At 45.6% G+C, this 56,347-nt stretch carries 66 protein-coding genes, 1 pseudogene and 1 riboswitch (1 of these 68 running past the window's edge); of the genes and pseudogenes, 20 read left to right on the forward strand and 47 right to left on the reverse strand.

What is annotated here, in order from left to right; all coding sequences use genetic code 11:
* Positions 1–1,747, forward strand: the 3' portion of a protein-coding gene (locus R8N28_RS13820) for a TRAP transporter permease (protein ID WP_262602493.1). It extends 833 nt beyond the left edge of the window; the window shows 1,747 of its 2,580 coding nt (coding positions 834–2,580); the start codon falls outside the window, past its left edge; the stop codon is at positions 1,745–1,747.
* A 45-nt stretch (positions 1,748–1,792) separates the two neighbouring features.
* Positions 1,793–2,230, forward strand: a complete 438-nt coding sequence (locus R8N28_RS13825) for a universal stress protein (protein ID WP_262602492.1) — start codon at positions 1,793–1,795, stop codon at positions 2,228–2,230.
* Between the two features lie 63 nt (positions 2,231–2,293).
* On the opposite strand, the gene R8N28_RS13830 is transcribed toward R8N28_RS13825, so the two are convergent.
* On the reverse strand, positions 2,294–3,370 hold the full coding sequence (locus R8N28_RS13830; protein WP_025768366.1) for an alkene reductase: 1,077 nt from the start codon (positions 3,368–3,370) through the stop codon (positions 2,294–2,296).
* A 92-nt stretch (positions 3,371–3,462) separates the two neighbouring features.
* On the opposite strand from R8N28_RS13830, the gene R8N28_RS13835 reads away from it, so the two are divergent.
* Entirely contained in the window at positions 3,463–4,410 is a 948-nt protein-coding gene (locus tag R8N28_RS13835; RefSeq protein WP_262635430.1) for a LysR family transcriptional regulator, read from the forward strand.
* An 18-nt stretch (positions 4,411–4,428) separates the two neighbouring features.
* On the opposite strand, the gene thiQ is transcribed toward R8N28_RS13835, so the two are convergent.
* The 5 genes from thiQ to mpl form a co-directional block, all read right to left on the reverse strand.
* Positions 4,429–5,133, reverse strand: coding sequence for a thiamine ABC transporter ATP-binding protein (thiQ, locus tag R8N28_RS13840; protein WP_171345714.1), 705 nt, complete (start codon positions 5,131–5,133; stop codon positions 4,429–4,431).
* On the reverse strand, positions 5,133–6,719 hold the full coding sequence (gene thiP, locus R8N28_RS13845; protein ID WP_262635431.1) for a thiamine/thiamine pyrophosphate ABC transporter permease ThiP: 1,587 nt from the start codon (positions 6,717–6,719) through the stop codon (positions 5,133–5,135). Before thiP ends, thiQ begins: the two co-directional genes overlap by 1 nt.
* 41 nt (positions 6,720–6,760) lie before the next feature.
* Positions 6,761–7,753 (reverse strand): thiamine ABC transporter substrate binding subunit, encoded by a 993-nt coding sequence (gene thiB / locus R8N28_RS13850; protein WP_262602490.1) that lies wholly within the window; start codon positions 7,751–7,753, stop codon positions 6,761–6,763.
* Positions 7,754–7,825: 72 nt separating this feature from the next.
* A riboswitch (TPP riboswitch) is annotated at positions 7,826–7,962 on the reverse strand.
* Between the two features lie 37 nt (positions 7,963–7,999).
* On the reverse strand, positions 8,000–8,638 hold the full coding sequence (locus R8N28_RS13855; protein WP_262635432.1) for a flavin prenyltransferase UbiX: 639 nt from the start codon (positions 8,636–8,638) through the stop codon (positions 8,000–8,002).
* Between the two features lie 5 nt (positions 8,639–8,643).
* On the reverse strand, positions 8,644–10,002 hold the full coding sequence (gene mpl, locus R8N28_RS13860; RefSeq protein WP_262602489.1) for a UDP-N-acetylmuramate:L-alanyl-gamma-D-glutamyl-meso-diaminopimelate ligase: 1,359 nt from the start codon (positions 10,000–10,002) through the stop codon (positions 8,644–8,646).
* A 312-nt stretch (positions 10,003–10,314) separates the two neighbouring features.
* On the opposite strand from mpl, the gene fbp reads away from it, so the two are divergent.
* On the forward strand, positions 10,315–11,331 hold the full coding sequence (fbp, locus tag R8N28_RS13865; RefSeq protein ID WP_005383114.1) for a class 1 fructose-bisphosphatase: 1,017 nt from the start codon (positions 10,315–10,317) through the stop codon (positions 11,329–11,331).
* Between the two features lie 127 nt (positions 11,332–11,458).
* Positions 11,459–11,989: an inorganic diphosphatase gene (gene ppa, locus R8N28_RS13870; RefSeq protein ID WP_005379635.1), complete on the forward strand. Its 531-nt coding sequence runs from the start codon at positions 11,459–11,461 to the stop codon at positions 11,987–11,989.
* Positions 11,990–12,062: 73 nt separating this feature from the next.
* On the opposite strand, the gene R8N28_RS13875 is transcribed toward ppa, so the two are convergent.
* Genes R8N28_RS13875 through R8N28_RS13890 form a run of 4 tightly spaced genes read right to left on the reverse strand, consistent with a single transcriptional unit; the run spans position 12,063 to position 18,340 of the window.
* Positions 12,063–12,425, reverse strand: a complete 363-nt coding sequence (locus R8N28_RS13875) for a DUF2799 domain-containing protein (protein ID WP_238966716.1) — start codon at positions 12,423–12,425, stop codon at positions 12,063–12,065.
* A 49-nt stretch (positions 12,426–12,474) separates the two neighbouring features.
* On the reverse strand, positions 12,475–12,822 hold the full coding sequence (locus R8N28_RS13880) for a gamma-glutamylcyclotransferase (RefSeq protein WP_025768359.1): 348 nt from the start codon (positions 12,820–12,822) through the stop codon (positions 12,475–12,477).
* A 44-nt stretch (positions 12,823–12,866) separates the two neighbouring features.
* The gene (locus tag R8N28_RS13885; RefSeq protein ID WP_318183387.1) at positions 12,867–16,631 is read right to left on the reverse strand and encodes a translocation/assembly module TamB domain-containing protein; all 3,765 of its coding nucleotides are present in this window, start codon (positions 16,629–16,631) and stop codon (positions 12,867–12,869) included.
* On the reverse strand, positions 16,628–18,340 hold the full coding sequence (locus R8N28_RS13890; RefSeq protein WP_005383121.1) for an autotransporter assembly complex protein TamA: 1,713 nt from the start codon (positions 18,338–18,340) through the stop codon (positions 16,628–16,630). Before R8N28_RS13890 ends, R8N28_RS13885 begins: the two co-directional genes overlap by 4 nt.
* Positions 18,341–18,507: 167 nt before the next feature.
* Between R8N28_RS13890 and msrA the strand changes: the two genes are divergently transcribed.
* Positions 18,508–19,146 (forward strand): peptide-methionine (S)-S-oxide reductase MsrA, encoded by a 639-nt coding sequence (gene msrA / locus R8N28_RS13895; protein ID WP_017820282.1) that lies wholly within the window; start codon positions 18,508–18,510, stop codon positions 19,144–19,146.
* 70 nt (positions 19,147–19,216) lie between these two features.
* Here msrA and R8N28_RS13900 read toward each other — a convergent pair whose 3' ends face one another.
* Complete coding sequence (locus R8N28_RS13900; protein ID WP_005379612.1) at positions 19,217–19,417, reverse strand: DUF1107 domain-containing protein; 201 nt, start codon at positions 19,415–19,417, stop codon at positions 19,217–19,219.
* A gap of 215 nt (positions 19,418–19,632) precedes the next feature.
* Between R8N28_RS13900 and R8N28_RS13905 the strand changes: the two genes are divergently transcribed.
* From R8N28_RS13905 to R8N28_RS13935, 7 genes are all read left to right on the forward strand, one after another.
* The gene (locus R8N28_RS13905; RefSeq protein ID WP_213869768.1) at positions 19,633–20,184 is read left to right on the forward strand and encodes a YtfJ family protein; all 552 of its coding nucleotides are present in this window, start codon (positions 19,633–19,635) and stop codon (positions 20,182–20,184) included.
* A 226-nt stretch (positions 20,185–20,410) separates the two neighbouring features.
* Entirely contained in the window at positions 20,411–20,710 is a 300-nt protein-coding gene (locus tag R8N28_RS13910; protein ID WP_005379608.1) for a DUF2607 family protein, read from the forward strand.
* Between the two features lie 133 nt (positions 20,711–20,843).
* Positions 20,844–21,497 carry a zinc uptake protein ZrgA gene (gene zrgA, locus R8N28_RS13915; RefSeq protein WP_025768357.1) on the forward strand — a complete coding sequence of 218 codons (654 nt, stop codon included), beginning with the start codon at positions 20,844–20,846 and terminating at the stop codon, positions 21,495–21,497.
* A gap of 52 nt (positions 21,498–21,549) precedes the next feature.
* Positions 21,550–22,278 carry an ABC transporter ATP-binding protein gene (locus R8N28_RS13920; protein WP_005379603.1) on the forward strand — a complete coding sequence of 243 codons (729 nt, stop codon included), beginning with the start codon at positions 21,550–21,552 and terminating at the stop codon, positions 22,276–22,278.
* Positions 22,275–23,534 carry an ABC transporter permease gene (locus R8N28_RS13925; protein ID WP_213891728.1) on the forward strand — a complete coding sequence of 420 codons (1,260 nt, stop codon included), beginning with the start codon at positions 22,275–22,277 and terminating at the stop codon, positions 23,532–23,534. The genes R8N28_RS13920 and R8N28_RS13925 overlap by 4 nt, the downstream gene beginning before the upstream one ends.
* 4 nt (positions 23,535–23,538) lie before the next feature.
* Complete coding sequence (locus R8N28_RS13930; RefSeq protein WP_005379600.1) at positions 23,539–24,033, forward strand: DUF3299 domain-containing protein; 495 nt, start codon at positions 23,539–23,541, stop codon at positions 24,031–24,033.
* Positions 24,034–24,355: 322 nt separating this feature from the next.
* Complete coding sequence (locus R8N28_RS13935; RefSeq protein WP_005379599.1) at positions 24,356–25,261, forward strand: TIGR03899 family protein; 906 nt, start codon at positions 24,356–24,358, stop codon at positions 25,259–25,261.
* 89 nt (positions 25,262–25,350) lie between these two features.
* Here R8N28_RS13935 and cysC read toward each other — a convergent pair whose 3' ends face one another.
* From cysC to cobA, 5 genes are all read right to left on the reverse strand, one after another.
* The gene (gene cysC / locus R8N28_RS13940; protein WP_033906013.1) at positions 25,351–25,968 is read right to left on the reverse strand and encodes an adenylyl-sulfate kinase; all 618 of its coding nucleotides are present in this window, start codon (positions 25,966–25,968) and stop codon (positions 25,351–25,353) included.
* A 24-nt stretch (positions 25,969–25,992) separates the two neighbouring features.
* On the reverse strand, positions 25,993–27,717 hold the full coding sequence (locus R8N28_RS13945) for an SLC13 family permease (RefSeq protein WP_054574242.1): 1,725 nt from the start codon (positions 27,715–27,717) through the stop codon (positions 25,993–25,995).
* A gap of 250 nt (positions 27,718–27,967) precedes the next feature.
* Positions 27,968–29,398, reverse strand: coding sequence for a sulfate adenylyltransferase subunit CysN (gene cysN / locus R8N28_RS13950; RefSeq protein ID WP_017633444.1), 1,431 nt, complete (start codon positions 29,396–29,398; stop codon positions 27,968–27,970).
* An 18-nt stretch (positions 29,399–29,416) separates the two neighbouring features.
* Positions 29,417–30,325: a sulfate adenylyltransferase subunit CysD gene (cysD, locus tag R8N28_RS13955; protein ID WP_005379592.1), complete on the reverse strand. Its 909-nt coding sequence runs from the start codon at positions 30,323–30,325 to the stop codon at positions 29,417–29,419.
* A gap of 59 nt (positions 30,326–30,384) precedes the next feature.
* On the reverse strand, positions 30,385–31,260 hold the full coding sequence (gene cobA / locus R8N28_RS13960) for a uroporphyrinogen-III C-methyltransferase (protein WP_031780800.1): 876 nt from the start codon (positions 31,258–31,260) through the stop codon (positions 30,385–30,387).
* A gap of 275 nt (positions 31,261–31,535) precedes the next feature.
* Here cobA and cpdB point away from each other — a divergent pair, with 275 nt between their 5' ends.
* Both cpdB and R8N28_RS13970 read left to right on the forward strand, forming a co-directional pair.
* Entirely contained in the window at positions 31,536–33,497 is a 1,962-nt protein-coding gene (gene cpdB / locus R8N28_RS13965) for a 2',3'-cyclic-nucleotide 2'-phosphodiesterase (protein ID WP_258474156.1), read from the forward strand.
* Positions 33,498–33,594: 97 nt separating this feature from the next.
* Positions 33,595–34,173 carry a Crp/Fnr family transcriptional regulator gene (locus R8N28_RS13970; RefSeq protein ID WP_132936726.1) on the forward strand — a complete coding sequence of 193 codons (579 nt, stop codon included), beginning with the start codon at positions 33,595–33,597 and terminating at the stop codon, positions 34,171–34,173.
* A gap of 54 nt (positions 34,174–34,227) precedes the next feature.
* On the opposite strand, the gene dbpA is transcribed toward R8N28_RS13970, so the two are convergent.
* Positions 34,228–35,607 carry an ATP-dependent RNA helicase DbpA gene (gene dbpA, locus R8N28_RS13975; RefSeq protein WP_213909573.1) on the reverse strand — a complete coding sequence of 460 codons (1,380 nt, stop codon included), beginning with the start codon at positions 35,605–35,607 and terminating at the stop codon, positions 34,228–34,230.
* Positions 35,608–35,749: 142 nt separating this feature from the next.
* Between dbpA and R8N28_RS13980 the strand changes: the two genes are divergently transcribed.
* Complete coding sequence (locus R8N28_RS13980; RefSeq protein ID WP_104976039.1) at positions 35,750–36,211, forward strand: GNAT family N-acetyltransferase; 462 nt, start codon at positions 35,750–35,752, stop codon at positions 36,209–36,211.
* Between the two features lie 91 nt (positions 36,212–36,302).
* Here R8N28_RS13980 and R8N28_RS13985 read toward each other — a convergent pair whose 3' ends face one another.
* On the reverse strand, positions 36,303–36,899 hold the full coding sequence (locus R8N28_RS13985; RefSeq protein WP_318183388.1) for a LysM-like peptidoglycan-binding domain-containing protein: 597 nt from the start codon (positions 36,897–36,899) through the stop codon (positions 36,303–36,305).
* Between the two features lie 232 nt (positions 36,900–37,131).
* Here R8N28_RS13985 and R8N28_RS13990 point away from each other — a divergent pair, with 232 nt between their 5' ends.
* Positions 37,132–37,752 (forward strand): FKBP-type peptidyl-prolyl cis-trans isomerase, encoded by a 621-nt coding sequence (locus tag R8N28_RS13990; RefSeq protein ID WP_005383137.1) that lies wholly within the window; start codon positions 37,132–37,134, stop codon positions 37,750–37,752.
* Between the two features lie 153 nt (positions 37,753–37,905).
* Positions 37,906–38,385 (forward strand): DUF2780 domain-containing protein, encoded by a 480-nt coding sequence (locus R8N28_RS13995; protein WP_017820297.1) that lies wholly within the window; start codon positions 37,906–37,908, stop codon positions 38,383–38,385.
* A gap of 135 nt (positions 38,386–38,520) precedes the next feature.
* Here R8N28_RS13995 and rplQ read toward each other — a convergent pair whose 3' ends face one another.
* From rplQ to rpmE, 29 genes are all read right to left on the reverse strand, one after another.
* A complete protein-coding gene (gene rplQ, locus R8N28_RS14000; RefSeq protein WP_005383141.1) occupies positions 38,521–38,901 on the reverse strand; it encodes a 50S ribosomal protein L17 in 381 nt (126 codons plus the stop codon).
* A gap of 26 nt (positions 38,902–38,927) precedes the next feature.
* Positions 38,928–39,920: a DNA-directed RNA polymerase subunit alpha gene (locus tag R8N28_RS14005; protein WP_213913697.1), complete on the reverse strand. Its 993-nt coding sequence runs from the start codon at positions 39,918–39,920 to the stop codon at positions 38,928–38,930.
* A gap of 24 nt (positions 39,921–39,944) precedes the next feature.
* On the reverse strand, positions 39,945–40,565 hold the full coding sequence (gene rpsD / locus R8N28_RS14010; RefSeq protein ID WP_005383146.1) for a 30S ribosomal protein S4: 621 nt from the start codon (positions 40,563–40,565) through the stop codon (positions 39,945–39,947).
* A 27-nt stretch (positions 40,566–40,592) separates the two neighbouring features.
* Positions 40,593–40,982: a 30S ribosomal protein S11 gene (gene rpsK / locus R8N28_RS14015; protein ID WP_001118870.1), complete on the reverse strand. Its 390-nt coding sequence runs from the start codon at positions 40,980–40,982 to the stop codon at positions 40,593–40,595.
* An 18-nt stretch (positions 40,983–41,000) separates the two neighbouring features.
* Complete coding sequence (gene rpsM, locus R8N28_RS14020; protein WP_005383154.1) at positions 41,001–41,357, reverse strand: 30S ribosomal protein S13; 357 nt, start codon at positions 41,355–41,357, stop codon at positions 41,001–41,003.
* Positions 41,358–41,506: 149 nt separating this feature from the next.
* Entirely contained in the window at positions 41,507–41,620 is a 114-nt protein-coding gene (gene rpmJ / locus R8N28_RS14025; protein ID WP_000868186.1) for a 50S ribosomal protein L36, read from the reverse strand.
* A 38-nt stretch (positions 41,621–41,658) separates the two neighbouring features.
* Positions 41,659–42,993 (reverse strand): preprotein translocase subunit SecY, encoded by a 1,335-nt coding sequence (gene secY, locus R8N28_RS14030; protein WP_005379562.1) that lies wholly within the window; start codon positions 42,991–42,993, stop codon positions 41,659–41,661.
* Between the two features lie 20 nt (positions 42,994–43,013).
* Positions 43,014–43,448, reverse strand: coding sequence for a 50S ribosomal protein L15 (gene rplO, locus R8N28_RS14035; protein WP_005383155.1), 435 nt, complete (start codon positions 43,446–43,448; stop codon positions 43,014–43,016).
* A gap of 5 nt (positions 43,449–43,453) precedes the next feature.
* Positions 43,454–43,630, reverse strand: coding sequence for a 50S ribosomal protein L30 (gene rpmD, locus R8N28_RS14040; RefSeq protein ID WP_005379565.1), 177 nt, complete (start codon positions 43,628–43,630; stop codon positions 43,454–43,456).
* A 7-nt stretch (positions 43,631–43,637) separates the two neighbouring features.
* Complete coding sequence (gene rpsE, locus R8N28_RS14045) at positions 43,638–44,141, reverse strand: 30S ribosomal protein S5 (RefSeq protein WP_004745894.1); 504 nt, start codon at positions 44,139–44,141, stop codon at positions 43,638–43,640.
* Positions 44,142–44,155: 14 nt separating this feature from the next.
* Positions 44,156–44,509 (reverse strand): 50S ribosomal protein L18, encoded by a 354-nt coding sequence (gene rplR, locus R8N28_RS14050; RefSeq protein WP_005379568.1) that lies wholly within the window; start codon positions 44,507–44,509, stop codon positions 44,156–44,158.
* A 9-nt stretch (positions 44,510–44,518) separates the two neighbouring features.
* Positions 44,519–45,052 (reverse strand): 50S ribosomal protein L6, encoded by a 534-nt coding sequence (gene rplF, locus R8N28_RS14055; RefSeq protein ID WP_005379570.1) that lies wholly within the window; start codon positions 45,050–45,052, stop codon positions 44,519–44,521.
* 13 nt (positions 45,053–45,065) lie between these two features.
* A complete protein-coding gene (gene rpsH, locus R8N28_RS14060; RefSeq protein WP_005379572.1) occupies positions 45,066–45,458 on the reverse strand; it encodes a 30S ribosomal protein S8 in 393 nt (130 codons plus the stop codon).
* A gap of 29 nt (positions 45,459–45,487) precedes the next feature.
* Complete coding sequence (gene rpsN / locus R8N28_RS14065) at positions 45,488–45,793, reverse strand: 30S ribosomal protein S14 (protein WP_004410442.1); 306 nt, start codon at positions 45,791–45,793, stop codon at positions 45,488–45,490.
* Positions 45,794–45,810: 17 nt separating this feature from the next.
* A complete protein-coding gene (gene rplE / locus R8N28_RS14070) occupies positions 45,811–46,350 on the reverse strand; it encodes a 50S ribosomal protein L5 (RefSeq protein ID WP_005379573.1) in 540 nt (179 codons plus the stop codon).
* A gap of 23 nt (positions 46,351–46,373) precedes the next feature.
* On the reverse strand, positions 46,374–46,691 hold the full coding sequence (rplX, locus tag R8N28_RS14075; protein ID WP_005379574.1) for a 50S ribosomal protein L24: 318 nt from the start codon (positions 46,689–46,691) through the stop codon (positions 46,374–46,376).
* Between the two features lie 13 nt (positions 46,692–46,704).
* On the reverse strand, positions 46,705–47,076 hold the full coding sequence (gene rplN, locus R8N28_RS14080) for a 50S ribosomal protein L14 (RefSeq protein WP_004410450.1): 372 nt from the start codon (positions 47,074–47,076) through the stop codon (positions 46,705–46,707).
* 162 nt (positions 47,077–47,238) lie between these two features.
* A complete protein-coding gene (gene rpsQ / locus R8N28_RS14085) occupies positions 47,239–47,493 on the reverse strand; it encodes a 30S ribosomal protein S17 (RefSeq protein WP_140367210.1) in 255 nt (84 codons plus the stop codon).
* Positions 47,493–47,684 (reverse strand): 50S ribosomal protein L29, encoded by a 192-nt coding sequence (rpmC, locus tag R8N28_RS14090; protein ID WP_005379576.1) that lies wholly within the window; start codon positions 47,682–47,684, stop codon positions 47,493–47,495. Before rpmC ends, rpsQ begins: the two co-directional genes overlap by 1 nt.
* Positions 47,684–48,094 carry a 50S ribosomal protein L16 gene (gene rplP / locus R8N28_RS14095; protein WP_005379577.1) on the reverse strand — a complete coding sequence of 137 codons (411 nt, stop codon included), beginning with the start codon at positions 48,092–48,094 and terminating at the stop codon, positions 47,684–47,686. Before rplP ends, rpmC begins: the two co-directional genes overlap by 1 nt.
* Before the next feature lie 11 nt (positions 48,095–48,105).
* Positions 48,106–48,804, reverse strand: a complete 699-nt coding sequence (rpsC, locus tag R8N28_RS14100) for a 30S ribosomal protein S3 (RefSeq protein WP_005383161.1) — start codon at positions 48,802–48,804, stop codon at positions 48,106–48,108.
* Positions 48,805–48,822: 18 nt separating this feature from the next.
* Positions 48,823–49,155: a 50S ribosomal protein L22 gene (rplV, locus tag R8N28_RS14105; RefSeq protein WP_005383164.1), complete on the reverse strand. Its 333-nt coding sequence runs from the start codon at positions 49,153–49,155 to the stop codon at positions 48,823–48,825.
* Positions 49,156–49,165: 10 nt separating this feature from the next.
* Positions 49,166–49,444 carry a 30S ribosomal protein S19 gene (gene rpsS / locus R8N28_RS14110; RefSeq protein WP_004394525.1) on the reverse strand — a complete coding sequence of 93 codons (279 nt, stop codon included), beginning with the start codon at positions 49,442–49,444 and terminating at the stop codon, positions 49,166–49,168.
* Positions 49,445–49,465: 21 nt separating this feature from the next.
* Positions 49,466–50,290 carry a 50S ribosomal protein L2 gene (gene rplB / locus R8N28_RS14115; protein ID WP_005383168.1) on the reverse strand — a complete coding sequence of 275 codons (825 nt, stop codon included), beginning with the start codon at positions 50,288–50,290 and terminating at the stop codon, positions 49,466–49,468.
* 15 nt (positions 50,291–50,305) lie between these two features.
* Positions 50,306–50,608 (reverse strand): 50S ribosomal protein L23, encoded by a 303-nt coding sequence (gene rplW / locus R8N28_RS14120; protein WP_004398471.1) that lies wholly within the window; start codon positions 50,606–50,608, stop codon positions 50,306–50,308.
* Positions 50,605–51,207: a 50S ribosomal protein L4 gene (gene rplD, locus R8N28_RS14125; protein ID WP_005379556.1), complete on the reverse strand. Its 603-nt coding sequence runs from the start codon at positions 51,205–51,207 to the stop codon at positions 50,605–50,607. The genes rplW and rplD overlap by 4 nt, the downstream gene beginning before the upstream one ends.
* A 17-nt stretch (positions 51,208–51,224) precedes the next feature.
* Positions 51,225–51,854: a 50S ribosomal protein L3 gene (gene rplC, locus R8N28_RS14130; protein WP_005379555.1), complete on the reverse strand. Its 630-nt coding sequence runs from the start codon at positions 51,852–51,854 to the stop codon at positions 51,225–51,227.
* A 14-nt stretch (positions 51,855–51,868) separates the two neighbouring features.
* The gene (rpsJ, locus tag R8N28_RS14135; protein ID WP_004410492.1) at positions 51,869–52,180 is read right to left on the reverse strand and encodes a 30S ribosomal protein S10; all 312 of its coding nucleotides are present in this window, start codon (positions 52,178–52,180) and stop codon (positions 51,869–51,871) included.
* A gap of 456 nt (positions 52,181–52,636) precedes the next feature.
* Complete coding sequence (rpmE, locus tag R8N28_RS14140) at positions 52,637–52,858, reverse strand: 50S ribosomal protein L31 (RefSeq protein WP_005379546.1); 222 nt, start codon at positions 52,856–52,858, stop codon at positions 52,637–52,639.
* Positions 52,859–53,154: 296 nt separating this feature from the next.
* On the opposite strand from rpmE, the gene priA reads away from it, so the two are divergent.
* Together priA and R8N28_RS14150 are read left to right on the forward strand one after the other, a co-directional pair.
* Positions 53,155–55,356, forward strand: coding sequence for a primosomal protein N' (priA, locus tag R8N28_RS14145; RefSeq protein WP_213971563.1), 2,202 nt, complete (start codon positions 53,155–53,157; stop codon positions 55,354–55,356).
* A gap of 324 nt (positions 55,357–55,680) precedes the next feature.
* Positions 55,681–56,271, forward strand: a pseudogene (locus R8N28_RS14150) (LacI family DNA-binding transcriptional regulator); the annotation flags it as partial.
* Between the last annotated feature and the right edge of the window lie 76 nt (positions 56,272–56,347).

Raw genomic sequence — 56,347 nt, forward strand, 5'->3', positions numbered from 1 at the left:
CGGCACAAAAGCGGGTGCGGTAGAGGTAGCGGCTTCAACCAATGGTCAGTTAACACCGCCAATCATGGGTGCAGCCGCATTTTTGATGGTGGAATACGTCGGTATCTCCTACGTTGAGGTGATTAAAGCGGCCCTACTTCCAGCGCTAATCTCTTATATTGCTTTAATTTACATTGTTCACCTTGAAGCATGTAAAGCAGGCATGACGGGCCTTCCTCGTCGCCACAACCCAACACTAGTACAAAGTCTGCTGTCCTTTACTGGCACAATCTTAGGATTGTGTGTGATCAGCGCATTGGTTTACTACGGAGTGGGTTGGACAAAAGACGTCTTTGGTGATGCCGCGACACCAATTGTTACCGTCGCACTATTAATCGCGTACGTTGGGTTGGTGAAAGTCTCAGCAAATCACGTGCAAGATGGCGCAATTGAGATTGATGCAGAATTAACAGAAGTACCTGATCCTGGCCCAACCGTTAAGTCAGGCTTGCACTACCTACTCCCTATCGTCGTATTAGTTTGGTGTTTGACTGTCGAACGTTTCTCACCTGGCCTTTCGGCATTCTGGGCAACGGTATTCATGATTTTCATTTTGCTTACTCAACGTCCGTTGATTGCACTGCTGTCAAAGCAAGGTGACATGCTTCAGCAAACCAAAGATGGCTTTGTCGATCTTGCCGAGAGCTTAGTTTCTGGTGCGCGCAATATGATTGGTATCGGCGTTGCAACCGCGGCAGCGGGCACCGTTGTTGGTGTTGTTACACTAACGGGTATCGGCCTAGTGATGACCGACTTCGTCGAGTTTATCTCTGGTGGCAGCATCATTCTTATGCTGCTGTTTACCGCCATCATTAGCTTGGTTCTGGGGATGGGTCTGCCAACAACGGCGAACTACATCGTGGTCTCTACGCTAATGGCGCCGGTTATTGTTACGCTCGGCGCGGCGCATGGCTTGATTATTCCGTTGATAGCGGTGCACTTGTTCGTTTTCTACTTTGGTATTTTGGCCGACGATACCCCACCTGTAGGTCTTGCAGCTTTTGCAGCAGCCGCAATTGCGAAATCAGATCCAATTCGTACCGGTATCCAAGGTTTTACTTACGATATTCGAACCGCTATTTTGCCGTTCATGTTTGTGTTCAATACCCAGCTATTGTTAATGGGGATCGACTCTTGGTGGCATTTGGCACTCACGGTCATCTCATCGATCATTGCAATGCTGATATTCTCTGCGGCAACTCAAGGATGGTGGTTCACGCGTAACAAGTGGTGGGAAACAGTCCTATTATTAGTACTGACGTTTTCGTTTTTCCGTCCAGGTTTTTGGTGGGACATGCTGTACCCAGCGAAAGTTCTTTCTCCTGGCGTTGAGGTAGCTCAAATCACGGAAACACTAAATGTAGGAGAATCATTGGAGTTACGTGTTGCCGGTGAAAACCTTGAGGGCGACTACATTGAGAAAACGGTTCGTCTTCCATTCGAAGACAGTGCGACAACAGCAGACGCACGTATTTCATCTATGGGTCTGATGCTGACCGAAAGTGACAACAAAATGATTGTCGATATGGTTGAATTTGGTAGTCCAGCAGAGTCCGCAGGTATCGACTTTGATTGGGAAATCAAGTGGGTTATCCTGGATGCAGACCGTCCAATGAAAGAGTGGGTGTTTGTACCATGCTTAATGATTTTGCTGGTGCTTGCAATGAACCAAAAACGTCGTGCTCGTAAGGAACAATTGAGCGCATAACCGATTTGGCCCCGAGGATAAAGGGGCCTTAATGAGAGACATTGAATGTACAAACAAATTCTTGTTCCGGTTGATCTAAATGACCAAGGCTTTTCAGACCGAGCGGTTGAACTAGCGGTTTGGCAGGCAAAGCAAGCAAATGCTCAAATCCATCTTCTGACTGTACTACCTGGTATTCACATGTCGATGGTTGCCACATACTTTCCGAAAGATGCTGCGGCCAAAATGAAGCAAGACGTGAAGCAGCAACTAAAAACTTTCGCTAATGAGCATATTGCTGAAGATGTGGTTCACCAAGTGCATGTTGCTGAAGGCAAGGCCTACGCGACCATTCTTGATTATGCAGAACGTTTAGGCGCTGATCTCATCATTATGCCAAGCCACAAGCGCTCTAAAATCAATAAAGTAATGCTTGGCTCTGTCGCGAGTAAGGTTGTGGAATATTCTCCAATCAATGTGATGGTCGTAAAACCGCAAGGCTAAGTAAATACAGAAACGAAAAAGGACGCTAACATTAGCGTCCTTTTTATATGAAACAAGTAAGGGTTATGCCATCACTGGGTAATCGGTATAACCTTCTGCTCCGCCCAAATAAAAGTGTTCTGGTTTCGCCTCATTAAGAGGTGCATTTTTCTTAAATCGCTCAACTAAATCTGGGTTTGCGATAAAGGGAACGCCAAATGCGACCACATCAACTTTGTTTTCTGCAATTGCTGTTGCCGCTTCTTGTGCACTGTAGCCCACGTTCGCCATTAAGTGACCTTGATAGTTTTCGCGTGCTGGCTTGAGAACATCTGCTTTTTGTACGCCTTTCAGATCCGCACGCATCACGTGCCAATAAGCAAGATCGAAAGAATTAAGTTGCTCTGCTAAGTAACGCACCAAACCAACTGGATCACTGTCTTTCATGTCATTAAATCCATTTAGCGGAGATGTACGCAGACCGACTCTTCCGGGTCCCCACACCTCAACGACTTCTTTCACTATCTCAAGTAAAAATCGAGCACGATTTTCAACCGAGCCACCGTATTCATCGGTACGTAAATTTGAGCCGTCACGAAGGAAGTTATCAATAAGATAACCATTGGCGCCATGTATCTCGACCCCATCAAAGCCGGCTTTCTTGGCGTTTTCTGCACCTTGTTTAAACGCCGCAACAATGGAAGCTATCTCATCCACTTCGAGTGCTCGTGGTACCGTATATGCTTGCTTACCCGAAGGGGTATGGACTAATTCATCACGAATGGCCAATGCGCTCGCCGCTACAGGTGTTTTTCCTTCATTCAGATCAGGATGACAAGCTCGTCCCGCATGCCAAATTTGCAGTACAATCTTACCGCCTCTCTCATGAACCGCATCCGTTACCTTTTTCCAAGCTGCGATTTGCTCTTCGTTGTAAATGCCCGGCTCTGCCATGAAAGCAGACGTACCTTCCATCACCATGGTGCATTCAGCAATGATAAGTCCGGCACTCGCACGTTGAGCGTAGTATTCAACCATAAGGTCATTAGGAATATGGTCTGCGCCAGCACGAGCTCGCGTTAAAGGCGCCATAATGGCACGGTTATCTAATGCTAATTGACCGAGTTCGATAGGAGAAAATAAGTCTACAGAGTTGGACATGTTGTTTACCTCAAATGACAATAACTTGATGGCTAAGGATGAGGTGCCAGACTATAATCAGATTAATATTGAAACAATATGGATAATTGAAAGTGATTGTTCGCAATTTAGAAACAATTGACTTTAGAACGCTTTCTATCTTTGTCACAAGCTGTCGACTACTGAGCTTAACCAAGTGCGCGCTGGAGTTAAACCTACCAAAATCTACTGTTAGCAAAGCCATAACCAAACTCGAACAACACTTTGAAGCCAAACTGCTAGAGCGCACAACCCGAAAGTTAGTGATCACCGAAGCTGGCCAAATGGTTTTAGAGCGTGCTGCAAGCTTAGTTGAGGAATTCCACTCAATTGGCCATGACGTTCAGGAGATGGAACAACAGATCCAAGGCCGGCTGCGTATTTCCGCGCCACCAGCGTTGGATTCGTATATGGCGGAGCACATCTTTTTGCCATTTTTAAAACAATGGCCAAAAGTACAAATTGCGTTAGAAGCATCGAACGATTTTGTTGATCTGTTTTCACACGGCTTTGATATGGCAATTCGAGTCGGTCAGATAGTTGATGATCGATTGATCGCAAAAAAATTAGGCTATACCACTCGAGTCCTGGCTGCTAGCCCTGAGTATTTAGCTGAGTTCGGCGTACCTGAAACGCCAGAAGATCTGACAAAACACAACTGTTTGAGGTATCAATATGTTTCAGAAATAGGGCCTTGGACGCTGATCTCACACGATAATACCGTCAATGTTTCAATAACCAGTAACTTCTCAAGTACAACTGTAGAAGCAATATTGAAAGGCGCACTTAAAGGACTAGGCATCGCTAACTTACCTGTGCAGAACATGACGCAAGAGCTAGAAAGTGGCACCTTAGTCAGAGTGTTACCGCAATGGCACACGGTACCAATGCCTATTTATTTAGTCTATCGTCCTGGAGCAAACCGCCCACGGCGTGTACAAGCAATGATTGACCATATCATGAGCTTAAGATCTCAATTTGAATTTGGACCTCAGCATGGTTTGTGTTGCGGAGAAGCATAACCTAGCAACTATCAGGCACTAGCATGCTGCTCGGATAAATGCCGCAAGCTTCTCACTAGCATGCTGTTCACTCAATGCAGACATATCACCCGCGGCTTCCACTTTACCATCTGCCACAAACACAAAGTGGCTGGCAATCGCTTTGGCATCGCTTAAATGGTGCGTGACCATCAATACGGTTATTCCCCGCTCTGCTGCGAGTTTTTTTACCAAGCTCAGCATCTCTTCACGCAACACCGGATCAAGCGCCGAGAACGGCTCATCCAATAGCCACATGGGATGAGGCTGAACAAAACAACGCGCTAAGGCAACACGTTGACGCTGGCCACCAGAAAGATGCTCTGGCAAACGGTCGAGGTACTCTGCAACACCAACTTGCTGCGCGGCTTGTTCAATCTGACGATTTTGGTCCACCGTAAGCTTTAGCCCTGGGTGTAAGCCCAAACCGATGTTGTCACGCACCGATAAGTGAGCAAACAAATTGTGCTCTTGGAACAACATAGAGAACGGACGCAGATAAGGCTCTTTACGCACAATGGACTCACCATCAACACGAATATCACCACAGCCAGGATGGATGAATCCTGCCACCAACGCCAGCAAGGTTGACTTCCCTGCCCCACTTGGTCCCATCAGCGATACAATCTGTCCTTGCTCAATCGTTAAGTCAAAACGAAACAGTTCACGTTGGTAGGTGTACTGCACATCATCCAACACTAACATTACGCTCTCTCCTTCGTTTTCAATACTTTCTCAATCAAGGCAAAACAGCCCACACTCAACAACAATAGGGTCACCGACACCACCGCAGCTGCGTCCATCTGATAACTGCCAAGCAACTGGAACAAATACAGAGGTAAGGTACGAAACTCTTGTCCACCAAACAGTGCGATGGCACTTAAATCCCCTATTGCAAACATAAAGCTGATCGCAAACGCATGTGCAAACGGCTTGCGTAGCGCCTGCCACTCCACCACTTTAAACCGTTGCCAGCCACGCATGCCTAAGCTGGCACATACATACTGATACTGTTGTTCAATGTGCAGCATTGGCTGCGCTAGCGTTTTGATCACGTAAGGCAAAGCCATCAAACCGTTCACCAAAATCACGACAAAAAATGCCAAGCTAAAAACATCGGTAAATGCGCGCAGTAATAAGAATAAACCGGTGCTAATCACCAGACCTGGAGTCACCAAAATAATGGTGCCGATTAACTCAATCTGATCGGCTCGCGTGTTTTTGTACTGCAACCGCCAACGGCGACTGGTCAATAGTATGGACACCCCTGCAGCGACCGCAAGCGCGCTAGCGACACAGGCGACTTTGAGGGAGTTCAATAGCGCAGACCAAAAACGCTCATCGGTTAATACTGTCCAAACTTGTTGGTTGATGCCACTCAGTAACACCATCAATAACGGCGGTATTACCAGTAAAAAGGCACCTATGATCCAAAAGCTATCCCAAGCTTTTGACCACCCATGATCCTTCGTTAAATATTGCTGTACCGATGTGCTTCCAGCACTGATATAAACAGGCCTTGTTAACTTCTGCACTCCAATAGCAAGCAGTCCACATAACAGCATCTGCCACAGCGCCAATAACGCCCCAGCTTGTAAATCAAAATCAAACTTAATCGCTTGGTAAATGGCCAATTCAATGGTGGTGGATTTTGGCCCGCCCCCCAACGCCATTACAGTGGCAAAACTGGTAAAGCACAACATAAACACCAACCCACAAACGTGGGGAAGCTGCTGCCTTAAACGCGGCCATTCTACCCAGCGAAACTTATCCCAATGGCTCATCCCAAGATGCGCGCAAAGCTTATGCTGCTCGGCAGGAATAGACTCCAAGGCTTGCAGAAGCAATCGTGCCGCGTAAGGTAAATTAAAGAACACATGGGCGAGTAAAATGCCGTTCAAACCGTAAATAGAGAATGGCAGTTTAGTGTCGAAACTTTGCAACCACTGCGCCAACAAACCACTGTTGCCATAAATCGCTAACAGCCCAAAAACACCAACCAAAACCGGCAAAACCAGTGTCGATGCAAACAGCTTAAGCAGTAATGATTTACCAATAAATTGGCGACGCGAAAGTGCGTGCGCTACTGGAATGGCAAAGCCAACACTGAGCAATGTGGAAAGAAACGCTTGGTAGAAACTGAACTTGGTGACATGTTGATAGTACGGGTCGCCCCATACCACAGACACATCAAGTGAAGGGGCTTGAACAATCAAAGCACCTAGGGCAGAAATAACAAAGGTCGCGATGATCATCGCGACCCCTAAACCTATTTTTGGAACAGAATTCAAAGGTAAAACCTATCTCATTCAGATGAGGATGGAAACGTCAGCTAAAACGTCAATGCGCTTTGCCATTCGCGAATCCAAGACTTACGCATTTTTGCCACTTCATCAGCACTAAAGCTCAACGACTTGCTTGGAACACTCAAAGTTTCAAAACCTTTAGGTAACTCAACGTCAGTGACTGGGTACATCCAGTTACCCGTTGGCATCGCCGATTGGAACTCATCACTTAAAATGAAACTCATAAATTGATCAGCAAGTTCTGAATTTTTTGCCCCTTTCACTTTGGCGGCGACTTCAACTTGCATGTAGTGGCCTTCAGCAAAATTCGCCGTAGCAAACTTCGAATCGTTTTCCGCAATTAAGTGGTACGCAGGTGAAGTGGTGTAAGAAAGCACTAAATCGGACTCACCATTGAGGAACATAGAATACGCCTCAGACCAACCTTTCGTGACCGTTACGGTTTTGCTCGCTAGCTTCTGCCACGCTTGCGTCACATCGTCGCCATAAATAGATTTCATCCATAGCATCAAGCCTTGGCCCGGCGTTGAAGTCCGTGGATCTTGGTAAATCACTTTCAGATCGTCGCGCGTTTCCACCAGCTCTTTCATGCTTTTCGGCGGATTAGCCAGTTTCTCTTTGTTGTACACAAACGCGAAGTAGCCGTAATCGTACGGTACAAACGTCGTGTCACTCCAACCGTTTGGTAACACTGTGTTAGCCGTATCCACACCGTGCTCGACAAGCAGACCGGTTTTCTTCGCTTCTGCCATCAGATTGTTATCCAAACCTAATACGATGTCCGCTTTGCTATTACCGCCTTCAAGACGAAGACGATTCAGAATCGACACACCATCGTCCAACGCTACGAAGTTAACGTCACAGCCACATTTTGCTTCAAAAGCTTGCTCGATTTTAGGACCCGGCCCCCAATCTGCGGCAAAAGAATCGTAGGTATAAATAGTTAATGGGTTTTCAGCAGCAAACGCTGAAGTAGAGGTGATTGCAGCTAGGGCAATCAGATTTAGAGTGGGTTTCACTGCTCGCTCTCCATGAGTATTTCAGAGAAATAAGTTGAGCGGCACAGGGTTTGAGGCGGCTATTAAGGACTTCCAATATCCAGACTCAATTCCTACGCCAGCATTATCTGGTTCAGGTAATACGGGTCCCTAGTTAAACACTTAGGTCTCAGCGCCCCAATGCATTGATTGACTCAATGCTAAATGGGTTTGCTCCCCGATGAGTTGGATGGATTGTAAAGGTATTTGAGTGGTTACACAATCAGCTCACGAACGCTGGTCATAACCCCAACGAGGCACCAAACCTTGCTCAATACCTAAGTGGTCAAGAATTCTCGCCACCATAAAATCCACTAAGTCTTCAATGCTCTTTGGCTGATGATAGAAGCCCGGAGCCGCTGGCATGATGGTGACGCCCATTTGCGACAGTTTGTGCATGTTCTCCAGATGCAGCGTTGAGAATGGTGTTTCGCGAACCACGAGCAACAACTGCCCACGCTCTTTCATCACCACGTCAGCGGCGCGCTCAATCAAGTTGTCCGACATACCGTGTGCTATGGCCGCAACGCTTCCCGCAGAACATGGGCAAACCACCATTTGCTTTGGTGCAGCAGAACCAGACGCAACCGGTGAGAACCAGTCATCTTTACCGCAAACGGTGATGTTATCGGGATTGCAGTTCAGGTGCTCTACCAATGCTTGCTGCACCGCTTCTGGGCCACTTGGCAGCTTAAGATTATGCTCGGTTGCCATCACAACACGAGCCGCCGAAGAAATCAGAACGTAGACATGATAATCCGCCGCAACCAAGCATTCTAAAAGACGAAGGCCATAGGGAGCACCAGAAGCCCCCGTTAATGCCAACGTGATGGCTTTTTTATGAGAGGGTTGTGTTTTGTTTTGCATATCAATCAGGCTTTTTGTTTTAACTGCTCAAGAAGTTTTCCGTGAATACCACCAAAGCCACCGTTACTCATGACTAGAATTTGGTCACCTGGTCGCGCACGTTCGACGATCTTGGCTACAAAGTTATCTATATCCGCATCGACAAACGCTGGCTGTGTGCATTGGTCGGCAATGTCTTGCACAGACCACTCGATATTATCTGGCTGGAACAAGAAGACTTCATCTGCACTGTGTAGTGACTCTGCAAGTGTGTTTTTGTGTACGCCACGCTTCATGGTGGCAGAACGCGGCTCTAACACAGCAAGGATGCGTTTTTCACCTACCTTGTTACGCAAACCACCGACAGTAAGTTCAATTGCCGTTGGGTGATGCGCAAAATCATCGTAAACCGTCACACCTTGTTCTTCACCTTTCAGCTCTAAACGGCGCTTGGTATTGATGAAACGCCCTAATGCCTGGCAAGCAAGATCCGGAGTGACTCCAACATGTCGTGCAGCAGCGATTGCCATCAGCGCATTATCCACATTGTGGTCACCCACCAAATTCCATTCGACGGAACCAACCTTCTCGCCTTGCAACGCAACGTCAAATTTTGAGCCATCAAGCACTAATTTGTGCGCTTGCCAGTCACCATTCTCACCAGAGAACTGTTTTTCAGTCCAGCAGCCACGCTCTAATACATCCGCTAACGCTTGATCTTTTCTCGGCGCTAAGATCAATCCATTGCCCGGTACAGTTCGCACTAAATGATGGAATTGGCGCTTGATCGCTTCTAGATCATCGAAGATATCAGCATGATCGAACTCAAGGTTATTCATGATTAAAGTGCGAGGATGGTAATGCACAAACTTAGAACGCTTATCGAAAAAAGCACTGTCATATTCGTCGGCTTCAACGACAAAAAACATGCTTTCACCCAAACGAGCAGACACTCCGAAGTTACCGAGTACCCCACCGACTAAGAAACCCGGTTGATAACCACAATCTTCAAGTATCCAAGCAAGCATGCTCGACGTGGTCGTTTTCCCATGTGTACCCGATACCGCCAATACCCAACGATCATGCAGCAAAAACTCGTTGAGCCACTGCGGGCCAGAGGTGTAACGCATGTTAGTGTTGAGCACATGCTCGACACAAGGGTTGCCACGGCTCATCGCATTACCAATCACCACAAGATCTGGTTGAGGGTCGAGTTGAGACGGGTCAAAGCCTTCAATAATTTCAATACCTTGAGACTCAAGCAGTGTGCTCATTGGCGGATAAACGTTGGCATCAGAACCAGTGACTTTATGTCCTAATTGGCGCGCTAGAATCGCTGCGCCGCCCATAAATGTGCCACAGATACCCAAGATATGAATGTGCATAAACTAAACCTTGTAATGCGTTTTTTAATGCTTTCATTATCGCGATTACCGCCTGAAAAGCGAGTGACTTTAGCCTTCTTCTTGCAGTCCCTTTCACAAATATGACAAGGTTGAACACAGACTGTACAACCTCTTGCTTACTGATGAATCCCTCAAACAAGTCTACAAATAAATTGAGATCTCAAACAGTTACTTCATTACCATTAAAAAGATCTGCGACTTAAACTTACATCCAGCGCAATCGTTTAACATCCATAAAGAGATGCTCACTTGCGCACTACCCCCAATGAAATGAAAATGTAAGGATTAACCATGTCAGGACTGCGCACCCTAGGCGAGTTCATTGTCGAAAAACAAGCGGATTTCCCCCACGCTAGCGGTGATCTATCATCCCTTTTAGCCTCCATTCGTTTAGCTGCAAAAATCGTTAACCGCGAAATCAACGCAGCGGGTCTCGGTGATATCACTGGTGCTGTAGGCACGGAAAATGTCCAAGGTGAAGATCAGCAAAAGCTCGATGTTTACGCGAACGATAAGTTCAAAGCCGCGCTTGAAGCTCGTGATCAAGTGTGTGGCGTTGCCAGTGAAGAAGAAGACGAAGCAGTTGCGTTCAATAAAGAACTCAACCAAAACGCCAAATATGTAGTACTGATGGACCCACTTGATGGTTCTTCTAACATCGATGTGAACGTCTCTGTTGGTACTATCTTCTCGATTTACCGTCGTGTTTCTCCAATCGGTACTCCACCAACTGAAGAAGACTTCCTACAACCTGGTCACAAGCAAGTGGCTGCGGGCTACGTGATTTACGGCTCCTCCACCATGTTGGTATACACAACTGGTAACGGCGTAAACGGCTTTACTTACGACCCATCTATCGGCAGCTTCTGTCTTTCTCATGAAAACATGATGATTCCTGATGATGGTAAGATCTACTCCATCAACGAAGGTAATTACATTCGTTTCCCTCAAGGGGTGAAGAAGTACATCAAGTACTGCCAAGAAAACGTGCCAGAAGACGGTCGCCCATACACTTCTCGCTACATTGGCTCGCTGGTTGCTGATTTCCACCGCAACCTACTGAAAGGCGGTATCTACCTTTACCCAAGCACACAAAGCCACCCACAAGGCAAGCTACGCCTGCTTTACGAATGTAACCCTATGGCATTCCTCATTGAGCAAGCTGGCGGCATTGCATCGGACGGTGTGAATCGCATTATGGACATCAAGCCTACTGAGTTGCACCAGCGTGTACCTTTCTTTGTGGGTTCGAAGAACATGGTTCGCAAAGTTGAAGAGTTCCTTGAACTGCACCGCGACGAAGAATAATTTCAGACCTTTGTCCAACGCGGCAGGTGTTTACCTGCCGCGTTTTTGTCGCTAAAGTGAAACGCGAATTTATCATCAGATGAAGCCGCTTTTGTGTGACTCATCGTTAATGAAAAGGAATATTCTAATGAGCTTAAACCATGTACCAGCAGGCAAGTCGCTGCCTGAAGATATCTATGTCGTTATCGAAATTCCTGCAAATGCAGATCCAATCAAGTACGAAGTAGATAAAGACTCTGGTGCTGTATTTGTCGACCGTTTCATGTCTGCACCAATGTTCTACCCATGCAACTATGGCTACGTGAACAATACCCTGTCTCTTGATGGCGACCCAGTCGACGTATTGGTACCAACACCATACCCACTCATGCCAGGTTCAGTCATTCGCTGCCGTCCTGTTGGCGTTTTGAAGATGACAGATGAATCGGGTGAAGATGCAAAAGTGTTTGCGGTTCCCCACTCAAAAATCTCGAAAGAGTACGAGCACATCCAAGATGTGGACGATATCCCAGAACTACTGAAAGCGCAGATCACGCAATTCTTTGAGCGTTACAAAGAGCTTGAAGCAGGCAAATGGGTGAAAGTGGATGGGTGGGCAGATGTTGCTGCCGCTAAAGCTGAAATCCTAGAATCTTACGAGCGAGCTCAGAAAAAATAAGCATCACTGCTGATACAAAATTAAAAAGAGCTGCTCTAGGGCAGCTCTTTTGCTTTCATCTTACCTGTGTCAACTAGATAAGTGCGCCTGCTGAAGACATTCGTCCAGCGTCGTAGTCATGTTGAAAGAAGGGGTCAACATCATCACAAATGCCAAAATACGGACGCCCGATAACACCGAGCATATAAGCACTTTGCTCGCAATACTCTTGTTTACCTTGCTGGTAACCCGCTTGATAAGCCATTATCAGTTCTGGCGTCGCATGGTTAACATCATCCAGCTTCGCAATTCGCTCCTCAGATAACTCCCGTAATCCATCTAAAGCTGACTGCTTACCAAACACTTGCCAATCGGTCACATTATTCGAAGTCGGTAGTGTTGTTTGTGCGCATGCAGCAAGAAGCAACGCCATTACTCCAATTACGAATGTTTTCATCGTGACTCCTTAGTGTTTAGCTCGTTGCTATTGATAATGTCAGTATAGCTCACACCTTTTGACACCAATCTCCGGAAGCGATTTCTTCGGTTAACTGCTCAGTATCTTGATATAAGTAGATCCAAGCTTGGCCAAAAGGCGTAACGATGCTCTCTCGGCGATATTCCACTGGCACATCTTCTAACCTATCTAGCTCAGATAAGGTTTCATCATCAATCAGATACACTTCACCTTGAATCGAGCGTTGCCCAACAGACAACGCTGGATAAGGGCCTAAGTCATACATTGCAAATTGAGCATCCGTTTCATGTAAACCAAGAAACTGCGCCGAGCGCAAATACTGATGGTTGTACTCTCCCTTGCGTAACGTGCCGTAGACAAAAATCAAATGCTGCATAACCACTCCTTAGTCATGACTGTGTATGCTTAGGTTAAAGCACTTTAATCGAACTCAAACTGATAGAGTAGGTCAACGGCGCTATCTACACCAGATACCGCTTCTAAATACAAGTCTTGCATCAATCGGTAACGCACAGTGAACTCACCTAGGGAGTTAAAGATGCCGACACCATATTTCACCTGCAAACCAGGCAGAATATAACCACTCACCGTCACTTGCGAGTCATCGCCCGACCCAGCAGTGTCCAGCTGTAAATCCTGTACGCCAAAGGCTTCACCGATTTCACCAACCACACGCCCACTCTTCGCCAAGCTTAAACCAATTAAGGTAGTCGTCATTGCATTACCACCGGCTTCACCATCAATATCTTGACCACGAAGTAGATAAGAAAGTGCATTGGCTTGGTTCATCGCGGGCTCTGAGAAAATTTCTATACTCGGATCAGATGCTGGGCCCGACACTTGTACCCCTGCAATGACATCATCTTGGGTATTGTCTGGATTACGAATCGCTTTGATAGACAAGTAAGGTTGATCTGGTGGACCATTCATCAGAATCTTACCTTCTTTAATCAATAAGTCCTGACCAAACGAACGATAAGAACCATCGACAACATTCACTTCACCAACGATGAACGGACCTTTGTCTTTTTGTGTCACGTTTAGGCTCCCTTTCAACCCACCTTTTAAGCCAAAAGCGGCAAGTTGGAAGTCATCACCAATTTTAATGTTGATGTTCGTTTCCACATCAAACGGCATCGCAGCCACATCGTCCACTGGCTGCAAGTTTTTATCGAGAATAACGGTATCACTCGATACGCCTACTGCACTTGGTGGAAGCTCTTCGACGACAATTCTTCCCCATGGCAAATTAATATCACCCTCAATTTTCGCAAGCTGAGGGGTCACATCTATTGTCATGTCAGGCTCAACTTTGATTTTTACCATTGGAGGCACATCAACATTGAGCTCTTTAGCAAATACACGCGCTTTAGTGCGCCAGTTCTGTAAGTCCTGCCAGTCGGCATCACCGGTAACGTTCAACTCACCATCCGGGGTTAAAATTCCGGCATCCAAGTCCGCTTGATGGCCTTTAAAGTTGATGACGACCTGCCCTGAGTTTATATCTATCGGTGTGACTTCACCCTGTAGCTTCATTTGGTCAATCAAGAACTGACCGTTCACCTTCGGATGCATAACGTCACCTGATATCGCTAGGTCAGTATTCATGTTTGCTTTAAACAAGCTGTACTCACCAATCAACGGTGCCAAGAAATCCAAGTGGAACGTAGAGAGTGAAACCTTACCATCAATAGTGGGCTTTTCAGTCGAGACATTCAGTAAAGAAACCTTACCAGACAAGTCGCCGTTATCTTTCACATCAAATAGCCACTCGGCATCAAGCTTGTCTTTCGCTAATGCTGCTTTAAAGTTGAAGCTTTCCCAACCGACTTTAATTGGCTGTTCAAGCGCTTGTTCAACTTGGCCTTTTGGCATATTGACACTTAAGGTTACTTCAGGCTTTTTCTCTGGTGCCCATTTAGCAAAAGCCTGTGCATTAACCGAGCCTTGCAGCTTGGTTTCTGGCGGCAGGAATTGTTTGATTTGGTCAAAATCAAAATCATTGATGGCTAACTTCGCCTGGCCACTCTTACCGACACTAATGTCTTCGGTTAGACATACGCTCGACTCCGCTTGCAACCAACAATGCGCTTGAACGTTCGCGATCTGTTTGTCGATATTGACCTTCACCGCGGTCGATTTTTGCAACGCCCACGGGCCTTGTTGCGAGCTCAGCGTCAAGCGGCGCAGCGCCCCATCCCAAATCATTTCTGGTTTCTGCTGGAATGCCCCTTCAATTTCTAAACTGGTCGACACCAGGTCAGACACTACATCGAGCGTCAGTTGATGCAGTTTTTCATCCCCAGAGACTTCAAGGTCAGCACTATCAACTTTTATGTCGTCATAGGTAATGTTGTTCGCAATTAGGCTTATGTTCGCTTTTGGTGCTGGCAGAGGCTTCACATCACCCTTTAAGGTGATCGTTTCTACGTTCGCCTGTTGCTGCCAGTTTATCTGATTTAAAGCGAGATCAAGATTGATGTCTGGTTCTTTCAAGCTACCACGTAGTGCGACTTTACCTTGCATTCTACCTGCAAGATCCGGAACACTTTTTGCAAAATCAGGGAAGTTAACCTCAACATCCATCAGAATTTGCTTATCGATCTTACCCTTTGCACTCAGTTGGTTCGGGCCATGAGAAAGCGCTAAACCCTGAGTGGTAAGTTGGATGTCTTCGCCTTTGCCGTTCTTATCAGACGCTTCAAGTTGCCCTTCAACATTCAGCGGATAACCTCGCAAAATGCCGTCAATGTCTAACTTAGGCAAACTGACTTGCCAACCGCCTTGTTCTGTTAACGACCCCGAAGTCGAAAGATTACCGCTGATATCCCCTTCGGCTTCTTTCCACTGCAATCCTGGTTGAATATTCTTCAGGTTTAAGTCAGCTTGCCAGTTGATTGGCGCGGCCCAATTGGCCATGACTTTCCCAGAGAGTTCGCCTCCTAAGGTTTTCACTACAAGGCTTTCGAGGTCAATTTGCTCTAACGTACCTTTGCCGTTTAGTGCGACATCAACGGCGGGAATATCTTTGCCTGACGCTTTGGTTTCTAATGCGACTTCGTAGCCATCAAGTGAGCCTTTTGCCGCCAAGCTTGGTACAGAAACCTGGTAATCGCTTTGTCCAAATAGCGGCCATTGCGCCTGTACATTTTTAATCGCGACATCAAACGGTAACTGCGTTTTAAGCGGTTGAATATCACCTTTGATCTCCGCTTGTACAAGCTCAGAAAGCGTAGCATTTAGTGACAAATCACCAACCGAACCCGAGACCGAAAGCGACAGTTTTTGTCCCTTCGCATCTGCTTGCTTCACTAACGCGTCCAATTGCGCTTTGATAGGGTAATCAGAAGAAAGCGTCACTTGTGTGCTCAACTTGCCTTCCACTTCTGGCATGTCGAGCTCTAATGTTTTGACATCAACACGCTCACCGCCTGCTCTTGCAACCAAACCAAGATGATTGACGATCACTGGCGTTTCACCTGCCAGTTTGAAATTGTGAATATCAAGACGACGCGCTTCAACCGTCAGTGGAATCCATACTTCGGGTAACACAATATCTTGCGGCGTAACGTCAGTTTCTTTCGGCTCTTCAACAACCGCTTCAGGTTCAGCTTCACTTGGTGCTAAAGCCACATTAATGTCTTTCAACGCGGTAGGTGCGATCACCAAACGATCGCCCTGCATCGACAAAGCGGTCGAGAATGTTTGCCAATCAATTTGATTGCCCAGCACATTGACATTGATATCATTAAAGCTGACTTTATTAACAAAAATTGGCACTGGCGTACTGATAGAACGCAGTGGTGGTGTTTCCTCTTGCTCCTCGCTTGCTGGCGGTAGCTCTGGCATCTTAAAGTCAAGCCCCTGCAGTCTTAACTCATCGACACAGACCTTAGGGTCAAAGAAACAGCGGAAGTTCACTGCCAAAGCTAAACGCTCGACTTTGGCGTCGATATTCAAAGACTCATCGACAAAACTGACGTTATGCAGTTCGAAGCGAGGAAACAATGAACCCTGCACTTTTTCAATCTGCAATTGTGGTAGTGCTTTTTCGGCTCCCCACAAGGCAAATTTGAGGCCTGGGTGGGTAAATAAAACTGTCGCGACAATAATGATGAGCAACAGCAATAGACCAATCAAACTGAGCGACAGCCATTTGGTCCACTTAAACATCATTTTGATCATAGCTCAGGCCCCAATGAGAAGTGGATACGAAACTCTCGTTCTGGTTTTGCATCCAACCCCCATGCAAAATCAAAACTAACAGGGCCCACCGGAGACGCCCAGCGGATACCAACACCAGCACCTGATTTCCAATCTGGTGTTTCATTAAACGCATCACCAATATCGTAAAACGTTGCAGCCCACCAGTTTCCATAAACACGATATTGGTATTCTAATGTACTGCTAACAATGTATTTACCCCCCGTCAGGGCGCCACTCTCATCCACAGGTGAAATAGATTCATAGCCGTAACCACGAATATTATTGTCACCACCAGCGAAGAAACGCAGCGACGGTGATAGTTTTTCAAGTTCATCGGTAATATTCGCACCACCTTCTAAGCGGAACAAACCACGATGATTCTCTCCAATACCACGAATCCAAGAAGTCGAGCCAATTAAGCGGAGCACTCTAGTTTCAGAAAGCATAGCGGTATCACCATACTCAATAGTGATGCTTTGCTTGTCTCCCCACATTGGCATATTGCCCCCTCGAACCCTAGTCCGAGAAAATGTCGCACCTGGAAGTACGAAGTTGAATTCATCATCTTGTAAACCTTGCGTAAAGCTCTCGTACAAATGACGAACATAAACGGTATTATGCCAACCACCGTCTGCTAACCAATGACGCTCCACTGCAAGGTTAGACTCGATACTCTGCGTGTCACGGTTGTCTAGGTTTTTAAGCCCATATTGAACTTGATAATAATCGTTAGCGACATCTTCTAAAGGAATTTTGTAAGAAGCAGTCACGGTTTGCTCTGGCTTAGATAGGGATAAAGCAGTGTTGAAACTGTGTCCTCGGGAGCTCACCCAAGGTTTCTTCCACTTCAACGTTCCTCGAACGCCGACATCCGTTGAGTAACCAATACCCGTCTCGATCTGATTCTTAGAAGCAGGAGATAAAGACACTTTAATTGGCAAGTCTCGGCCATCATCAAGCCTATCCAATTCAGGCTCAACAAAAACTGAGGAAAACCACTCCGTATTTGATAGCTTCTGGTTAAACTCGCCCAGCTTCGAAACGTTGTATGGGTCCCCTTCTTTAAAAGGTTGTAGTGATGCGACACGGTCTTCCCAGATGTGGTTGCCAATAAAAGAAACGTCGCCAAAATTGAAACGTATTCCACTGCTGTAGTGCAAACGGACATTAGCTTCGTTCAGATCAGGGATAACCTCTAATCGACTTAGCGTAAACTCACCATTGAAGTAACCACGCTGAAGCGCCAAGTTACGAATGCCTGACTTAAGGCTGTCGTATTGGCCTTGATTCAAAACTTGACCAACTTTTAGCGGAGAGCGCTCAATAAGTTTTGCAAACTCTTCATCGTCCTTAGCCTCTCCAGTGATGACCACATCCATGACTTTCACTTTCACTGGCAAGCCCGGCTTGATGAGCACAATTAACTCATCATTCGCTTCAGGAATAGAGTATGAAATTTTTGCATGATAATACCCAAGCGCGTTAAGCGCTTCAGTGATACTTTGATCTAATCTCGCTTGAAAACGCAGAGAAGTGGAGTAATCCTTCTCTGGAATAGATGATAGATACGCACTGACATTCTCTTCTAAAGCGCCATCAATGCCTTTCAAAGTCAAAGAAACATCGGCATAGGCACCATGAGAAAAGGCAAACAGGCCAACAATGGTGGGGAGAGCTTTTTTTATCATGCTTTTATGGCTGAATGAGGTTAAGTAAACGTAAATAATGATAACGCCAATTAGATTCTAAGTCTGTAATATTAATAGGTTTAACGCGGTCTATGTCATCACAGCATCAGATACAGACGAAATGAAAAAGTTCGCAAATTTAAGACACGTATTGAAGGACAAATACCATGCTCAACAAACAAACATTGATCAGTATAGAAGATGCCTTGCCAGGTAGAGATCAACCAATGCAGATTGACGATCATCATTTTGTAAATAAATCTAACCTAAAGGCGCCTCTTGCGTCACACCAACAGCAGATTTTGCTCGGAATGGGCTGTTTTTGGGGCGCTGAGCGCGTATTTTGGCAACTCGACGGCGTTGTATCTACTTCGGTCGGTTACGCTGGGGGGTACACACCCAATCCCACGTATGAAGAGGTCTGTACAGGTAAAACGGGTCATACAGAAGTCGTACGAGTCGTTTTCGATGAACGCGTCATCTCATTAGAAAAGCTACTGGCTGTTTTTTGGGAAAAACACGACCCAACTCAGGGAATGCGTCAAGGTAACGACTTAGGTACTCAATATCGTTCTGCAATTTACACTTATTCGACGGGGCAACTCGAGAGCGCAGAGAAATCGAAACTCTTGTATCAGCAAGCACTGCAAGAAGAGCAACGCGCGAACATCACCACCGAAATACAACCAGCAGGTCCGTATTACTTTGCGGAAACCTACCACCAGCAATATTTGGCGAAAAACCCTGATGGTTACTGTGGCATCGGAGGAACGGGAGTTTGCTTCCCACCAAGCCTCCAAGGATAAACCTAACCAGCAACAAAAAGAGCGACCGATATGGTCGCTCTTTTCTAAATCTAAGTGGGTACCAAGCTAACTAAGCCGATAATGATGCTATCACTTGGTTGACTTCTTTAAAGATGGTGAGCCTTTTATGATCGTTGACGTCAGGTAGTAACACTTTGCCATTGTCGAACTGAAAACAGCCAACCCCAACAATAAAAAACTGACCTTTGAACAACGTTTTAACAAAACGGGCCACTTGTAATGGTCGATATACAGCAAACTCACGTAGCATAACTCACCTCAATTCCTTTGAGAAAACACGGATTGCTTATTTTTCCTCTGCAATCTTAATGCGCAATTTGCGACGGAACTCATTTTAGCAAATTCTAAATATAACGCAAGATTACACCACTCCATACGTTAAATAAATGTTACCAACGGTCCTACAAATTTCTAGGTTCTGGATATATACTGGAAGCTTCCAAACCTCGTACGGAATATAACAATATGAAAACTAAGACTCTCCTACCTCTATTACTGGCCTTAACGCCAAGCTTGACCTTTGCACACAACTTGTCAGTGGGAAAAAGCGTTCCTCCTGTCAATGTTGCCGCTTACGGCGAGATTGTTTTACAAGGCGAAGGCGTTGCATACCAACCCTGGGCAACTCAACATATGCAAGGCAAAGTTCGTGTCATTCAAGCCATTGCAGGCCGTAGCAGTTCAAAAGAAATGAATGCCCCTTTAATGTCGGCAATAACAGCGGCAAATTTTCCACAAGAAAGCTACCAGACCACAACTATCATCAACCAAGATGATGCAATTTGGGGGACAGGCTCTTTCGTGAAGTCTTCAGCTCAAGACAGCAAAAAAGAGTTCCCATGGTCATCCATGGTTCTTGATGAAAATGGCGTAGTTGCTAATACTTGGGACCTGAAAGAAGAAAGTTCGGCCATTATTGTTCAAGACAAAACGGGCAAAGTTCTGTTTGTCAAAGAGGGCGCACTTGAGCAAGATGAGATAACAAAAGTCATTGAGCTTATTAGACAGAACATCTAGCTTCATTGAATGGCTCCTTGTTCTTGTTGTAAGGAGCTATATGAATTTGATTAGAAGCATGGGCAGTGACAACTCTGCTCTTTATAAGTGCGACACTTCCACAGAGAGTATTACCAATATTTTTCGGCACGTATGTGTGGAGTTAAATTTTTCTGCTAGCCAACAAAAGAGTGAACTTTTATTCATTATGGGTGTTATATTATAACAGTCGGTAAGAGGAGCTCAGATGTACCACCACCAGCAAAAAACACTAAGATATTGGTATCGCACTGCTTTATTTTTCAGTGTTGCGTTGCTGATCGCTTGGAACTTTGCGGTTGTACTCCATCAAGTCGATCTGACGCCCGACCATCATACCCATCATCATTGCCAATTATTTTCTGGTGTTCAGCACGGTATAGCAAAGGTACAACCTACCCTCTCTACACCGACTTTTACGCGCGCCCAGCATCATCATGTTTTTTTGCATCTCGTGTACGGCGAAGAAGTTCTTGGCGCTGCTCGTGCCCCTCCTTATTTTGCTTAATTTCCAAACTATTCCACACTCAAAATTATTGAGTTCATTTCCGCACCTAGTGTGTCAGGAACAATAACTTAGTGAAACTCGAATCTGAGCAATACCGCCTTTGGTTAATGCCAGTAAAATTAGGAAAAATACAATGTCATCAAAACACGTTTTAGCCCTTGCTATTGGCCTCACTTTATCGACAGCAGCGAATGCAAACGAATACCGCCAGCATGGTGCTCATGTGCATGGTCACGTCGAGTTTAATATCGCCCAAGATGGCAAAGATCTGTTAGTAGAGATCACAGCTCCTGGAGCTGATGTTGTGGGTTTCGAACATGCTCCAGAAAACGCACAACAAGAGCAAGCGCTTAAACAAGCCGTCGCTACACTCGAAGACAGCAACGCATTGTTCGCTATTAACTCACAAGCTGATTGTAATGTTGAAGAAGCTTACGTGAGCCACAACCTAAGCGAAACTCATGAGGAACATGATCATAGTGAGCACGACCATGATGACCATGCACATCACGATCATGAAGGACACGAACACCATGATCATAATGAACATCATGATAAACATGACCACCATGACGATCATGATGAGGCGCACGATCATGGCGGTCACGGTGAATTTTCGGTGCAATATCGCTTCAATTGCGAACAAGTTAATCAGCTTAGCCAAATCCAAACCGATTGGTTTAACCAATTCCCAACTACAGAGTCCATCAGCGTCAATATATTCACTGATACCATGCAATCAGCAATTAAATTAAGCAAAGATAACACCCAAATCGTAATCAAATAACACGAGTGGCGTGTGAGTACCCACTTACACGCCACAGCTTTGGTGATTTAATATGACTGAAACCACACCAAATGTTGTCGAGCTAGAGGATGCCCAATTTTTCTGGCCCGGTTCAACCAACCCAACCATCCACATCCCCAAATTACACATTACACAAGGCGAGCATGTGTTTATCAAAGGTCCAAGTGGCTGCGGTAAATCGACCTTGCTCGCTTTGTTGACGGGGATTAACACATTAACTTCAGGCTCTCTATCTGTACTCGATACTGACCTTGCTAGTTTAAGTGCCAGTCAGAGAGACCGCTTTCGCGCCAATCATATTGGCTACATCTTTCAACAGTTCAATTTATTGCCGTACCTTAACGTACTTGAAAACGTATTATTGCCATGTCAGTTCAGTAAAATACGACGTGACCGTGCCCATTTAGGTGCCTCATCTCAAACATTAAATGAACAGGCTCAGGCCCTACTAGAACGACTGCATTTGCCAAACGAGCTTCATACACGCCCTGTCTCTGAATTGAGTATTGGTCAACAACAACGTGTGGCTGCGGCTCGAGCTCTGATAGGACATCCAGAGTTAGTGATCGCTGACGAACCAACCTCAGCTTTAGACTATGACAATCGTAAAGCATTTATTGAGCTCCTTATGGAGCAAGCGAATCAAGCCAATGCCACACTGGTATTCGTTAGCCACGACCCAACACTCGAACCCTTATTCGATCGCACGCTCAATCTACCCGACATTAATCAAGTATCTAGCCTAGGAGCCATATCATGAGTGCTGTTGTAAAGCTCGCCTGGAAAAGCTTGATGAACCGCAAAGCGACGGCAATTCTAACCATCATGACCGTTGCGATTTCAGTGGTACTCCTCTTGGGCGTCGAGCGTATCCGAACTCAAGCCAAGGATAGCTTCTCCAATACAATTTCAGGCACTGACCTCATTATTGGTGGACGCTCTGGGCAAGTGAACCTATTGCTCTATTCTGTGTTTCGTATTGGTAATGCGACCAACAACATCGATTGGAAAAGCTACCAAGAGTTTGTCAATCATCGTTCAGTCGATTGGGCTATTCCAATCTCGCTTGGCGACTCGCATAAAGGCTTCCGAGTTATGGGAACCAATCACAGTTACTTTGAGCATTACAAGTTTGGAAGTAAGCAACCACTAACATTTAGCAAGGGCAGAGAATTCAATGGTTTATTTGAAACCGTGCTAGGTTCTGATGTCGCTAAACAACTTGGTTATGATATCGGTAGCGAAATCATCATTGCCCACGGCATTAGCGACGTTGGCTTTAGCCGTCATGACAATCTGCCATTTAAAGTTGTCGGTATCCTTGCACCTACAGGAACACCAGTCGACAAAACTGTCCATGTATCATTGGAAGCCATCGAAGCCATTCACGTCGGATGGGAAAGTGGTGCGCGTTTGGGCCCGACACCCAAGGCACAAGATCTCAAAAACAGAGACTTTCAGCCCAAACAAATTACCGCTATGCTCGTTGGTTTGAAATCTCGTATTCAAACTTTCGCCCTGCAAAGACAAATTAACACCTACCCCAAAGAGCCGCTCAGCGCCATTATGCCCGGCGTTGCGTTGCATGAGTTATGGGGAATGATGTCGGTTGCAGAGCAAGCCCTAATGGCAGTATCTGGTTTTGTCGTGATCGCAGGGTTGTTAGGTATGTTAAGCAGTCTATTAACTAGCCTACAGGAACGCCGCCGTGAAATGGCGATTTTGCGAGCCATGGGAGCAAGGCCTCGTCATGTTTTCTCACTATTAATTAGTGAAGCCAGCTTGCTCACTGCTGCTGGTATTATTACTGGCGTTACTGGGCTGTATGCCATTCTGGCTATCGCGCAGCCGATCATCCAACAGCACTATGGAATACATCTCACCTTAAGCATCTTATCTACTTATGAGTGGATGCTATTAGGTTTCGTACAATGCGCTGGTATTGTGATTGGTTTCATTCCCGCACTCCGCGCCTACCGACAGTCACTGAGTGACGGAATGACAATAAGGATTTAATAAAATGTGGAAAAAAATACTCGCAAGTTGCTTGCTGGTCGTCGCATTCACAGCGCCTGTTATGGCCAGCGAAGAACCATTAAAGCTTGACTGGATTGACCTTGTTCCAGAAAAAGAGCGTAAATTGTTCGACAGTATAGGCATGCCCGCATCTGATCACAGTGGTGGCGCAGCCCAGCAGTCCAAGATTGGTAACGTTCGACCAGAACTGAACGGAAGCCAAGTTAAAATTCCGGGGTTTGTTATCCCACTTGAAGGTGATGCCGATACCGTCACCGAATTTTTATTGGTGCCATATTTTGGAGCTTGTATTCACGTGCCACCACCGCCTCCAAACCAGATCATTTACGTGAAGTTTCCGAAAGGCGCGCCTGTTCAAGAGTTGTGGGATGTTATATATGTGGTTGGAACGTTGAAAACCGAGACGATAAACCACGAACTGGCAGAAACGGCTTACGTTATTGAGGGATCAGAAATAGAAGCCTACGACGATATGTAATTTAAGTCGTCGATAAGCCTCGCTACACCTAAGGCGTCACACTGGCGCCTTTTTTAGCTTTGTGCTACACGATATAACGAGATAAATACGCTAATACGCCCACATAAATAACCAAAAGAAACGCTATCGACAGGTGCTTTTTGAGTTTACCTGCTTCTGAGAACTTCATAGCCCCTCCAAAATAACGATAACAATTTTAACAACTCATTATCATTTTGAATAGCCCTATTCGTTCAAAAACTGAGAACTCCTGTCTGGTCGCTTGGTCAGATAAGGTGTAAATTTAAACGTGCGAACCGCGCAGTTCTTGGTAGGAAAACGAATGGCAGACCCGACAAAGCAACCTGTTGTCATCGAACATCAGTCAGACACAAAAAAAAATACGCAACAAGAAAAGAAACAAGGCTACATAAAAGACAGTGCTAGTAAGGTAAAAACCATTGCCCAAATACACGGTCTTGACGCCTTACTGCAAACCGAACCGCCAGCCAAATCTGCGTTTGAAAGAGCCCAATTGCGAGAGCAAAGACGCCAAGAACAGCGACAAAAAAACTTAGAACAGATTTTAAAATTAGCGCACAGTTCATGCCGAGATGAGACAGCGGGAGAGCCAGACCAAGATTGGTTGCATCGATTTTTTGAGATGGCTCAAGACATCCATAACAGCGCGATGCAAAAGCTATGGGCTCAAGTGATGAAGCGTGAAGTGACCAATCCGGGTTCAACATCCATGAAAGCGTTGAAAACCCTCAAAGATATGTCACCAAAGGAAGCACAAACTCTGCAAAGAGCCGCCTCTTTAGCGTGCAGTTTTGGAGGGGATCACAGCAGAAAACTGCTGATTGGTTACAAAGCGCAAGGAGGCATATTTAGCTTCGGCAAGCGAGACGTCGCCAACAGCCTAAATATGGGAAGTTTTCAACTGCCGTATTCAAGCTTGTTGCTCTTAATTGAATTAGGGCTGCTGCACAGTGCCGAACTTGAATCTGGCGAAATTAGTATCGAGACACCGTTGGTCCTCACCTACCAAGGTAAAAACTTGTCGCTGAACGTAAACAGTAAAGGTGTCCGCCTTTTATATTACCGCTTCACACCCACAGGCAATGAGCTCTGTACCTTGCTCGGAAACAAACCACATGCCGAATACTACGATCAAATGCTTGCACTGTTAAATCATAGATTTAGTGTCCATAGTGAAGCTAAAAGTACGGTTCATCATACTGTCTAGCCAGTTGGAGAAGCATTTGACCACCTATGATCCAAATACTTCTCCAGCCGCTCAAAGAGCTTTAGGTCACCTATGATCTAAATGCTTTTTTATCGGATCACACCGCGTTGTTTAAGATCGATTAAGCACAAATCCACCAACTCCTCGACACTCTTTTCTCCTGCGGGCAAATCGATTTCAGGGTTCTCTGGCGCTTGATATTCCGAATCAATACCAGTGAAATTAGGAATCTCTCCCGCACGGGCTTTACGGTATAAACCCTTAGGATCTCGACCTTCGCAAACCTCTAGAGATGCATTGACATACACTTCAATAAACTCGCCTTCTGGCAATAAATCGCGCACTAACTTCCGCTCTGCACGATGCGGTGAAATAAACGCCGACAGAACAATTAAACCCGCATCTGCCATCAACTTCGCCAGTTCACCAATGCGACGAATGTTCTCGCGACGGTCCTGTTCAGAAAAACCTAAATCGCTACACAAACCATGCCGTACATTGTCACCATCCAATAAATAGGTGTGGTAACCCAATGCTGCAAGGCGATTTTCCAACGCCCCTGCTACGGTTGATTTACCCGCTCCAGATAAACCAGTGAACCACAATACGGCAGGTTTTTGCTTCTTTAATTCAGCACGAAACTGTTTATCAACCGAATGCTGGTGCCAAACAATGTTTTCATCTTTTACCGTCGTTTCGGCAGTCATAACGTATCCTTGTAAATATCGGAATTAAAACGGGAAAAAGACCGGGATCAAAGTAAGTACTAATACAGAGTACACAATCGAAATTGGCACTCCAATTCTCACGTAGTCGGTCAATTTGTAATTTCCTACGCTGTACACCAGCAGGTTAGTTTGGTAACCGTAGGGAGAGATAAAGCTCGCACTCGCGCCGAACAAAACCGCCATGATGAATGGCATCGGATCCACGCCATAACCCACCGCCATGCTATAGCCGATAGGAAAAGAAAGCGCAGCCGCGGCATTGTTTGTCACCAATTCAGTGAGTACCAATGTCATGATATAAGTCGCCACCAAGGCACCAAATACTCCCCAGCCATTAAACGCTTCAATAAACATCACTCCCATTCTTTCTGACAATCCAGAAGAGATCATCAGTTGAGCAATAGACAAAGCGGAACCGACAATCACGACGATATCGATCGGAAAACGGCGGCGCAGTTCTGAAATCTGCACAATACCAAACGCAATAAGCGCGATAAGGTACGCAGCTAGACCTTTAATAATCGGTACTAACTCTAATAGAGCGCATCCAATTACGGCTGCAAAGCCCAGTAATACAATAGAAGACTTATTCGTATCAAGCCGAGCGCTAGAGTCCAAGTCATGCACTAAAACAAACTCTTTACGATGAGCTCGGCGTTCAGACTCAAAACGCTTTCCTGGAACCAGAACTAACGTGTCTCCTGGCGCTAAGGCAATACTACCCAAGCCACCTTCTAGGCGTTCGTGGCCTCGGCGAATCGCCACAACAACGGCATCGAATCGATCGCGGAATCGGCTCTCTTTGAGGGTTTTGTAGCAAAATGTCGCCGACGAGCTCACCACAACTTCGATAAAGTTTTGCCCATTTAAGTGCTGCTGACCAAACAACTTGAGGCCCGGAATTTCTTGCAGGGTCGCGACGCTCTCAACATCGCCACAAAATAACAGGCGGTCTTTTGCATTGAGCACAAAATCCGGTCCCACAGAAGAAACAGTAACACCATCGCGCACCACTTCTGCAAGAAACAGTTTGCGCAGCGCACGTAAATTATTCTCGCTGATCGTACGCCCAACTAGCGGTGAGCCTGGCTCAACGCGAGACTCAAGAAAGTAAGGTAAATCTTCTTGATTTTGATCATCATAATTCGGTAGCAAGTAGCTCAGTGGGATAAGAATCAGCATCCCTCCCACCAGCACAGCCAAACCTATCATCGTAGGTGTAAAAAAGCTCAGGCTCGGTAAGCCTGCGTCTTCGACAAAGCTGTTGATGATTAAGTTAGTCGACGTACCAATCAAAGTTAACGTGCCACCAAAAATGGCGGCATAAGACAAGGGAATAAGTAATTTCGAAGGTGCATGCTGCTGATTACGCTTAATCGCCCCAATCAATGAGACAACCACAGCGGTATTATTCGTAAATGAAGAGAGCAAGGCTGTCGATACACCGAGCTTAGCAATCACGCTGCCTAACTGGCCCTCAGAGATACTTCGGCTCACCCAACTGATCAGCAGTGTTTTTTCTAGAGCACAGGATGCAAGAATCAATAGAACCAGGGTTAACAATGAAGAGTTGGTAAAATTGGATGCGATAGTGGCTGAATCCATCATCCCAGCCATGAATGCAATAAAAGCGGCACCCGCAAAGACATAACTAGGCTTAATTTTCGTGACAAGCAAGCAAGTGATAATGCCAAGCAAAATCGCTAACACAAACCCTTGTTCCCACATAGCCTTTCCTTACCAAATAGCCCTAAAGGGCACAACAACGACTCATTTATCCATGAATCACCGACAAACGAGCAAACAGACAAAAATCAGCGCAAGCGAAAAGAACATCAGAATGCTCGGTTTCTTGGGCTCCACCGAAGCACTCTGGTATTAGGAGAATACCTAACGACATTTCGCAATTCAGTTAGGTAGCGACACCCCAAGTACAACAGCAAACAGTGCCTGAAATTATCGTACTTGGGTGAGCCAGTTACTTTTTCAGAAACTGGCTGACGTCTTTTGCTTCCCAGTGTGGGAAGTGTTTACGGACAAGCGCATTAAGCTCAACTTCAAACGCAGAGATGTCCGTCAAATCGCGCTCAACCACGGCGAGGCTCTCTTTAACCATGCCAGCACCAACCGTCACGTTTGTCAGACGATCGATAATGATAAAGCCACCGGTATCTGCACAGTCTTGATAATTGTCCAGCGCGACTGACTCATTAAGAGACCATTCACACAAACCAATACCATTCAATGGCAGCTCTGCCGAGCTATGAGTCGAGAGATTATTAATGTCATATTGATGACGAATCGCTTCAACATGACCTACGGTTTTCTTACCTGCGATTTTGATGTCATAGTCACGACCCGGTTGCAGGGGTTGCTCTGTCATCCACACCACATCGGCAAGCAAATGGTTTGTGGTTTCCACTTGAGCATTATCTAGAACAATCAAATCGCCACGGCTAATATCGATCTCATCGCTTAGCGTCAGAGTGACAGCTAATCCGGCACGAGCTTCTTCGATATCACCATCAAAGGTCACAATACGTGCCACAGTTGACGTTTTACCCGATGGCAATGCTTTAATGGCATCACCGACTTTGATCGAACCAGAAGAAATGGTCCCCGCAAAACCACGGAAATCGAGGTTAGGACGATTAACGTATTGCACAGGGAAGCGGAATTCACCCGCGCCTTTTTCTTGATCCACATCGACCGTTTCAAGAAGCTCAAGCAGTGATGGGCCTTTAAACCAAGTCAGGTTTTGGCCTTTATCCACCACATTGTCCCCTTCAAGCGCTGAGATCGGGATGATTTGAATATCAATATCCCCTGTCAGATTCTCAGAGAACTTCAGATACTCATCGCGGATCTCTTCAAAGCGCTCTTGGGAGTAATCCACTAAGTCCATCTTGTTGATCGCCACAACAAAGTGCTTCAAACCCAACAGGTTGGAAATGAAAGAGTGACGACGAGTTTGATCGAGAATGCCCTTACGTGCATCAACCAGAATCACAGCTAAGTCACATGTCGATGCGCCTGTAGCCATGTTACGTGTGTACTGCTCGTGTCCAGGAGTATCTGCAATGATGAATTTACGTTTCTGCGTCGAGAAATAGCGGTAAGCCACATCAATCGTGATCCCCTGCTCTCGCTCAGCTTGTAAGCCATCGACCAACAACGCAAGGTCGGGCTTTTCACCCGTGGTACCCACACGTTGGCTGTCTGAATGCACTGCCGCTAGCTGATCTTCATAAATTTGTTTTGAGTCATGGAGTAAGCGACCGATTAATGTACTTTTACCGTCATCCACCGAGCCACAAGTCAAGAATCTAAGTAACGACTTGTACTGGTGTTGTGTTAAATAGCCTTCGATACCAAGCTCGGCTAATTGAGCTTCAACTGCACTGTTCATTATCTTTCCTTAGATCCTTTAGAAGTAACCTTGACGTTTCTTAAGCTCCATCGATCCTGACTGATCGTGGTCGATCGCTCGGCCTTGGCGCTCACTCGACGTTGCCACCAGCATCTCTTCGATAATGCCAGTTAAAGTGTTTGCTTCAGACTCGATAGCCCCAGTCAATGGATAACAACCAAGGGTACGGAAGCGCACACTCTTCTCTTCAATCACTTCACCCGGTTGAAGCTCCATACGATCATCATCAACCATGATCAGCATGCCATCGCGTTCAACAACTGGGCGTTTGTCCGCGAGGTAAAGCGGCACGATCTCGATGTTTTCTAAATAGATGTATTGCCAGATATCAAGCTCAGTCCAGTTAGACAGTGGGAATACACGAATGCTCTCACCCTTATTAACCTGACCGTTGTACGTCTTCCATAGCTCAGGACGTTGGTTTTTAGGGTCCCATGTATGGTTCTTATCGCGGAATGAATACACGCGCTCTTTCGCCCGTGATTTCTCTTCATCGCGGCGCGCGCCACCAAAGGCGGCATCAAAACCGTACTTGTTCAGCGCTTGTTTTAAGCCTTGAGTCTTCATGATGTCAGTGTGCTTAGAAGAACCATGAACAAACGGACTACAGCCCATGGCTAGACCTTCTGGATTCTTATGTACCAAAAGCTCAAAACCGTATTTGGCCGCGGTGCGATCACGAAATTCAATCATCTCGCGGAACTTCCAATCGGTGTCGACATGCAGCAATGGAAATGGAATCTTACCTGGGTAAAAAGCTTTACGCGCTAGGTGCAGCATCACTGATGAGTCTTTACCAATCGAATACATCATGACTGGGTTATCAAACTCAGCCGCAACTTCACGGATGATGTGGATACTCTCCGCTTCGAGTTGTTTAAGGTGAGTTAAACGTTGTTGGTCCATGTTTTGTATTTCCTTTTTAAGCTTGAAGGCGCATTACGTCTCTAATCTTTGGTCTGAAATTATATGGAGTTGGCAATAGCACTTTTGTTGAATTCAGTACTAGACAAAAACCAGTCTAACTTTTGAGACAGTCGCACTACCTCTCCGACAACAATCAAAGATGGCGACTGTGCTTCCTTCGATAAATCAGAGAGTTGGGAGAGTTCTCCCGTAAATACTTTTTGTTGAATCTGCGTGCCACGCTCAATAATGGCAATCGGAGTCGACGCTGAACGACCATGCTTAATGAGTTGATTCTGAATATAGTGTGATTTCATCAGCCCCATGTAGATCACTAAAGTCTGATTCCCACGCGCCAACGTGGACCAATCCATCTCATCACTTTCTTCTTTCAAGTGGCCAGTCACAAAGATGGCCGATTGCGCATAATCACGATGAGTCAGTGGAATACCAGCATAAGCGGTTGCGCCAGCTGCTGCGGTAATGCCAGGGACAACTTGAAAACGAACGCCGGCATCAGCAAGCACTTCTAACTCTTCACCACCACGACCGAATACAAACGGATCCCCACCTTTAATGCGCACTACTTTGTAGCCCTGCTTGGCAAAATCCACCAAAAGCTGATTCGTCTTCTCCTGCGGCACACTGTGATGCCCAGCTCGCTTCCCAACGCACACCAAAATCGTATCGCTTGGAATCAATGCCATGATTTCTTCAGACACCAAGTAGTCGTACAAAACCACATCAGCTTGCTGCAAGCAGTTCAGTGCTTTCACCGTCAGAAGTTCAGGATCGCCTGGTCCTGCACCTACTAAGGCGACTTCACCAGGCTGTAGCGATTGCTTTGCAAAACGAGTAACACCAGCGACTGGGTTGTCAGAAACTAACCGGGGCTTTGGTTTAGGAAAAGAAGTGACTGAATCGTTCGTTGCCATGTGCTTGCTCATCGTCCATTGATATCGTTATGCAAGCATTATGGCGGGGCGTTTATATTACCTGAAATTCTAAAATTTCATTTTTTATTCAAAAATCTGCTAAGAAGTTTTTGTTTGGTCTCATTCAAAAGCGTGAAAAAGTCGGCGGTTAATATGAATAAGGTTCAGTAAACTGATTAATGTTCACAGTTTTCTGTATCTTTATCATCGAGTTGCATCTGTGTTTGATACATTACGCAGTACGATTTCCCCTTATCATTGAATTGGAGCACCAAATGAAAGTGGCAGTTCATCCTATTTCCCTCGCAGTATTAAGTGGCATGCTAACGCTTGCTGGCCCAACAATGGCCGATACCATCAAGCTTCGTATTATCGAAACCACCGACATTCACACCAACGTGATGGATTACGATTACTACAAAGACCAACCATTACAGCAAATCGGTTTAAGTCGCGCAGCGACAATAGTGAAACAAGCTAAGTCCGAGACAGAAAACACGGTACTAGTAGATAACGGTGATTTAATTCAGGGCAGCCCAATGGGCGATTACATGGCGGCAAAGGGGATTAATCCTGGCGACGTGCACCCAGTCTACAAAGCGATGAACCAGCTAGACTACGATGTGGGCAACATTGGCAATCATGAGTTCAACTATGGCTTAGATTTCCTACAAACGACGTTGAAGGGTGCAAACTTCCCTTACATCAATGCAAACGTATTTGATAAACAAACCGGTGAGCATTACTTCAAGCCTTACCTCATCAAAACTCACACATTTAAAGACACAAACGGCGAAGCGCATCAAATAAAAGTGGGTTACATCGGCTTTGTACCACCACAAATTATGGTGTGGGATAAGAAGAACTTAGAAGGCAAAGTCTTTGCTAAAGACATTAAGGAAACAGCAGAGAAACTGATTCCTCAAATGAAGAAAGAAGGCGCAGACGTGATTGTGGCGATTCCACACTCGGGCATTTCTACTGATCCATACAAACTAGGCGCTGAAAACTCTGTTTACTACCTCACAGAAGTTGAAGGTATTGATGCGATTGCTTTTGGTCACTCTCACGCCGTCTTCCCAGGGAAAGACTTCGCAAACCTACCTGGTGTTGATATAAATAAAGGGACCATCAATGGTGTAACGTCCGTGATGCCGGGCCGCTGGGGAAGTCACGTAGGTGTGATGGATTTGATGCTGAAAGAGAAAGACGGCAGATGGCAAGTCGTCGAAGGCCAAGCAGAAGCACGCCCTATCTTCGATAAAGTAAATAAGAAGTCATTAGCTAAAGCCGATGCAGATATTGTGAAAGCGTTAGAAGAAGATCACAAAGGCACTCGTGAATTTGTAAACCAACCAATCGGCAAAGCAAATGATGTCATGTACAGCTTCTTGGCATTAGTGCAGGACGACCCCACCATTCAAATCGTTAACCTTGCTCAGAAAGACTACGTAGAACGCTTTATTCAAGGCGACCCAGACCTTTCTGACATTCCAGTACTGAGTGCGGCAGCACCATTTAAAGTCGGCGGTCGTAAGAACGATCCGAATAACTTTACAGAAGTAGAATCCGGTCAGCTCACCTTCCGTAATGCGGCCGATCTTTACTTATATCCAAACACCTTGGTTGCGATGAAAGTGAAAGGTAAAGAAGTTCGCGAATGGCTAGAGTGCAGTGCGGGTCAATTCAACCACATCGACATCAACAATCCTAAACCGCAATCTTTGATTGATTGGGATAATTTCCGTACTTACAACTTCGATGTTATTGATGGGGTTAACTACCAAATCGACGTTACCCAACCGCCGAAGTACGATGCGGATTGTAAAGTGATTAATCCAGATTCTCAGCGTATTGTGAACCTGACGTTCAATGGTAAGCCTGTCAATCCGAAGCAAGATTTCATCATCGCAACCAATAACTACCGTGCTTATAGCAATACTTTCCCTGGTACAGGCCCAGATTTCATTGCGTTTGACGCACCAGATGAAAACCGCTCTGTCGTCGCCACTTATATTTCTCGCGTGAGTGAAGAAAAAGGAGAAGTGACACCAAGCGCTGACAACAACTGGTCTTTCGCACCGATTAAGTCCGATAACAAGCTAGATATTCGTTTCGAAACCTCCCCTAGCGATAAAGTGGCGCAGTTCATCAAAGAGAAAGGACAATACCCAATGAAACGCGTGTCAACAGACGACATTGGTTTCGCAATTTATCAAATCGATCTGAATAAATAAGGTTGATTTGACAGCAACACTAAGCGGCTCTCATGAGCCGCTTTTTTGTTATCAATAAAACCCGTTAAAATAAAGAAAACCGTTTCCGAGTTATCACATGCACAGCGATCTTTTTTTAGACTTAGTCAATCATGGCTTTTTAGAGACAGAAGCAAACCAACTTATTGAAAATGGTGAGTTGCTCGAACTGCCTACACGCCACATTCTTAATCACCAAGGAGAGTTGAGCTCACACCTTTACTTCATCATTGAGGGGTTATGCCACGCAAGCTATCTCACGGAGCACGGCAAAGAATTCAGTAAAGAATTTTATTGGGAGAAGGACTGGGTTATCGGGTTTGAGAGCATAATAAAGGACCAACCTTCGCCTTACTTATTGGAAACGCTGAGCGCTTGTCAGCTATTTTGCTTGCCAATTGAAACGTTGCATCACTGGCGAGCAGAAAAGCACGCCATTTACTTAAAGCTACTCGAAAACCAACTGGTTAATAAAGAGAATAAAGAACGCTTTATGTTGCTCTACTCTCCAGAGGAACGATATCAATTATTTTGCGCTCATTACCCAGATTTAAAGCAACGTATTACCGATAGTCAAATTGCGGCCTACCTGGGCATTACGCCAATCAGTTTGAGTCGAATCAAAGCACGCTTAACCAAAGATCACACTCTCAAATAAACTCAAAAAAGAAAAAAGCTCTTCAAACGAAGAGCTTTTTCTCTGCTATTTGAGCTATTTAAGAATTCGCGCCCGGAACTGGCGCCCTTTCATCTTGCCGTTACTAATGGTTTGTAGAGCCTTTTTAGCCACAGATTTTTCGACGGCAACATAAGCGCGCACAGGGAACAGGTGAATCTTTCCGACTTGAGAGCCTGGAATACCATTTTTTCCTGTCAAACAACCTAAAATATCACCCGGTCGTACTTTCTGTTTCTTACCGCCATCAATGTTAATCGTCACCATCTTCGCTTGGTATGGCTGCTGATTTGATTTGGCAGGCAATGTTGCTGGTACCACGTCCATCTCTAGGTATTCTTCAATACGAGCTACACGTAAACCGTCTTTCTCACCAAAAAAGCTGAACGCTAAACCTTTACTACCCGCACGACCTGTACGACCAATACGGTGCACATGAACCTCAGGATCGCGCGATAGCTCAAAGTTAAAGACAGCATCAAGATTATCAACGTCCAAACCACGCGCCGCAACGTCTGTTGCAACAAGGATAGACACACTCTTGTTAGCAAACTGCACAAATGCTTGGTCGCGTTCACGCTGCTCTAAGTCCCCATGGATATCGATAACGCTGAATCCTTTGTGATGCAACTCATCTGCGACACTTTGCACTTCTTTTTTGGTATTACAAAAAACAACCGCGGACTCTGGTTGGTGAGTCAGCAGCAAATTCGCCAATGCTTCATCACGCGCTTCCGAGCCTTCAACTTTATAGAAGTACTGCGCAATGCTTGAAGTATCATGCGTCGATTCCACCTTAATCACTTCCGGTGTCTGCATTATACGCTGCGCAATTTGCTCAATTTTTTCTGGAAAAGTAGCACTGAAAAGTAGAGTTTGACGCTGCTTTGGCGCTGCATCGATGATTGCATCTAATGCGTCTTGGAAACCCATGTCCAACATGCGATCAGCTTCATCTAGCACCAAGGTATTCAGTTCGCTAAGATCAATTCGGCCTTTTTCAAGGTGATCCAAAATACGACCAGGAGTACCAACTAGGATATGCGCACCATGCTCTAACGAACCAATTTGTGGCCCCATAGGCATCCCACCGCAGAGAGTAAGCACTTTAATATTATGAATGCCGCGACCTAAAGTACGAATTTCCTTCGCTACTTGGTCTGCAAGCTCACGTGTTGGACACAATACTAATGACTGGACACGAAAGCGTTTGACGTTGAGGTTCGATAAAACCCCTAAACCAAATGCAGCGGTTTTACCTGAGCCCGTTTTACCCTGCCCGATGACATCACGATGTTTTAGGATTGCAGGCAAGCTCAAAGCTTGAATTGGCGTCATGTGGGTATAGTTCAGGGAATCAAGTGTGGCGAGTAACGCTGGGTTCAGCCCAACTTGATCGAATGTTTGTTTGCTCACGGGGATATCCTCAGGTGAGATGGAAAGAGGGCACATTATCACCAGATTTGGTGGGAAAACCAGTGCTAATTAACCTTTGTTAATGAGTATGAGCTCAAAACAAAGTAAAGTCAGTCACTCGATTCTCATTACGGATAACAACATGCTCACTTGGATTACTTTGCCCTTTGCTCAGCTAACAACCACACAGCTGTATGAAATGATGAAATTGCGTGTAGATGTATTCGTTGTTGAACAAACCTGCCCTTATCCTGAACTGGATGGTAAGGACACACTCGAAGGCGTTTATCATCTAATAGGCTATCACGGTGATGAACTGGTTGCTTGCGCACGATTACTGCCCGCAGGCACCACGTATGACAATGTGAGTATTGGTCGAGTGGTGACAAAGCAAACCGCGCGAGGCGGTGGCTTAGGTCATAAGTTATTGGACAAGGCCTTGGCACAATGCGAAACATTATGGCCAGGACAGACAATAGATATAGGTGCTCAAGAACACCTCATCCAGTTTTATGCAAGTCATGGATTCAAGGTTATCTCAGAGTGCTACCTTGAAGATGGTATCCCTCATGTGGATATGCGGAAAGAATCCGTAGCGCAATAAGCTTCAATTCGATTGGTTACTATGAAAACTAATCGCTATGAAAGACTAACTAAAAAGACGCGATATCTTCGCGTCTTTTCATTTGAAGCGTTTACTTGTTACGTCCAAAAGTCCCATCCGATAAACGGAAAAACATAACGGACCGCCCGCTTTTTTCCAGCTGTAGCATATCTAACTCGCCTTCGTCACTAAGCTTAAAGCGAATCAACTGTCCCTTCTTTATTTGGCTTAGCGGCTTATCACTGCCTTCTATTTTGACCAGAGCGCTAAGATCCGCCATAGAGAGCTGATTACTTCTGAAAACCTGCGCTAATGTATCACCATTTTTAACCGTGTACTCTTTCCAGTCTTCAGATTTCGGTCCAGAGTTCTGAGAGGTTCTCTGCTGGCTTAAACTCTGCGCGTTCAGCTCAATCGCTACGCGTGGATGATCGACCTCAGTCTGCTCAACTGGTTGATCTGTTTTATTAGGCAAAGGAATAACAAGGAGTACCAGAATCAATGGCACTAAGACCATCAAAGCACGCTGGTGAAATTTAGGCAGACGCAACCAAAACTGCTTAACAGGCTGTATACGCTCCAACCATTGCTCTTTGTTGAACGGCTGCTTCCAGTCGATAGCAGCGAATTTTTGTTTAACCAATTCGACATAGTCGACTTGCTGCTTTTTCTTTCTGCGACGATTCATTGTAATGAGTCCCTTAACACTTCTACGGCCAGTATAAAAATACCGACGCGGAGAGTATATGTTTTTCACCAAACTAAAATGGAATTGGGATTAAATTAGCAGAAATTTCACTTGGAGTAAGAGATAAGTCACAACCTGGCCGCCTCAATTAAGCATTCAGTCGCAATCATTTAAACCTAAGCTCGAAACTGATATCCTGTTACCTTTATCACTCCTAATAAGAGCGACATTCATGTCTGAAATTAAATTTGAAACTGCAGAACAAAAAGCAAGCTACGGCATTGGTCTGCAAATGGGTCAGCAACTTGCAGGCTCTGGTCTTGAAGGTCTTAGCGTTGATGCTATCGCAGCAGGTATTGCAACAGCACTAACTGGTGACATGCCATCAATCGAAATTGATGAAATCAACAAAGCACTACAAGAACTTCACACTCGTGCAGAAACAGCTCGCCAAGAAGCAGCAAAAATTGCGGCAGCAGAAGGCGAAGCGTTCCTAAAAGACAACGCTCTACGACCTGAAGTTAACGTTCTAGACTCTGGTCTTCAGTACGAAATCATTTCTGAAGGTACTGGTGCAGTTCCTACAGCAGAAAGCTCAGTTCGCGTTCACTACCACGGTGAGCTAACTGACGGTACTGTATTCGATAGCTCTGTATCTCGCGGTCAACCTGCTGAATTCCCTGTTACAGGTGTAATCAAAGGTTGGGTAGAGGCACTACAACTAATGCCTGTTGGCTCTAAGTGGAAGCTATACGTACCACAAGATCTTGCGTACGGTGAGCGTGGCGCTGGTGCGGCTATCCCTCCATTTGCAGCTTTAGTTTTCGAAGTAGAACTATTAGATATTATCTAATTGAAACCATTTTCAATTATGATTAAATAAAACGGCGCACTAGCGCCGTTTTTTTGTCTAAACTGAATAGACTTTCTCACCTCTGAACCTTTCACTCTGATAGCCTTTAAAAATAAAATCACTTTTAAAAAACGCTCAACCTTTGGAGGTACTATGCGTAAAACACTCCTAACTCTAGCACTCCTATCAATCAACATTGGTAGTGCGCACGCATTCTTAGATTCAGTCACTCAAAAAAGTAAAGAAAGTGGCCTGATGGACATGGTCGGCAGCAGCTTGAACACCGAGTCGTCTCCATTAACAGACATGCTAACTAGCCAATTACCAGTATCCACTGAGCAAGCAGCCGGAGGCAGTGGTGCACTACTCGCTTTGGCTCAAAGCCAGCTTTCGCAAGAAAATAGTAGTGAATTACAGTCTTTGATTCCTGGACTTTCAAACTTGCAAGGAGCACAAAGCTTACTAGGAAATATTGAGAATATCAGTGCAGTAAAAAGTGCATTCGATACGTTAGGTTTAGACCCATCTATGATCAGTCAGTTTGCTCCAGTAATCTTGGATTACTTGAACAAGCAAGGCGCTAGCGAAGGGCTTCTAAGTTCGTTGGGCGGGTTGTGGAATACTAGTAAATAAGCGTAAGTGATAATCACTTTTTAAATTGCCAGTCTGCATGGGTTGAAATAAATGTAGGCTGGATATAAAGGTTTACTGAATTACAGATACAAAAAAGCCGAGCTAATGCTCGGCTTTCTCGTTCTTACGAACTGATTACTCAGCAGCTTCTTCAGCAGCTGGGCGATCTACAAGCTCAATGTAAGCCATTGGAGCTTTATCACCAGCACGGAAGCCAGCTTTTAGGATACGAGTGTAACCGCCCTGACGAGCAGCAAAACGTGGACCTAGTTCGTTAAATAGTTTTGCAACTACTTCGTTGTCACGAGTACGTGCAAATGCTAGACGACGGTTAGCAACACTGTCAGTCTTAGCTAGTGTAATCAAAGGCTCAACTACGCGACGTAGCTCTTTTGCTTTTGGCAAAGTAGTCTTGATAACTTCATGACGTACTAGAGAGCTAGCCATGTTGCTGAACATCGCTTTGCGATGTGAGCTGTTGCGGTTGAGTTGACGACCACTCTTACGATGGCGCATGACCTAATCCTTCTAACTAGTATCGATTAATCTTCAGCGATTGATGCAGGTGGCCAGTTTTCTAGGCGCATGCCCAGAGACAGACCACGTGACGCAAGTACGTCTTTAATCTCAGTAAGAGATTTTTTACCAAGGTTAGGCGTTTTAAGTAGCTCAACCTCAGTACGTTGTACTAGATCACCGATGTAGTGAATCGCTTCTGCTTTCAGACAGTTAGCAGAGCGAACTGTTAGTTCAAGATCGTCTACAGGACGCAGTAGGATCGGATCGAATTCTGGCTTCTCTTCCTTCTCCTCAGGAACTCGTACATCACGAAGATCTACGAATGCATCCAATTGTTCAGCTAGGATTGTAGCTGCACGACGGATTGCTTCCTCAGGTTCTAGAGTACCGTTTGTTTCCATATCGATAACAAGCTTGTCTAGATCAGTACGCTGTTCTACACGAGCTGCTTCTACAGCGTAGGCAATTTTGTCTACTGGGCTGTAAGTAGCATCTACTAGTAGGCGACCGATAGGACGCTCGTCTTCTTCGTTATGGATACGCGCAGAAGCTGGAACATAACCACGACCACGTTCAACTTTGATACGCATTGCGATCTCAGCGTTGTCATCCGTTAGGTGACAAATTACGTGTTCAGGGTTAGCGATCTCTACATCACCATCATGGGTGATGTCACCTGCAACCACAGGGCCCGAGCCTGATTTGTTCAAAGTAATGAACACTTCATCTTTGCCTTCGGCAACGCGCACAGCCAAACCTTTAAGGTTTAGAAGAACTTCAAGAATATCTTCTTGAACGCCTTCTTTCGTGCTGTACTCATGAAGTACGCCTTCGATTTCTACTTCTGTTACAGCACAACCTGGCATAGAAGATAGAAGGATGCGGCGAAGTGCATTACCCAGAGTATGACCAAAGCCACGCTCTAATGGCTCAAGAGTTACTTTTGCGTGAGTCGAGCTGATTTGTTCAATGTCAACTAGACGTGGCTTAAGAAATTCTGTTACAGAACCCTGCATTGTGTCCTCTCTTTAGTTTAAACCTTACTTAGAGTAAAGCTCGACGATCAATTGTTCGTTGATGTCAGCTGATAGATCAGAACGCTCAGGCATACGCTTGAATGTACCTTCCATCTTGCCACCATCTACTTCAATCCAAGTTGGTTTTTCACGTTGTTCAGCAACTTCTAGAGCTGCTTTGATACGAGCTTGCTGTTTAGCTTTCTCGCGAATAGAAACAACGTCATTAGCCGCTACTTTGAAAGAAGGAACGTTTACAACTTTACCGTTTACTAGGATAGCTTTGTGGCTAACTAGCTGACGTGCTTCTGCGCGAGTTGCGCCAAAGCCCATGCGGTAAACTACGTTATCAAGACGACCTTCAAGAAGCTGAAGTAGGTTTTCACCAGTGTTGCCTTTTAGGCGAGCAGCTTCTTTGTAGTAGTTACGGAATTGTTTTTCTAAAACGCCGTACATACGACGTACTTTTTGCTTCTCACGAAGCTGAACGCCATACTCAGATAGACGACCGCGACGAGCGCCGTGTACACCTGGTGCGTTATCAATTTTACACTTGGTATCGATCGCGCGAACACCAGACTTAAGGAATAAGTCAGTGCCTTCACGACGGCTAAGCTTCAGCTTAGGACCCAAATATCTTGCCATGATTCTTCTCCAATTGTCCTAGAAACGTTATACGCGACGTTTCTTAGGTGGACGACAACCGTTATGAGGGATTGGTGTAGCATCAACGATGTTTGTGATGCGGAAACCAGCGGCGTTTAGTGCACGAACAGTAGATTCGCGACCTGGACCAGGACCCTTAACCATAACTTCCAAGTTCTTTAGGCCGTATTCTTTAGCCATTTCAGCACAACGCTCAGCAGCAACCTGTGCAGCGAACGGAGTAGACTTACGAGAACCACGGAAACCAGAACCACCTGCAGTAGCCCATGCAAGAGCGTTACCTTGACGGTCAGTAATGGTTACGATTGTGTTATTGAAAGAAGCATGGATGTGCGCAACGCCATCTGCAACTTGCTTGCGTACGCGCTTACGAGCGCGAGTTGGTTGTTTAGCCATTGTACTCTACCTTCCCGATTATTTCTTGATCGGCTTACGCGGACCCTTACGGGTGCGAGCGTTGGTTTTAGTACGCTGTCCACGTAGTGGTAGACTGCGACGATGACGAAGACCACGGTAACAGCCAAGGTCCATAAGACGCTTGATGTTCATAGATACTTCACGACGTAGATCACCTTCTACAGTGTACTTAGCTACACCATCACGCAGTTGATCGATCTGCTCTTCAGTTAGTTCACTGATCTTAACATTTTCAGCAATACCCACTTCAGCTAGGATAGCTTGAGAGCGAGTTTTACCGATGCCGTAGATCGCTGTTAGAGCGATTACTGCATGTTTCTGATCAGGAATGTTAATGCCTGCTATACGGGCCATTATTCACTCCTAAGTGTTTCTATAAAAGAATTAGCCGCAGCAAAGCCCGTTATGGATACGCTGCGGAATACTACTTCTTTTGCACGCAAAAGGTAGGCCGAGGAATATACTCGACCCAACCTTCATTTTCAAGTAAAAATTTCTGCTAATTAGCCTTGGCGCTGTTTGTGCTTTGGCTCACTGCAAATCACGCGAACGACACCGTTACGCTTGATTACTTTACAGTTACGGCAGATTTTTTTAACGGAAGCACGAACTTTCATTGCTAAACTCCGTAAATGAAACTGAGTCTACTGCCGGATTAACGGCCGTAGCCTTTCAGATTCGCTTTCTTCAACACAGAATCATACTGTTGAGACATCAGATGAGTCTGTACCTGTGCCATAAAGTCCATAATTACAACAACTACGATTAGTAGCGATGTACCGCCGAAGTAGAAACGTACGTTCCACGCGACCATCATGAACTCGGGAATCAGACAGATAAAGGTAATGTACAGTGCACCAGCAAGGGTTAGACGTGTCATTACTTTATCAATGTATTTCGCTGTCTGCTCACCTGGGCGGATACCGGGTACGAATGCACCAGACTTCTTCAAGTTATCTGCTGTTTCACGTGGGTTGAAAACCAACGCAGTGTAGAAGAAACAGAAGAAGATAATTGCTGCTGCATAAAGCATTACATACAACGGTTGACCTGGGCTAAGAGCCAAAGACACGTCAGTTAACCAACCAAACGCGCTGCTCTCACCGTTTTGACCAAACCACTGAGCCAATGTTCCTGGGAACAAGATAATACTTGATGCAAAGATCGCGGGAATTACACCTGCCATGTTAATTTTAAGAGGCAAGTGCGAGCTTTGCGCAGCAAATACTTTACGACCTTGTTGACGTTTCGCATAGTTAACGACGATTCGGCGTTGACCACGTTCCATGAAAACAACGAAGTAAATTACTGCAAAAGCTAATACCGCGATTAGCAACAGAAGAAGTACATGCAATTCACCTTGACGCGCTTGCTCGATTGTTTGACCGATTGCAGAAGGCAATCCAGCAACAATACCTGCAAAAATTAGTATCGAAATACCATTACCAATTCCGCGCTCTGTAATTTGTTCACCTAACCACATCAAGAACATGGTACCGGTTACTAAACTTACGGTAGCAATTAGCGTAAACATGGTTTGGTTGATAACAACCAGATTGTCGACCATGTTTGGTAGGCCAGTTGCAATACCTATAGCTTGGAAGGTTGCAAGTACAAGCGTGCCGTAGCGTGTGTATTGGCTTATCTTACGACGGCCTGCTTCACCCTCTTTTTTGAGTTCAGCTAACGCTGGATGAACTACAGTTAGCAATTGGACAACAATAGATGCCGAAATATACGGCATGATGCCCAATGCTAATATAGATGCACGCTCAAGAGCACCACCGGAGAACATGTTAAACATTTCAACGATGGTACCTTTTTGCTGTTCGAACAAATCGGCAAGTACAGCAGCGTCAATACCAGGAATCGGCACAAAAGAGCCGGCTCGGAATACTAAAAGTGCACCAATTACGAATAACAAGCGCGACTTTAGTTCACTTAAGCCGCTCTGAGCACTACGAAAATCTTGTCCTGGTTTCTTAGCCATCTGTACCTCGTTCCTCGAGATTATTCCTCGATTTTACCGCCTGCAGCTTCGATTGCAGCTTTAGCGCCTTTAGTCACACGTAGACCTTTAACAGTCACTGCTTTGTTGATTTCACCAGAAAGAACAACTTTTACAAATTCGATGTTCTTAGTGATGATGTTAGCAGCTTTAAGACTGTTTAGATCAACTACGTCACCAGAAACTTTCGCTAGCTCAGCTAGACGAACTTCAGCAGACACTAGGCTCTTACGAGAAGTGAAACCGAATTTTGGTAGACGTTGTTTCAGAGGCATCTGACCGCCTTCGAAACCTGGACGAACACTGCCGCCAGAACGTGATTTTTGACCTTTGTGACCACGGCCACCAGTTTTACCTAGGCCTGAACCGATACCACGACCTACTCGCTTCGCAGAAGTTTTCGCGCCAGCAGCCGGTGCTAGAGTATTCAAACGCATTCTGATTACTCCTCAACTTTAACCATGTAGTAAACCTTGTTGATCATACCGCGAATACACGGAGTATCTTCAAGTTCTACTGTGTGGTTGATTTTACGAAGACCTAGACCGCGCAAAGTAGCTTTGTGCTTTGGCAGACGACCAATTGAGCTTTTAGTTTGAGTTACTTTAATAGTTGCCATGGTGTTCTTACTCCGAAATAGATTCAACAGTTAGACCACGTTTAGCAGCAACCATTTCTGGTGACTTCATGCTACCTAGTGCATCGATCGTTGCACGAACGATGTTGATAGGGTTCGTAGAACCGTACGCTTTAGATAGTACGTTGTGTACACCAGCAACTTCTAGTACTGCACGCATCGCACCACCTGCGATAACACCAGTACCTTCTGCAGCAGGCTGCATGTAAACTTTAGAGCCCGAATGGCGACCTTTCACTGGGTGGTGAAGAGTGCCTTCGTTTAGAGCGATCGTAGTCATATTACGACGCGCTTTTTCCATTGCTTTTTGAATCGCTGCAGGTACTTCACGAGCTTTGCCGTAACCGAAACCTACACGACCGTTACCGTCACCAACTACTGTTAGTGCAGTGAAGCTCATGATTCGACCACCTTTAACCGTTTTAGAAACACGGTTAACTGCGATTAGCTTTTCTTGCAAATCATTCGCTTGAACTTGTTGTTCTTTAGCCATCTTCCAACCCTACCTTAGAATTTCAGACCAGCTTCGCGAGCAGATTCTGCTAGCGCCGCTACTCGACCGTGGTATTGGAAACCAGAACGATCAAATGCAACTGCAGTTACGCCCTTCTCTAGAGCGCGCTCAGCAATAGCTTTACCCACTGCTTTAGCTGCATCAACGTTACCAGTGTATTTCACTTGCTCACGGATCGCTTTTTCTACAGTAGAAGCTGCTGCGATAACCTCAGAGCCGTTAGCCGCGATAACCTGTGCGTACACGTGACGAGGAGTACGGTGTACAACTAGGCGAGTCGCACCCAGTTCTGCAATCTTACGACGTGCACGTGTAGCACGACGGATGCGAGATGCTTTCTTATCCATAGTGTTACCTTACTTCTTCTTAGCTTCTTTAGTACGCACATTTTCATCTGCGTAACGAACACCTTTGCCTTTGTATGGCTCAGGCTCACGGTAAGAACGAATGTCAGCCGCAACTTGACCAACTAGTTGCTTGTCAGCACCAGTGATCACGATTTCAGTTTGGCTTGGACATTCAGCTTTAATACCCGCTGGCAACTCGTGCTCAACTGGGTGTGAGAAGCCTAGTGTTAGACCTACAGCGTTGCCTTTGATAGCAGCACGGTAACCTACACCTTTAAGAGTTAGCTTCTTAGTAAAGCCTTCAGTAACACCAACAACCATGTTGTTAACTAGAGCGCGAGCAGTACCTGCTTGAGCCCATGCGTTAGCAACACCTTCTTTAGGACCGAAAGTCAGGTTATTTTCTTCCTGAGCGATTACAACTGCGTTGTTAAGAACGCGAGTTAGTTCGCCTTTCGCACCTTTTACAGTGATTTCTTGGCCGTTTAGTTTCACCTCTACGCCAGCTGGAATAGCGACAGGTGCTTTTGCAACACGAGACATAGTCTACTCCTTATTAAGCTACGTAAGCGATGATTTCACCACCAAGACCTGCTTTACGTGCAGCGCGGTCTGACATAAGACCCTTGGAAGTAGAAACGATAGCAATACCAAGACCACCCATTACAGAAGGAAGTTCATCTTTCTTCTTGTAAACACGTAGACCTGGACGAGAAACACGTTTAAGTTGCTCGATTACTGGTTTAGCTTGGAAGTACTTAAGTGTAACTTCTAGCTCAGGTTTTGCTTCGCCTTCAACAGCGAAGTCAACGATGTAACCTTCAGCTTTTAGTAGTGCAGCAATTGCAACTTTAAGCTTTGAAGAAGGCATTTTTACAGCAACTTTGTTTGCTGCCTGACCGTTACGAACGCGGGTCAGCATATCCGAAATCGGATCTTGCATGCTCATATGATTTACTCCAAATGATTAAGTGGCAATTACCAGCTAGCCTTACGAAGACCCGGAATCTCGCCTTTCATGCAAGCTTCACGAACCTTAATACGGCTTAGACCGAACTTACGTAGGTAACCGTGTGGACGACCAGTTTGGTTGCAACGGTTGCGCTGACGTGATGCACTTGAATCACGTGGAAGAGATTGCAGTGTAAGAACCGCGTTCCAACGATCTTCTTCAGATGCGTTTACATCGCTGATGATAGCTTTTAGCGCTGCACGCTTTTCAGCGAACTTAGCTACTAGCTTCGCACGTTTTGCTTCACGTGCTTTCATTGAATTTTTAGCCATAACAGTAACCCTTCACCTTACTTACGGAATGGGAAGTTAAAGGCAGCCAGCAGAGCACGGCCTTCCTCATCAGTACCAGCAGACGTCGTAATAGTGATGTCTAGACCGCGTACTCGATCAACTTTATCAAAGTCGATTTCCGGGAAGATGATTTGCTCGCGAACGCCCATGCTGTAGTTACCGCGACCGTCAAAAGACTTAGCGCTAACACCACGGAAGTCACGTACACGTGGAAGAGCGATGTTAATTAAACGCTCAAGAAAATCCCACATACGTTCGCCACGCAAGGTTACTTTACAACCGATAGGGTAGCCTTCACGGATTTTGAAACCTGCAACAGATTTGCGCGCTTTTGTGATAAGTGGCTTTTGACCAGAGATCGTTGCCATATCAGACGCTGCATTTTCTAGCAGTTTCTTATCGTTGATTGCTTCACCAACACCCATGTTTAGGGTGATTTTCTCGATTCTAGGGACTTGCATGACGCTTGTGTAACCGAACTGTTTGGTCAGTTCAGCGACTACAGACGACTTGTAGTAATCATGCAGTTTCGCCATAGTAGAACTCCAAATTACTTCTATTAGTTAGAAACGGTTTCGCCGTTAGACTTGAAGAAACGAACTTTTTTGCCGTCTTCAAAACGGAAACCGATACGGTCAGCTTTACCAGTAGCTGCGTTAAAGATAGCCACGTTAGAAACGTCGATAGCTGCTTCTTGCTCTACGATACCGCCTTGGATACCCATAGCTGGAACAGGTTTCTGATGTTTCTTAACTAGGTTGATACCTTCAACGATAACTTTACCAGTTGCTAGAACCTTAGTTACTTTACCTTTCTTGCCTTTGTCTTTACCAGCAAGAACGATTACTTCGTCATTACGACGGATTTTAGCTGCCATTTCTACGTGCTCCTTACAGAACTTCTGGAGCCAGTGAAACGATCTTCATGAACTTATCGCCACGAAGTTCGCGTGTCACAGGACCAAAGATACGTGTACCGATTGGTTGCTCAGTATTGTCGTTTAGCAATACGCAAGCATTTCGGTCGAAGCGAATGACAGAACCGTCAGGACGACGTACGCCTTTACGGGTGCGCACTACCACCGCCTTCAGAACATCACCTTTTTTAACTTTACCGCGAGGGATTGCTTCCTTCACAGTAACTTTGATGACGTCACCGATATGTGCATAACGGCGGTGAGAGCCACCCAGAACCTTAATACACATTACGCTGCGTGCGCCTGAGTTATCAGCTGCGTCCAGCATACTTTGCATTTGGATCATGTTAGTGCTCCGCTAAATATTAATAACTAGACCCATCACGGGTCGGGCTGCCTCTTTAAAAGGGACGCGAATTGTACCACCCTTTTTTGTGATTGGGTAGTCAAAAAATAAACGGCTCCAAAAATATTTTGGAGCCGCTTTAGTTTCATAGAATTAACGAGATTAAATCTTCGCCTTTTCTAGAACTTTTACCAAAGTCCAAGACTTAGTCTTAGACAGTGGACGACACTCTGCGATTTCAACTGTGTCGCCTAGGCCACACTCGTTGTTCTCGTCATGTGCGTGTACTTTAGTCGTACGTTTTACGTATTTACCGTAGATTGGGTGTTTTACGAAACGTTCGATAGCAACAGTGATAGACTTGTCCATCTTGTCGCTAATTACACGACCTTGTTGAGTACGTTTTACTTCGCTCATTATGCGCCTGCCTTCTCAGTCAAAACAGTTTTCACACGTGCGATATCACGGCGTACAGCTTTCAGAGTATGAGTTTGCTGTAGTTGACCAGTCGCAGCTTGCATGCGCAAGTTGAACTGTTCGCGTAGCAAATTCATTAGCTCAGCGTTAAGCTCTTCAACGCTTTTCTCGCGTAGATCTTGTGCTTTCATCACATCACCTGCTTAGTTACAAATGTAGTTTTGAAAGGCAGTTTACGTGCCGCAAGACGGAACGCTTCACGTGCCAATTCTTCAGGTACACCACCCATTTCGTACATAACCTTACCAGGTTGGATTTGGGCTACCCAGTACTCAACGTTACCTTTACCCTTACCTTGACGAACTTCAAGTGGTTTTTCTGTGATTGGTTTGTCTGGGAACACACGGATCCAGATTTTACCTTGACGCTTAACGTGACGTGTCATTGCACGACGTGCCGCTTCGATTTGACGAGCAGTTAGACGACCACGGCCAACAGCTTTAAGACCGAATTCGCCGAAGCTTACATCAGTACCTTTAGCTAGACCACGGTTACGACCAGTCTGAACCTTACGGAACTTAGTACGTTTAGGTTGTAGCATCTGTCGACTCCTTACTTACGGCCTTTACGCTGCTTCTTAGGCTTGTCGCCTTTAGGCTCTACAGCGTTAGCTGCTGGCATACCACCTAGGATTTCACCTTTGAAGATCCAAGTTTTAATGCCGATCACACCGTATTGAGTGTGAGCCGAAGAAGTTGCGTAATCAATGTCAGCACGTAGAGTGTGTAGAGGCACACGGCCTTCACGGTACCACTCTGAACGTGCGATTTCAGCGCCGCCTAGACGACCGCTTACTTCCACTTTGATACCTTTAGCGCCTAGGCGCATTGCGTTTTGTACTGCGCGCTTCATAGCACGGCGGAACATAACACGACGCTCTAGCTGAGACGCGATGCTGTCACCAACAAGTTGCGCATCTAGTTCAGGCTTACGTACTTCAGCGATGTTAATTTGCGCTGGTACACCTGCAATTTTAGCTACAGCTGCGCGTAGCTTCTCAACGTCTTCACCTTTCTTACCGATAACAACGCCTGGACGAGCAGTGTGAATAGTCACACGGATGCTCTTAGCAGGACGCTCGATAACGATACGTGATAGAGACGCTTTTTTCAGTTCACTTGTAAGGAACTGACGTACCTTGAAGTCGCCGTCTAGGTTGTCAGCGAAATCTTTGGTGTTAGCAAACCATGTAGCATTCCAAGGCTTAACGATGCCTAGACGAATACCATTTGGATGTACTTTTTGACCCATTGCTTACTCTCCTAGTCTCTAGCGATCTGCTACAACAACAGTGATGTGGCTTGAACGCTTCAAGATACGATCCGCACGACCTTTAGCACGAGGCATAATACGCTTCATGGTTGGGCCTTCATCTACAAAGATTTTTGCGACATTCAGATCGTCAATATCTGCACCTTCGTTGTGCTCCGCGTTAGCGATAGCAGACTCTAGAACTTTCTTAACTAGTGCAGCAGCTTTTTTGTTGCTGAACGTTAGGATTTCTAGAGCTTGGTCAACAGATTTACCACGGATTAGATCCGCAACTAAGCGAGCTTTCTGAGGCGAAATGCGAGCAAAGTTATGTTTAGCAATTGCTTCCATTATCTACTCCTTAGCGCTTCTTAGCTTTCTTATCCGCAGCGTGACCGCGGTAAGTGCGTGTTGGTGCGAATTCACCCAGTTTGTGACCGATCATTTCATCAGTTACAAATACTGGTACGTGCTGACGACCATTATGGACAGCGATGGTCAAACCGATCATCGTAGGGATGATCATTGAACGACGGGACCAAGTCTTAATAGGCTTTTTGTCTCCGCTTTCCACCGCTTTCTCTACCTTCTTCAGCAAGTGTAGGTCAATAAAAGGACCTTTCTTGAGAGAACGTGGCATGGCGATTCCTCTTTATATAGATTACTTGTTACGACGACGTACGATGTACTTGTCAGTGCGTTTGTTCTTACGAGTCTTGAAGCCTTTAGTAGGCATACCCCAAGGAGATACTGGGTGACGACCACCAGAAGTACGGCCTTCACCACCACCATGTGGGTGGTCAATCGGGTTCATTACAACACCACGAACCGTTGGACGGATACCGCGATGACGTGATGCACCTGCTTTACCAAGTTCACGTAGCATGTGCTCAGAGTTACCAACTTCACCGATTGTTGCACGGCCTTCAGAAAGAACTTTGCGCATCTCGCCAGAACGTAGACGGATAGTTACGTACGCACCGTCGCGAGCAACGATTTGAGCGTAAGCACCAGCCGAACGAGCTAGCTGACCACCTTTACCAGGCTTAAGTTCAACGTTATGTACTGTTGAACCTACTGGGATATTACGCATTGGTAGAGTGTTACCAGCTTTGATTGGTGCATCAACACCAGACTGAATAACATCACCAGCTACAACACCTTTAGGTGCTAGGATGTAGCGACGCTCACCGTCTTTGTAAAGAACTAGAGCAATGTTTGCGCTACGGTTTGGATCGTATTCAAGACGCTCAACTGTCGCTGGAATACCATCTTTAGTACGTTTGAAGTCAACTACACGGTAGTGGTGCTTGTGACCACCGCCGATGTGACGTACTGTGATACGACCCTTGTTGTTACGACCACCGTTCTTAGAGTTTTTCTCTAGAAGAGGTGCGTATGGCTTGCCCTTGTGTAGGTCAGCGTTAACAACTTTAACAACGTGACGACGACCAGGGGAAGTCGGCTTACATTTAACAATAGCCATTTTTAACTACTCCTGTTATTCCGCGCCGCCAACGAAGTCAAGATCTTGACCTTCTTTCAAAGTAACGTACGCTTTCTTAACGTCGCTGCGGCGACCTTGGCGTAGACCTTGACGTTTGGTCTTACCCTTAGTGATAAGAGTATTTACAGACTTAACTTCAACTTCAAATAGCTTTTCTACAGCTGCTTTGATCTCTTTTTTAGTCGCATCTTTCGCTACTTTGAAAACGATAGTGTTCGCTTTCTCAGCTGCCATAGTTGCTTTTTCAGAGATGTGCGGTGCACGTAGAACTTTTAGGATACGCTCTTCAGTGATCATGCTAGCATTTCCTCTACTTGCTTAACTGCTTCTGCAGTCATTACAACTTTGTCAAACGCGATTAGAGATACTGGATCGATACCAGCAACATCACGTGCGTCAACTTTGTATAGGTTACGAGCAGCTAGGAATAGATTCTCATCTACTTCGCTAGTCACGATTAGAGCGTCAGTTAGCTCAAGCTCTTTAAGCTTAGCAACTAGCTCTTTAGTCTTTGGTGCTTCAACTGAGAAGTTATCAACAACGATTAGACGCTCTTGACGAACAAGCTCAGAAAGAATGCTCTTCATAGCACCACGGTACATTTTTTTGTTTACTTTTTGGCTGTGATCTTGTGGTTTCGCAGCAAAAGTAACACCACCTGTACGCCAGATTGGGCTACGGATTGTACCAGCACGCGCACGGCCAGTACCTTTTTGACGCCATGGCTTAGCGCCACCGCCAGAAACTTCTGAACGTGTTTTTTGAGCACGAGTACCTTGACGAGCACCTGCTGCGTACGCAACAACTACTTGGTGTACAAGAGCTTCGTTAAACTCACGTCCGAAAGTAGTTTCGGAAACAGTTAGTGCATCGGCACCTTTAACCATTAGTTCCATTACTTACTCCTGAGACGTTATGCTTTAACAGCTGGTTTAACGATCACGTTGCCGCCAGTTGCGCCTGGGACTGCACCTTTAATAAGAAGCAGGTTGCGCTCAGCGTCAACACGTACGATCTCTAGGTTTTGAGTCGTTACACGCTCAGCACCCATGTGACCTGCCATTTTCTTGCCTTTAAATACGCGACCTGGAGTCTGACATTGACCGATAGAACCAGGAGCACGGTGAGACAATGAGTTACCGTGAGTCATATCTTGAGTACGGAAGTTCCAACGCTTAACAGCGCCTTGGAAACCTTTACCCTTAGATGTACCAGTAACGTCTACTTTCTTAGTTTCGTTGAATAGTTCAACAGTTAGTTCTGAACCAACTTCGAACTCTTCGCCGTTTTCTAAACGGAATTCCCAAAGACCGCGACCAGCTTCAACGCCAGCTTTAGCAAAGTGACCTGCTTCAGCTTTGTTTACGCGGTTAGCTTTCTTAGAACCAGCTGTAACCTGGATTGCTGCGTAGCCGTCAGTTTCAAGAGTTTTCACTTGAGAAACACGGTTAGCTTCAACCTCAACAACAGTTACTGGGATAGAAACGCCTTCTTCAGTAAATACGCGGGTCATGCCCACTTTACGACCGATTAGACCAATCATACTTCTAATCTCCCTTAACCTAGGCTAATTTGAACGTCAACGCCCGCAGCAAGGTCTAGACGCATTAGAGCATCAACAGTCTTGTCTGTTGGCTCAACGATGTCGATTAGACGCTTGTGAGTACGGATTTCGTACTGGTCACGTGCTTTCTTGTTAACGTGTGGAGAGATAAGAACTGTGAAACGCTCTTTACGAGTTGGCAGTGGGATTGGACCACGAACCTGTGCGCCAGTGCGCTTAGCTGTTTCAACGATTTCCGCTGTAGAAGCATCGATTAGTTTGTAATCGAAAGCTTTTAGGCGGATACGGATACGTTGGTTCTGCATGAGACAGAGCTCCAAATTTAATAAATTACACAAACAATATCGCCACTCAAACTCGTCAAGACGAGAGAATGCCGATTGATTTATGTGAAACCGTAGCATCCAAGATTAGGACGCATTGTCAGTTAATTTTCGATTAACTATCCCTATATGCCAAAGTCACCTTTGAGGATAGTTTTTCCGAAGAAAAGATAGCTAATTGTATTAACCGCGAACATAAGCTGAGTATACATTACCTCACAAATCCTTAGATTTGCTCGCTCCTCACTGCTCATTGGTTCACAACTGGCTTAACCAGTGCGCTGCATTATACAGATCACACTTTAGGTTGCAAGCGCTGAGTGAAAAATAATCGGGAATATTCCAAACCCCATACATTCATCTTCGCTTGGTAGCCATTAAAACAAAAAGGACGCCGAAGCGTCCTTTTCTAAACTGTAATCGTAATAGCGGCTGCTATTATTTCTTACCGCTTGATAGTGCACCGAAACGCTTGTTGAAGCGATCAACACGGCCGCCTGTATCAACGATACGTTGCTTACCAGTGTAGAATGGGTGACACTTGTCACATACGTCTAGGTGGATAGACTCTTTACCTAGAGTAGAGTTGAACTCAAAAGAGTTGCCGCAAGAACAAGTCGCTTTTACTGCTTTGTATTCTGGGTGGATACCAGCTTTCATGGGATAACCTCAATAGTAGGCCGTGTCGCTATACGAATCTAAGCCGCACACCACACGCAATTAATAATAAAATGGGATACCGCATCAACTAATTGCCGAAGCCATATCTCAAGGCGCGATATAGTAAAGAATCACATTGCTCGGATCAACACATTTGGCAACTTTTTCGCCACTTTTTTAGCCAGACTAATCATAGAGGCACGATTCACGCTGAATCGCATTGCTTTACTCGAATTTCCATACCGATTTTAATAGACTCTCATTTCCTTTCCCTCTTTTTTAATAGCTAAGAATTTATGCGTCCAACCATTGCTAGAGTGGCATTACCCGTTCCGCTCGACAAACAATTTGATTACGCCATTCCGGGGCACCTGTTTCCGATCATTGGTGGACGCGTTTCCGTACCTTTTGGACGCCAAACCTTAGTCGGCATCGTCACCGCAATGGTGAACCACTCCGACTTTCCTAAAGAGCAGCTTAAGCCAATCAAAGCGGTATTAGACTCCCAACCGATATGGCCAGAGACGCTTTATTCTCTGCTAAATTGGAGCAGCCAGTTCTATCAGTACCCTCTAGGTGACACTCTACACAATGCAATGCCTGCCGCGCTGAGGAAAGGCAAACCGGCTGACTTTGCAACGCTACAAGAATGGCAACTGACAGAAGCAGGAAGAAATAAGCTCATGCAAGGGCTTGGACGTGCGATAAAACAACAGCGTGCACTCCAAATGATGGTCAACGGCCCAACCTCGCATCAAGAGCTCTTGGATCAAGAAGTAAACTCAACCATCTTAAAAAACCTCGAAGAAAAAGGTTGGGTCGAGCGCATCGAGAAAAAGCCGACCATTACGAAATGGAGTCAAAATGTAGAGTGTACGGTTGAGAAACCAAAGCTTAACCATGAACAAGCACTCGCGATTGCCAGCGTAAATAGCCAAACGGGCTTTGCTTGCTATTTATTAGAAGGGGTAACTGGCTCTGGTAAAACCGAAGTTTACTTAAACCTTATCAAGCCCGTTCTAGAGCAAGGGAAACAAGCATTAGTTTTAGTACCTGAGATCGGTCTAACGCCCCAAACCATCAACCGCTTTAAACATCGATTTAATGTCCCGGTAGATGTGATTCATTCCGGTTTGAATGAAACAGAGCGTTTGAACGCCTGGTTATCGGCTCGCGATAAAGCCGCGGGGATCATCATTGGTACGCGCTCAGCCCTACTGACACCTTTTGCTGATTTGGGGATTATTATCGTTGATGAAGAGCATGACGCATCGTATAAGCAACAAGACAGCTTGCGTTACCATGCCCGTGATGTTGCCGTCATGCGTGCCCATAAAGAGCAAGTACCGATTGTCCTTGGCTCAGCGACGCCAGCGTTAGAAACCCTACATAATGCACTGTCTGGTAAATATCACCATTTAACACTCACCCAACGAGCTGGCTCTGCCGTGCCAACCACCAATAAAGTGTTAGATGTAAAAGGTCAGTATTTAGAAAGCGGCTTATCCGCCCAACTGATTGCAGAAATGCGCAAACACTTAAAAGTGGGCAATCAGGTTATGTTGTTTCTTAACCGCCGAGGTTTCTCGCCCGCTTTGATGTGCCATGAATGTGGTTGGATTGCAGAATGTAAACGCTGTGATGCGTACTATACGTTCCACCATTACAGCAACGAAATACGCTGCCATCACTGCGGCTCACAACAACCTGTCATTCATCAGTGTCAGGGGTGTGGTTCAACTCAATTGGTTACCGTCGGCGTAGGAACGGAACAACTCGAACAACAATTGGCTCAGTTATTTCCAGAATACAACGCCATTCGCATCGACAGAGACAGCACACGTCGCAAAGGTAGTTTGGAAGATGCCCTTGAGTCGATTCGTAAAGGTGAATACCAAATACTGATAGGCACTCAAATGCTGGCTAAGGGGCACCACTTTCCAAATGTAACGCTCGTAGCTCTTTTGGATGTTGATGGCTCTTTGTATAGTAGTGATTTTCGCGCTTCGGAGCGATTAGCTCAGCTGTTTATTCAGGTCGCAGGTCGTGCTGGCCGAGCAAGTAAACCTGGCGAAGTGATCCTGCAAACTCACCATCCTGAGCACAGCTTGCTGCAAGCCCTACTTCAAAAAGACTATCGTCACTTTGCTATGACAGCTCTGGAAGAACGCAAACTGGCTCAGCTTCCGCCTTATAGTTTCTTGACTCTGTTTAAAGCAGAAGCAAACCAAAGTGAGGTAGTTGAAGACTTCCTGCGTCAGGTTCGCTTTACGTTAGAATCACACCCTCTGTTCGATGATTCCTGCATGGTGTTAGGCCCCACTCCTTCACCTTTGGCCAAGCGGGCTGGTAAATACCGCTGGCAGCTGTTACTTCAAACCCAGCATCGTTCATTGATGCAAAAGTTATTAACCAGTGCCAAACCTGCTATTGAGTTGTTGCCAAATGCCAAGAAAGTTCGCTGGAATTTAGACATAGAGCCACAAGATCTCAGCTAGCAAACGTTTAACTATGTAATGAATTACCATTTAATGTGACGAGCATCACGACGGGATTGCAATTTTTGTTAAACAGACCGTAACTTTCACTTTAGAAATGAATAGACTATCCAAATTAGAAAAGTCTAAAGTGACTTGTTCGCACAGGCTTAGATTAAAACAATGACTATTCCCACAAATTGATGTCGCAGTGAAGAATCCATTTTTCCACTTGTTAACACGAACTGAGCGAAGAGCAAACGCTGCTCTAACTCAGCGTGATTACTATGATTTCAAACCGGAATAACGTCATCTTGGCAAAAAATAAACGAGAGGTTAAAAACTATGGCGACAATGAAGGATGTTGCCCAGCTTGCGGGAGTGTCTACGGCTACGGTATCTCGAGCATTAATGAACCCAGAGAAGGTCTCTTCTTCAACGAGAAAAAGAGTAGAAGATGCCGTACTTGAAGCGGGTTATTCTCCAAACTCATTAGCGCGTAACTTACGTAGAAACGAATCAAAAACCATTGTCACTATCGTTCCCGACATCTGTGATCCTTATTTTTCTGAAATTATTCGCGGTATTGAAGATGCTGCCATGGAACATGGCTATCTAGTCCTGCTGGGCGATAGCGGACAACAGAAGAAACGCGAAAGTTCTTTCGTTAACCTCGTATTTACTAAGCAGGCGGATGGAATGCTACTGCTTGGCACAGATCTACCGTTCGATGTCAGTAAGCCAGAACAAAAGAACTTACCTCCGATGGTAATGGCGTGTGAATTTGCGCCAGAGTTAGAACTTCCGACAGTACATATTGACAACCTGACCTCAGCATTTGAAGCGGTGAATTACCTAACCCAACTAGGTCATAAACGCATCGCGCAAATCTCGGGGCCAGATACGGCAATATTGTGTCAGTTCCGCCAGCAAGGGGCTTTGTTGCGTAATTCAGACGAGAAACCAAACCTCCTAAAGTTGAGCGACTTTTATACAATATACTGAGTTTCAG

The organism is Vibrio sp. Vb1554 (assembly GCF_033344235.1).

Coding starts and splice junctions, on each gene's coding strand:
- R8N28_RS13995 (WP_017820297.1), top strand. CDS start 37,906: ATGCGTAAAACACTCCTAACTCTAGCACTCCTATCAATCAACATTGGT.
- rpsK (WP_001118870.1), bottom strand. CDS start 40,982: ATGGCTAAACAACCAACTCGCGCTCGTAAGCGCGTACGCAAGCAAGTT.
- rpmE (WP_005379546.1), bottom strand. CDS start 52,858: ATGAAAGCTGGTATCCACCCAGAATACAAAGCAGTAAAAGCGACTTGT.
- R8N28_RS13825 (WP_262602492.1), top strand. CDS start 1,793: ATGTACAAACAAATTCTTGTTCCGGTTGATCTAAATGACCAAGGCTTT.
- rpsQ (WP_140367210.1), bottom strand. CDS start 47,493: ATGAGCGAAGTAAAACGTACTCAACAAGGTCGTGTAATTAGCGACAAG.
- R8N28_RS13885 (WP_318183387.1), bottom strand. CDS start 16,631: ATGATCAAAATGATGTTTAAGTGGACCAAATGGCTGTCGCTCAGTTTG.
- rpmJ (WP_000868186.1), bottom strand. CDS start 41,620: ATGAAAGTTCGTGCTTCCGTTAAAAAAATCTGCCGTAACTGTAAAGTA.
- rplW (WP_004398471.1), bottom strand. CDS start 50,608: ATGATCACTGAAGAGCGTATCCTAAAAGTTCTACGTGCACCGCACATC.
- rplC (WP_005379555.1), bottom strand. CDS start 51,854: ATGATTGGTCTAATCGGTCGTAAAGTGGGCATGACCCGCGTATTTACT.
- R8N28_RS13855 (WP_262635432.1), bottom strand. CDS start 8,638: ATGCAAAACAAAACACAACCCTCTCATAAAAAAGCCATCACGTTGGCA.
- rpsJ (WP_004410492.1), bottom strand. CDS start 52,180: ATGCAGAACCAACGTATCCGTATCCGCCTAAAAGCTTTCGATTACAAA.
- rplR (WP_005379568.1), bottom strand. CDS start 44,509: ATGGATAAGAAAGCATCTCGCATCCGTCGTGCTACACGTGCACGTCGT.
- R8N28_RS13910 (WP_005379608.1), top strand. CDS start 20,411: ATGTACCACCACCAGCAAAAAACACTAAGATATTGGTATCGCACTGCT.
- R8N28_RS13990 (WP_005383137.1), top strand. CDS start 37,132: ATGTCTGAAATTAAATTTGAAACTGCAGAACAAAAAGCAAGCTACGGC.
- R8N28_RS13945 (WP_054574242.1), bottom strand. CDS start 27,717: ATGTGGGAACAAGGGTTTGTGTTAGCGATTTTGCTTGGCATTATCACT.
- R8N28_RS13890 (WP_005383121.1), bottom strand. CDS start 18,340: ATGATAAAAAAAGCTCTCCCCACCATTGTTGGCCTGTTTGCCTTTTCT.
- R8N28_RS13900 (WP_005379612.1), bottom strand. CDS start 19,417: ATGCTACGTGAGTTTGCTGTATATCGACCATTACAAGTGGCCCGTTTT.
- rpmD (WP_005379565.1), bottom strand. CDS start 43,630: ATGGCAACTATTAAAGTAACTCAAACTAAAAGCTCAATTGGTCGTCTG.
- rplP (WP_005379577.1), bottom strand. CDS start 48,094: ATGCTACAACCTAAACGTACTAAGTTCCGTAAGGTTCAGACTGGTCGT.
- rplE (WP_005379573.1), bottom strand. CDS start 46,350: ATGGCGAAACTGCATGATTACTACAAGTCGTCTGTAGTCGCTGAACTG.
- cysC (WP_033906013.1), bottom strand. CDS start 25,968: ATGACTGCCGAAACGACGGTAAAAGATGAAAACATTGTTTGGCACCAG.
- cpdB (WP_258474156.1), top strand. CDS start 31,536: ATGAAAGTGGCAGTTCATCCTATTTCCCTCGCAGTATTAAGTGGCATG.
- rplX (WP_005379574.1), bottom strand. CDS start 46,691: ATGGCAGCTAAAATCCGTCGTAATGACGAAGTAATCGTTCTTGCTGGT.
- R8N28_RS13985 (WP_318183388.1), bottom strand. CDS start 36,899: ATGAATCGTCGCAGAAAGAAAAAGCAGCAAGTCGACTATGTCGAATTG.
- rplN (WP_004410450.1), bottom strand. CDS start 47,076: ATGATCCAAATGCAAAGTATGCTGGACGCAGCTGATAACTCAGGCGCA.
- rpmC (WP_005379576.1), bottom strand. CDS start 47,684: ATGAAAGCACAAGATCTACGCGAGAAAAGCGTTGAAGAGCTTAACGCT.
- rplV (WP_005383164.1), bottom strand. CDS start 49,155: ATGGAAGCAATTGCTAAACATAACTTTGCTCGCATTTCGCCTCAGAAA.
- rpsC (WP_005383161.1), bottom strand. CDS start 48,804: ATGGGTCAAAAAGTACATCCAAATGGTATTCGTCTAGGCATCGTTAAG.
- rpsS (WP_004394525.1), bottom strand. CDS start 49,444: ATGCCACGTTCTCTCAAGAAAGGTCCTTTTATTGACCTACACTTGCTG.
- R8N28_RS14005 (WP_213913697.1), bottom strand. CDS start 39,920: ATGCAGGGTTCTGTAACAGAATTTCTTAAGCCACGTCTAGTTGACATT.
- R8N28_RS13925 (WP_213891728.1), top strand. CDS start 22,275: ATGAGTGCTGTTGTAAAGCTCGCCTGGAAAAGCTTGATGAACCGCAAA.
- R8N28_RS13880 (WP_025768359.1), bottom strand. CDS start 12,822: ATGCAGCATTTGATTTTTGTCTACGGCACGTTACGCAAGGGAGAGTAC.
- R8N28_RS13980 (WP_104976039.1), top strand. CDS start 35,750: ATGCTCACTTGGATTACTTTGCCCTTTGCTCAGCTAACAACCACACAG.
- mpl (WP_262602489.1), bottom strand. CDS start 10,002: ATGCACATTCATATCTTGGGTATCTGTGGCACATTTATGGGCGGCGCA.
- rpsD (WP_005383146.1), bottom strand. CDS start 40,565: ATGGCAAGATATTTGGGTCCTAAGCTGAAGCTTAGCCGTCGTGAAGGC.
- cysN (WP_017633444.1), bottom strand. CDS start 29,398: ATGAACAGTGCAGTTGAAGCTCAATTAGCCGAGCTTGGTATCGAAGGC.
- R8N28_RS13920 (WP_005379603.1), top strand. CDS start 21,550: ATGACTGAAACCACACCAAATGTTGTCGAGCTAGAGGATGCCCAATTT.
- R8N28_RS13875 (WP_238966716.1), bottom strand. CDS start 12,425: ATGAAAACATTCGTAATTGGAGTAATGGCGTTGCTTCTTGCTGCATGC.
- rplD (WP_005379556.1), bottom strand. CDS start 51,207: ATGGAACTAATGGTTAAAGGTGCCGATGCACTAACTGTTTCCGAAACT.
- rplB (WP_005383168.1), bottom strand. CDS start 50,290: ATGGCTATTGTTAAATGTAAGCCGACTTCCCCTGGTCGTCGTCACGTT.
- zrgA (WP_025768357.1), top strand. CDS start 20,844: ATGTCATCAAAACACGTTTTAGCCCTTGCTATTGGCCTCACTTTATCG.
- rplO (WP_005383155.1), bottom strand. CDS start 43,448: ATGCGTTTGAATACTCTAGCACCGGCTGCTGGCGCGAAAACTTCTGCG.
- R8N28_RS13970 (WP_132936726.1), top strand. CDS start 33,595: ATGCACAGCGATCTTTTTTTAGACTTAGTCAATCATGGCTTTTTAGAG.
- rpsE (WP_004745894.1), bottom strand. CDS start 44,141: ATGGCTAAAGAACAACAAGTTCAAGCGAATGATTTGCAAGAAAAGCTA.
- cysD (WP_005379592.1), bottom strand. CDS start 30,325: ATGGACCAACAACGTTTAACTCACCTTAAACAACTCGAAGCGGAGAGT.
- rpsH (WP_005379572.1), bottom strand. CDS start 45,458: ATGAGCATGCAAGATCCGATTTCGGATATGCTGACCCGCGTTCGTAAC.
- priA (WP_213971563.1), top strand. CDS start 53,155: ATGCGTCCAACCATTGCTAGAGTGGCATTACCCGTTCCGCTCGACAAA.
- rpsM (WP_005383154.1), bottom strand. CDS start 41,357: ATGGCCCGTATAGCAGGCATTAACATTCCTGATCAGAAACATGCAGTA.
- rplF (WP_005379570.1), bottom strand. CDS start 45,052: ATGTCTCGTGTTGCAAAAGCACCTGTCGCTATTCCAGCTGGCGTAGAG.
- msrA (WP_017820282.1), top strand. CDS start 18,508: ATGCTCAACAAACAAACATTGATCAGTATAGAAGATGCCTTGCCAGGT.
- thiQ (WP_171345714.1), bottom strand. CDS start 5,133: ATGTTAGTGTTGGATGATGTGCAGTACACCTACCAACGTGAACTGTTT.
- cobA (WP_031780800.1), bottom strand. CDS start 31,260: ATGGCAACGAACGATTCAGTCACTTCTTTTCCTAAACCAAAGCCCCGG.
- rplQ (WP_005383141.1), bottom strand. CDS start 38,901: ATGCGCCATCGTAAGAGTGGTCGTCAACTCAACCGCAACAGCTCACAT.
- secY (WP_005379562.1), bottom strand. CDS start 42,993: ATGGCTAAGAAACCAGGACAAGATTTTCGTAGTGCTCAGAGCGGCTTA.
- fbp (WP_005383114.1), top strand. CDS start 10,315: ATGTCAGGACTGCGCACCCTAGGCGAGTTCATTGTCGAAAAACAAGCG.
- ppa (WP_005379635.1), top strand. CDS start 11,459: ATGAGCTTAAACCATGTACCAGCAGGCAAGTCGCTGCCTGAAGATATC.
- R8N28_RS13930 (WP_005379600.1), top strand. CDS start 23,539: ATGTGGAAAAAAATACTCGCAAGTTGCTTGCTGGTCGTCGCATTCACA.
- rpsN (WP_004410442.1), bottom strand. CDS start 45,793: ATGGCTAAAAATTCAATGAAAGCACGTGAAGCAAAACGTGCGAAGCTA.
- R8N28_RS13830 (WP_025768366.1), bottom strand. CDS start 3,370: ATGTCCAACTCTGTAGACTTATTTTCTCCTATCGAACTCGGTCAATTA.
- R8N28_RS13905 (WP_213869768.1), top strand. CDS start 19,633: ATGAAAACTAAGACTCTCCTACCTCTATTACTGGCCTTAACGCCAAGC.
- R8N28_RS13935 (WP_005379599.1), top strand. CDS start 24,356: ATGGCAGACCCGACAAAGCAACCTGTTGTCATCGAACATCAGTCAGAC.